At 62.0% G+C, this 57671-nt stretch carries 42 protein-coding genes, 1 tRNA gene, 1 pseudogene and 2 riboswitches (2 of these 46 running past the window's edge); of the genes and pseudogenes, 22 read left to right on the top strand and 22 right to left on the bottom strand.

Going from position 1 to position 57671, the window contains the following annotated elements; genetic code table 11:
- Positions 1 to 324, top strand: partial view of a hypothetical protein gene (locus tag F6X42_RS01505; RefSeq protein WP_187632500.1) — the 3' portion only. Its footprint begins 1275 nt before the window's first position; 324 of the gene's 1599 nt are visible here — the last part of the coding sequence; its start codon lies beyond the left edge, outside the window; the stop codon is at positions 322 to 324.
- 241 nt (positions 325 to 565) lie between these two features.
- On the opposite strand, the gene F6X42_RS01500 is transcribed toward F6X42_RS01505, so the two are convergent.
- On the bottom strand, positions 566 to 2035 hold the full coding sequence (locus F6X42_RS01500) for a hypothetical protein (protein WP_187632499.1): 1470 nt from the start codon (positions 2033 to 2035) through the stop codon (positions 566 to 568).
- Positions 2036 to 2390: 355 nt separating this feature from the next.
- Between F6X42_RS01500 and F6X42_RS01495 the strand changes: the two genes are divergently transcribed.
- Both F6X42_RS01495 and F6X42_RS01490 read left to right on the top strand, forming a co-directional pair.
- The gene (locus F6X42_RS01495) at positions 2391 to 3707 is read left to right on the top strand and encodes a PDDEXK-like family protein (RefSeq protein WP_312892380.1); all 1317 of its coding nucleotides are present in this window, start codon (positions 2391 to 2393) and stop codon (positions 3705 to 3707) included.
- 123 nt (positions 3708 to 3830) lie between these two features.
- A complete protein-coding gene (locus F6X42_RS01490) occupies positions 3831 to 6155 on the top strand; it encodes an ATP-binding protein (RefSeq protein ID WP_187632497.1) in 2325 nt (774 codons plus the stop codon).
- Between the two features lie 59 nt (positions 6156 to 6214).
- Here F6X42_RS01490 and F6X42_RS01485 read toward each other — a convergent pair whose 3' ends face one another.
- The 3 genes and pseudogenes from F6X42_RS01485 to F6X42_RS01475 form a co-directional block, all read right to left on the bottom strand.
- A complete protein-coding gene (locus tag F6X42_RS01485; protein ID WP_187632496.1) occupies positions 6215 to 7015 on the bottom strand; it encodes an H-NS histone family protein in 801 nt (266 codons plus the stop codon).
- Positions 7016 to 7128: 113 nt separating this feature from the next.
- On the bottom strand, positions 7129 to 8088 hold the full coding sequence (locus F6X42_RS01480) for an SOS response-associated peptidase family protein (RefSeq protein ID WP_187632495.1): 960 nt from the start codon (positions 8086 to 8088) through the stop codon (positions 7129 to 7131).
- Positions 8089 to 8112: 24 nt separating this feature from the next.
- A pseudogene (locus F6X42_RS01475) lies at positions 8113 to 10788 on the bottom strand (error-prone DNA polymerase); the annotation flags it as partial.
- A 420-nt stretch (positions 10789 to 11208) separates the two neighbouring features.
- Between F6X42_RS01475 and F6X42_RS01470 the strand changes: the two are divergent.
- On the top strand, positions 11209 to 11724 hold the full coding sequence (locus F6X42_RS01470) for a hypothetical protein (RefSeq protein ID WP_187632494.1): 516 nt from the start codon (positions 11209 to 11211) through the stop codon (positions 11722 to 11724).
- A 169-nt stretch (positions 11725 to 11893) separates the two neighbouring features.
- Here F6X42_RS01470 and F6X42_RS01465 read toward each other — a convergent pair whose 3' ends face one another.
- The gene (locus F6X42_RS01465) at positions 11894 to 12229 is read right to left on the bottom strand and encodes a helix-turn-helix domain-containing protein (RefSeq protein WP_187632493.1); all 336 of its coding nucleotides are present in this window, start codon (positions 12227 to 12229) and stop codon (positions 11894 to 11896) included.
- Between the two features lie 724 nt (positions 12230 to 12953).
- Between F6X42_RS01465 and F6X42_RS01460 the strand changes: the two genes are divergently transcribed.
- A complete protein-coding gene (locus F6X42_RS01460) occupies positions 12954 to 13613 on the top strand; it encodes a hypothetical protein (protein WP_187632492.1) in 660 nt (219 codons plus the stop codon).
- A 389-nt stretch (positions 13614 to 14002) separates the two neighbouring features.
- Here F6X42_RS01460 and F6X42_RS01455 read toward each other — a convergent pair whose 3' ends face one another.
- The 6 genes from F6X42_RS01455 to F6X42_RS43390 form a co-directional block, all read right to left on the bottom strand.
- Positions 14003 to 14818 (bottom strand): hypothetical protein, encoded by an 816-nt coding sequence (locus tag F6X42_RS01455; protein WP_187632491.1) that lies wholly within the window; start codon positions 14816 to 14818, stop codon positions 14003 to 14005.
- A 423-nt stretch (positions 14819 to 15241) separates the two neighbouring features.
- A complete protein-coding gene (locus tag F6X42_RS01450) occupies positions 15242 to 15676 on the bottom strand; it encodes a hypothetical protein (RefSeq protein WP_312892377.1) in 435 nt (144 codons plus the stop codon).
- A 351-nt stretch (positions 15677 to 16027) separates the two neighbouring features.
- Positions 16028 to 16315, bottom strand: a complete 288-nt coding sequence (locus F6X42_RS01445) for a hypothetical protein (RefSeq protein WP_246529907.1) — start codon at positions 16313 to 16315, stop codon at positions 16028 to 16030.
- A gap of 28 nt (positions 16316 to 16343) precedes the next feature.
- Positions 16344 to 16619 carry a BPSL0761 family protein gene (locus F6X42_RS01440; RefSeq protein WP_187632488.1) on the bottom strand — a complete coding sequence of 92 codons (276 nt, stop codon included), beginning with the start codon at positions 16617 to 16619 and terminating at the stop codon, positions 16344 to 16346.
- On the bottom strand, positions 16603 to 16938 hold the full coding sequence (locus tag F6X42_RS01435; RefSeq protein ID WP_187632487.1) for a hypothetical protein: 336 nt from the start codon (positions 16936 to 16938) through the stop codon (positions 16603 to 16605). The genes F6X42_RS01440 and F6X42_RS01435 overlap by 17 nt, the downstream gene beginning before the upstream one ends.
- Before the next feature lie 272 nt (positions 16939 to 17210).
- A complete protein-coding gene (locus tag F6X42_RS43390) occupies positions 17211 to 17714 on the bottom strand; it encodes a DUF6471 domain-containing protein (RefSeq protein ID WP_281393905.1) in 504 nt (167 codons plus the stop codon).
- Between the two features lie 203 nt (positions 17715 to 17917).
- On the opposite strand from F6X42_RS43390, the gene F6X42_RS45805 reads away from it, so the two are divergent.
- The 6 genes from F6X42_RS45805 to F6X42_RS01410 all read left to right on the top strand — a co-directional run bounded on the left by F6X42_RS45805 (position 17918) and on the right by F6X42_RS01410 (position 26078).
- Positions 17918 to 18397, top strand: coding sequence for an HAD domain-containing protein (locus F6X42_RS45805; protein WP_222945436.1), 480 nt, complete (start codon positions 17918 to 17920; stop codon positions 18395 to 18397).
- A gap of 34 nt (positions 18398 to 18431) precedes the next feature.
- Positions 18432 to 18938: an HAD domain-containing protein gene (locus F6X42_RS01430; protein WP_187632486.1), complete on the top strand. Its 507-nt coding sequence runs from the start codon at positions 18432 to 18434 to the stop codon at positions 18936 to 18938.
- 882 nt (positions 18939 to 19820) lie between these two features.
- On the top strand, positions 19821 to 20663 hold the full coding sequence (locus tag F6X42_RS01425; protein WP_187632485.1) for a hypothetical protein: 843 nt from the start codon (positions 19821 to 19823) through the stop codon (positions 20661 to 20663).
- A gap of 2 nt (positions 20664 to 20665) precedes the next feature.
- Positions 20666 to 23548 carry a TnsB C-terminal domain-containing protein gene (locus F6X42_RS01420; RefSeq protein ID WP_187632484.1) on the top strand — a complete coding sequence of 961 codons (2883 nt, stop codon included), beginning with the start codon at positions 20666 to 20668 and terminating at the stop codon, positions 23546 to 23548.
- Between the two features lie 14 nt (positions 23549 to 23562).
- Positions 23563 to 24663, top strand: coding sequence for an ATP-binding protein (locus F6X42_RS01415; protein ID WP_187632483.1), 1101 nt, complete (start codon positions 23563 to 23565; stop codon positions 24661 to 24663).
- Positions 24660 to 26078 carry a TniQ family protein gene (locus F6X42_RS01410; RefSeq protein ID WP_187632482.1) on the top strand — a complete coding sequence of 473 codons (1419 nt, stop codon included), beginning with the start codon at positions 24660 to 24662 and terminating at the stop codon, positions 26076 to 26078. The genes F6X42_RS01415 and F6X42_RS01410 overlap by 4 nt, the downstream gene beginning before the upstream one ends.
- A 92-nt stretch (positions 26079 to 26170) precedes the next feature.
- Here F6X42_RS01410 and F6X42_RS01405 read toward each other — a convergent pair.
- A tRNA-Arg gene (locus tag F6X42_RS01405) sits at positions 26171 to 26246 on the bottom strand.
- A gap of 307 nt (positions 26247 to 26553) precedes the next feature.
- On the opposite strand from F6X42_RS01405, the gene F6X42_RS01400 reads away from it, so the two are divergent.
- Positions 26554 to 27471, top strand: a complete 918-nt coding sequence (locus F6X42_RS01400; protein ID WP_187632481.1) for a c-type cytochrome — start codon at positions 26554 to 26556, stop codon at positions 27469 to 27471.
- Between the two features lie 116 nt (positions 27472 to 27587).
- On the opposite strand, the gene F6X42_RS01395 is transcribed toward F6X42_RS01400, so the two are convergent.
- Positions 27588 to 29678, bottom strand: a complete 2091-nt coding sequence (locus F6X42_RS01395) for a UvrD-helicase domain-containing protein (protein ID WP_187632480.1) — start codon at positions 29676 to 29678, stop codon at positions 27588 to 27590.
- A gap of 285 nt (positions 29679 to 29963) precedes the next feature.
- On the opposite strand from F6X42_RS01395, the gene F6X42_RS01390 reads away from it, so the two are divergent.
- From F6X42_RS01390 to F6X42_RS01355, 8 genes are all read left to right on the top strand, one after another.
- On the top strand, positions 29964 to 31013 hold the full coding sequence (locus F6X42_RS01390) for an oxidoreductase (protein ID WP_187632479.1): 1050 nt from the start codon (positions 29964 to 29966) through the stop codon (positions 31011 to 31013).
- A gap of 216 nt (positions 31014 to 31229) precedes the next feature.
- Positions 31230 to 31580 (top strand): hypothetical protein, encoded by a 351-nt coding sequence (locus F6X42_RS01385; RefSeq protein WP_187632478.1) that lies wholly within the window; start codon positions 31230 to 31232, stop codon positions 31578 to 31580.
- A gap of 242 nt (positions 31581 to 31822) precedes the next feature.
- Positions 31823 to 31925: riboswitch (glycine riboswitch) on the top strand.
- A 21-nt stretch (positions 31926 to 31946) separates the two neighbouring features.
- Positions 31947 to 32107, top strand: a riboswitch (glycine riboswitch).
- 80 nt (positions 32108 to 32187) lie between these two features.
- The gene (gene gcvT / locus F6X42_RS01380) at positions 32188 to 33306 is read left to right on the top strand and encodes a glycine cleavage system aminomethyltransferase GcvT (protein WP_187632477.1); all 1119 of its coding nucleotides are present in this window, start codon (positions 32188 to 32190) and stop codon (positions 33304 to 33306) included.
- Positions 33307 to 33366: 60 nt separating this feature from the next.
- The gene (gene gcvH / locus F6X42_RS01375) at positions 33367 to 33747 is read left to right on the top strand and encodes a glycine cleavage system protein GcvH (protein WP_187632476.1); all 381 of its coding nucleotides are present in this window, start codon (positions 33367 to 33369) and stop codon (positions 33745 to 33747) included.
- A gap of 93 nt (positions 33748 to 33840) precedes the next feature.
- Positions 33841 to 36777 carry an aminomethyl-transferring glycine dehydrogenase gene (gcvP, locus tag F6X42_RS01370; protein WP_187632475.1) on the top strand — a complete coding sequence of 979 codons (2937 nt, stop codon included), beginning with the start codon at positions 33841 to 33843 and terminating at the stop codon, positions 36775 to 36777.
- Positions 36778 to 36925: 148 nt separating this feature from the next.
- Positions 36926 to 38056: an alginate lyase family protein gene (locus tag F6X42_RS01365; RefSeq protein WP_187632474.1), complete on the top strand. Its 1131-nt coding sequence runs from the start codon at positions 36926 to 36928 to the stop codon at positions 38054 to 38056.
- A 27-nt stretch (positions 38057 to 38083) separates the two neighbouring features.
- Positions 38084 to 39472 carry an L-serine ammonia-lyase gene (locus F6X42_RS01360; protein ID WP_187632473.1) on the top strand — a complete coding sequence of 463 codons (1389 nt, stop codon included), beginning with the start codon at positions 38084 to 38086 and terminating at the stop codon, positions 39470 to 39472.
- Positions 39473 to 39710: 238 nt separating this feature from the next.
- Positions 39711 to 41444 (top strand): thiamine pyrophosphate-binding protein, encoded by a 1734-nt coding sequence (locus F6X42_RS01355; RefSeq protein WP_187632472.1) that lies wholly within the window; start codon positions 39711 to 39713, stop codon positions 41442 to 41444.
- 99 nt (positions 41445 to 41543) lie between these two features.
- On the opposite strand, the gene F6X42_RS01350 is transcribed toward F6X42_RS01355, so the two are convergent.
- Both F6X42_RS01350 and putA read right to left on the bottom strand, forming a co-directional pair.
- On the bottom strand, positions 41544 to 42692 hold the full coding sequence (locus F6X42_RS01350; protein WP_187632471.1) for a branched-chain amino acid ABC transporter substrate-binding protein: 1149 nt from the start codon (positions 42690 to 42692) through the stop codon (positions 41544 to 41546).
- A gap of 87 nt (positions 42693 to 42779) precedes the next feature.
- Positions 42780 to 46718 (bottom strand): trifunctional transcriptional regulator/proline dehydrogenase/L-glutamate gamma-semialdehyde dehydrogenase, encoded by a 3939-nt coding sequence (gene putA / locus F6X42_RS01345; protein ID WP_187632470.1) that lies wholly within the window; start codon positions 46716 to 46718, stop codon positions 42780 to 42782.
- Between the two features lie 323 nt (positions 46719 to 47041).
- Here putA and F6X42_RS01340 point away from each other — a divergent pair, with 323 nt between their 5' ends.
- Positions 47042 to 47212, top strand: a complete 171-nt coding sequence (locus F6X42_RS01340; protein WP_187632469.1) for a hypothetical protein — start codon at positions 47042 to 47044, stop codon at positions 47210 to 47212.
- A gap of 121 nt (positions 47213 to 47333) precedes the next feature.
- Here F6X42_RS01340 and F6X42_RS01335 read toward each other — a convergent pair whose 3' ends face one another.
- The 4 genes from F6X42_RS01335 to hemE form a co-directional block, all read right to left on the bottom strand.
- On the bottom strand, positions 47334 to 47603 hold the full coding sequence (locus tag F6X42_RS01335; RefSeq protein WP_187632468.1) for a hypothetical protein: 270 nt from the start codon (positions 47601 to 47603) through the stop codon (positions 47334 to 47336).
- A gap of 5 nt (positions 47604 to 47608) precedes the next feature.
- Positions 47609 to 49039: a YeiH family protein gene (locus F6X42_RS01330; RefSeq protein ID WP_187632467.1), complete on the bottom strand. Its 1431-nt coding sequence runs from the start codon at positions 49037 to 49039 to the stop codon at positions 47609 to 47611.
- 170 nt (positions 49040 to 49209) lie between these two features.
- Positions 49210 to 51456: a primosomal protein N' gene (locus F6X42_RS01325; RefSeq protein ID WP_187632466.1), complete on the bottom strand. Its 2247-nt coding sequence runs from the start codon at positions 51454 to 51456 to the stop codon at positions 49210 to 49212.
- A 467-nt stretch (positions 51457 to 51923) separates the two neighbouring features.
- Positions 51924 to 53024, bottom strand: coding sequence for a uroporphyrinogen decarboxylase (gene hemE, locus F6X42_RS01320; RefSeq protein WP_187632465.1), 1101 nt, complete (start codon positions 53022 to 53024; stop codon positions 51924 to 51926).
- Between the two features lie 288 nt (positions 53025 to 53312).
- Between hemE and F6X42_RS01315 the strand changes: the two genes are divergently transcribed.
- On the top strand, positions 53313 to 54104 hold the full coding sequence (locus F6X42_RS01315; protein WP_187632464.1) for a transporter substrate-binding domain-containing protein: 792 nt from the start codon (positions 53313 to 53315) through the stop codon (positions 54102 to 54104).
- A 605-nt stretch (positions 54105 to 54709) separates the two neighbouring features.
- Here F6X42_RS01315 and F6X42_RS01310 read toward each other — a convergent pair.
- The 3 genes from F6X42_RS01310 to atpD all read right to left on the bottom strand — a co-directional run.
- Complete coding sequence (locus tag F6X42_RS01310) at positions 54710 to 56440, bottom strand: AMP-binding protein (protein WP_187632463.1); 1731 nt, start codon at positions 56438 to 56440, stop codon at positions 54710 to 54712.
- Between the two features lie 230 nt (positions 56441 to 56670).
- Positions 56671 to 57096 (bottom strand): F0F1 ATP synthase subunit epsilon, encoded by a 426-nt coding sequence (locus tag F6X42_RS01305; RefSeq protein WP_008917918.1) that lies wholly within the window; start codon positions 57094 to 57096, stop codon positions 56671 to 56673.
- Positions 57097 to 57254: 158 nt separating this feature from the next.
- Positions 57255 to 57671: the 3' end of a F0F1 ATP synthase subunit beta gene (atpD, locus tag F6X42_RS01300; protein WP_187632462.1), read on the bottom strand. It continues 978 nt past the right edge of the window; only the last 417 of its 1395 coding nucleotides appear in the window; its start codon lies off the right edge, out of view — the gene reads right to left on this strand; its stop codon occupies positions 57255 to 57257.

The raw sequence follows: 57671 nt of genomic DNA, 5'->3' as shown, positions 1-57671 counted from the left end.
GGCGTTGCGTTCGACAATCCGCACAAAGACTATCAAGGCGGCTCGGAAGACCTTCTAGTTTGGACGCAGGAGAATTGGACAGATGACGAACTTGCAGAGCTCGAAGCCAAGCGGCGCGAGCTGGGCATCTGGCGCAAATCGATGGAAACCTGGCACTATCATCAAGACGAGTTCCCGCAGGCGACACGGCACGTTGGACGACAGCCGATGGTTTCGGTCGGGGAACACGCCTCACGGCAAACACAAGAAAAAAAGAAGGAAACAGAGAAGAGAATCAAAAAGATGAAGAAGGCGTCGAAGCGCCGCAACCGAGGAAAGAAGTAGCGTCGTCGAGGGGTTTCCGCTGCAACCTAGATTGACGCAGATGCTCGGCGACGGGCCCGGCAATTCAACGCGTTGTTGGCGTACGGGGCGTTAATAAACCTTGTCCAACGGACAATCGTGGCATAAGTGAGAGTGCTGTGTATGCCGTCAACATCCGTCAGCGACGCAAACGAAGATGGCCCATGACTGCGCATGCTCTTTATGCCGCGCCGTATAGCGGATTCAGGACGCCAACGCCCACCTACGTCGCCGCTTGCTTGGACAGCGAGTCAGCCAGCGTGTCGAGAAGCGTGCGTAAATTAGTGCGTACTGCCACTGGTAGATTGTTTTCATCGAAGGACAAGTCAATGACCCGGCTGCGCTTGCCGACCGGAATGGGCTCTGGCCACTGTGCTTTCATGACTCTGCCGCCAGGATGGGCTACCTCCGCGTAGTGAACTACGTAAGGCACATGTTCACGCGGCCACGGTCTGTTGTGGGACACGTCCCGAGTATGATTTCCGCGGGCCGGTAGCAGGGGGCGGATGCCGTACGAAACGCATCCAGCGACTGGGATTTCGCCATCGCCTTCTCCATACGTGACGGCGCGTTCAATCCGTAAGCGCTCGCCATCGCGCCACGCGAGCATCAGGCATTTGAGTTGAATTTCAGCGTCGCCATTCGGTCTGAATCGGATGTCCCAAAACGCATACAGAATCTTGGGCGCTTCAAGCCCTACAGCTGACATCATTCGGATATCGTAGACTGCGCCATGGGCGGCTTTCAGGCTCTCTCGCTTAGGACTAAGGTCTAGTGACGTCAGTTGAGAGACGAGAGCGAGGGCACTACGGTAGTAGGAGAAGACTTCTCGTCCGTCGGTGATGGTGGAAGGTAAAGACAAACCGCGTGACTCGGGGGCGTCGATTCGTTCCAGCAATCTCTCGAGGTTGTCCTCGCCTGAACCGGTGAAGTAGACCTCACCAAAAATCGCGCTTCTGAAGACCTGCATGTCGTGAAGAAACCGGAACTGATGGTGGTCATCGATGCGGTAAATGACCACGAACGACACACTCTGGCGCTCCGCTTCGGTCAGTTCGCTCAGTTCCGCAAGAACCAGTTCCTCAGACATCTCGACGCCGCTTTCGAGGCGGTCGGAGATTCCCCGTGCAATGCCCCGAGCCACGAATTCGCTGCCGGCATATGCGAACATCCCGTTCCTGCCGAATGGATGTATCTTCTGCGACAGGTCGCTAATTTTCATCGGTCCCAGCGATGTCGGGATTTCAAATTCGGACTCTACTGGACCAACAACGGAGGGCAGAGGAACGGGCTCCTTCACGAAGTGCGCCGGCGAGGTTAGGAGCGTGTCTGTGATGACGACCGGAAAGGTGTCGGCGAACAGAACAACGGTGATGGTCATATTGGCGTTCCCCGGTCTGCGGTTGAGTTCTTGTTGTTGCGCTTCCCGCGTGCACAGCTTTCGCGAGCCGTGTCGCGTGACGCGGTACGTGTGGCGGGATGAGTATATCGTCGCTACTTTTCTCTTAGCGCCTTTTCCTTTCATTGACGTAAGTAATTTATCTCTTTTGGCGTGCGAATCGCAATAATGAGCCATGGACCCGGCTCCGTTCAATTCCGGCTCGCCGAGCAGTAAAGCGACGGACGAGGGATTTCCACGATAGTTCTCGGGGGCAGCAGTCGCGTCGGCTCCATGGCGTTGCATCTCGACCATAGAAAAAAGTCGGTGGTGGTTGACCGCCTCAAGGTCGGAGACAAGTGCGATGGGTTGCCGCCTCAGCATCGGAAGTTGAGGCGCTGCCGGGGACGCACAGTTTCGTCGATTTGCTGACCCGCCCGCAGAACCGCGACGGCAGTCACGGTGACGCATCCAGGCGAATTGGCAGACTGGTAGTAATCGCGTCTCGACGCTTGACGCGAACGCTCCGTTACCTTCAAAAAGGTTTCGACTACTTGGAGCCCTTCGTCTTTCCTTGGCGGAGCACCAGCCACAGCCGGCCTTTTCGCTTGATGCATAATCCACCAACCAACACGGGGGATTTATGGCAACAAGAAGAAGACCTGCGCCGGTGGCGACCTACGATGCCGACCTCTTTCAGCAGTTCGTCGGCGACACGGACCTCGGGCTCGCAATCGAGGCGCTGAAGCGGGCGAACGACATCTTCGATATCATCGAGCCGCAGGAAACCCAGCATTCCCAGATGCTCCAGTGGCTGCTCAACCCGCGGGAGGGGCACGGCCAGGGCGACGCCCTATTCAAGGACTTCCTGACAGCCGCATGGGCGAATTGCTACGCGGAGGATGGACCGAACACGGAGTTCTTCGCGCACTGGACGCCGGCGCGCATCAGCATGACGGGCTTCCACTCGATTCTGTTGCTTCGTGAGTACCGTATTTCAGATGGGAACCACCTCGATTTCTTTATCGTGGACCCAGTAAACCGTTTCGTTATCGTGGTCGAGAACAAGTACAAGGCGCAGCATGGGAACCCGCAACTCCTCCGCTATCGCCGTTCAGTGCAGAACCTTGTCGCGAGCCATCTCGGGTTCAAAAATTTCCGGGTCGCACTCATCGCGCTGGACCGTGGCCGCTCGAGGCAGCTGAAGCTGCGCGAGTTGAAGAAGTATTGGGTCTATCTCGACTACATGTGGCTGGAGGCTGGCGCGAACCGAGCAGAAACGCAGATGCGTCGGGGCAACCAGACCGCAAGCCTGCTGATTTCCTACTGCCAGCGCCAGTCGGACTACGAGTCGCAGGCCGAAAAGGATGTCGACACGATTCTGGCGCGGCTGACGCGTCACTACCGGCCCCTGCTCAAACCGCTTGCAGAGGCGCGCGCGACGAAGCTGAGCAAGGCCCAAGGCGTCACGCTAGGTGACCCCGCGAGCGACATTTGGCTATTCACGCAGCACTATCCAGAGCTGGTCACGCGCCTCACGCATCTCAAGAACCTGTCCTTTGTGAGGTCCGACCTTGCAGAAGAGCTGCCCGGCGCGAAATTCGAATACGAGGAAAGCGACTCCTGGATTCAGCTATTCGACCGAGCGTGGTATTCGTACACGCAGGCCGACGAGAACGATGTGCTGTGGTGGCCGTTCTATGTGCGGGTGCGCTTCATTCCGCCTGAACTTCTCTCCGAGGAAGAGCAGGAACAGGCGACCGAGAACCTCTATGTCGTGAGTGTCGTCTACCGTGAGTCGTATCTGAAGCCGGACACCGCCAAGCGCGTGTGCGCAGCGATGCTAGATAAATTTCCCGAGCTTGCCGGCGGTCGCCAAAAGGCCCATGTGCGCCGGCTGCAGAAGGAGAAAGTCAAAGAGAGCAACCTCCTTGACGAGGTGCTACGCCGTTATCGCATGCTCAACTCAGCTCTCCAGGGCGTGTGACATTGCCATCGGCGACTGGTGCGCTTGCCTGTGCGCCCTGGGCCGAGCATTCTATGCTCGAAGCGCTCGCCCGTTCGTCGCCTTGGCGAGACTCACTAATCGAAGGAGAGAAGGGAGGGCTGCATGACGATTGCAAGAATTAAGAAGCTGCAGGGGTATCGGATTTTTCGCGACTTCAACTGGGATGGCCTTCCAGATTTCGGTAGATATAATTTAATTTACGGCTGGAACGGGGCAGGCAAGACATCTCTTTCGTCTTTGTTCAGAAACATGCAGAGACGGCAGCCTCCAGAGTCAGGCGCGGTCGAGCTGGTCATCGACGGGAATATCATGACCGGCACCGACTTCGCATCAGGGAAAACCGTTTCCATACGCGTGTTCAACCGTGATTTCGTGGACCGCAACGTCTTTGAGACTCCGGGGCACGAGTTACCGCCGGTGTTCTATCTCGGCGAAGACAGCTCAGAGAAGCAACAACAGATACTTGCGCTACTAGCACAGCGTGAGGAGCTTTCCAAAGAGCAGATGACACTCTCGGGTCAGAAGGAAGCGGCGACGACGGAGCTGAATGCATTTTGTACTAGCCAGGCTCGGAGCATCCGTAACCTTCTCTTGGGTGACGCGCGATACAATAATTACGAGGCCCCGAAATTCAAGGAACTGATGCGCCGTCTGGCTTCAGCAGATGCATTGCCGACACAACTCGATGGTCCGCATCGCGCGGAGGCGGAAGAGGCAATCGCGGGAAGGCCGTTGCCGAAGGTGAAGGTCCCTTCGTTCGGAGAGGTAGACCTTGCTAGCTTGACGGGTAGATTGAGCACTGAGCTCGCGGCGACAGTTGTCGCGAGTTCCATCCAGGAACTGGTCGAGGAGCCTCAACTTTCGGGCTGGGTCGAGCGCGGCCTGCATCTGCATTCAGACGGGCAAACGCACTGTTATTTCTGCCTGCAGGAGTTAAGACCAGAGCGGCTCGCCGCCCTGTCGGCCCACTTCAATGACCATTTCAACGCTCAACAAGAGCGGCTGACGAGGCTCTCGTCTGAAGTGGAATCCTTGCGCAGAGCGGCGCGAGCGCGCGAGATTCCTGAGCGCTCCGCACTATACCCCCAGTTCCTTGAAGAGTATGACCAAACGGTAAAAAAACTGGACCAGCACTCACTATACGTGGAGACGTATCTCGATGGTCTATCGCGAGCCATTGACGCGAAAAAGAGCCTGCCATTTGGCGAACTTAAGCTGCCAGATTTTCTGGATGCGCTGAACGTCGAAAAGGAATCGGGATTCTGGGCATTTGTTCGGCTGATATTCAATGGCATCAATGTCGTTGGTGCTAGCTTTGGAATGCAGGCGATACAGTCCATCGTGGAGCTGGTCAAGAAGCACAATAAGCACTCGGAGAACTTTGAAAAGGCAGCGGCCGAAGCACGCAAGATACTCGAGCTCGATGAGGGGTTGAAGGCATTCTCAGAATGGTCATTCCGCCAGAAGCGCGTGAATGTGCTGACTACCACGCTCACAGGATTGCAGGAAAAACTTCGCCCGCTCGCAGGCCAGATTGCGAACCTTCAGCGCGCGATTCGACAGCATCATCAACCAGCGAAAGAGCTGACCCGCGAGTTGGCTGCGTATCTTGGCCGCGACGAGCTCCGCTTCGAAACCAGGGACAATGGCTACACTATTATGCGCGGTAAGGCGCCAGCGATGCATCTGAGCGAAGGAGAGCGCACGGCCATCGCTTTCATGTACTTCCTCAAGACACTGGAGGATTCCGATTTCAAGCTGAAAGAGGGCATCGTCGTGATTGACGACCCAGTGTCTAGCCTTGACGCAAATTCCTTGTTCAGTGCCTTCGGATACATGAAGGAGCGCGCCAAGAATGCGAAGCAACTCTTCGTGCTAACCCATAATTTCGGATTCTTCCGGCAGGTGAAGAACTGGTTCAATTTCGCAGGGAAATTGAAGAACGGTGTCTACAAGCCTGAGACATCGACAATCTCTCACTTCTACATGCTTGCGATGAGAGTGGAGGGTGGCCAGCGCAACGCGTACTTGCGAACGTTGGACCCTCTTCTTCACGAGTATGAGTCGGAGTATCACTACCTGTTCAGGCTCGTAAAGGATGGCGCGGCGATGGTTCAGCCGCAAAGTCTGGCGGATGTGTACGGAATGCCGAACGTCGCACGGCGGCTTCTCGAGTCGTTTTTGTCTTTCAGAGTGCCTGGCCACGCAGGCAATCTCAGGAGGCAGATGGAAGAGCTCGACGGCGAGCCTGCGATGATGGCGAGAATTATCCGGTTCCTGCACACTCACTCTCACATGGAGCAGGTCTCTGAGCCTGAGCACGACCTCTCTGTCCTTTCCGAAGCGCCAGCGGTACTTGCAGATTTGCTGACGATTATCGAGAGGAATGACAAGAAGCACTACGAGGCGATGATGGCACTGGTGTAGCTGCGTAGCGGTCCAGCTGATTCGCATCGAAATTGCTGTTCATCGATGGCTGCAGCTCGTTACGCGCTCGCTTCCACCGCTGAAGATTCCGGCACAGCGGCGACATCGGGCTTCGCGACCACCTTCTTGGCGGCAACGGCCTTCCGGCCCGAGGCCTTCTTCAACGCGGACTTCTTCGCGGCGGCCTCCTTGCTCGTGGTCCCCTTCTTGGTAGTCGCCGCCTTCTTCGCCGGCATCTTTTTCGTCGCCACTGCGGGTTTTGCTGCTACCTTCCTGGCGACGATTTTCTTGCTGGCAGCTTTCTTCGCCACAGCGCCAGAACTCGCAGCAACACCGTCCGCGTTCCCTGCAATCAAGAACTTCGAGCGGTCTTTGACGTCCTTAATCCAGGCCGGCGGCCGAGCGTGACCGCTCCAGGTTTCACCGGTTTTTGGATTCAGATACTTTGCTGGCAGTTTTCCCTTCGCCACGCTCTTGCCGGTCGATTTGGCTGCAGCCTTCGATTTGCTCGCGACTTCCTTACCACCCGTCACGGCGACGCCGGCAATCAGAAACTTGGTCCGGTCTCTGGCGGTTGCAATCCACGCGGGCGCACGTCCGTGTCCACTCCAGGTCGCCCCCGTCTTCGGGTCTTGAAACTTCGGCGACGACTTTCCCTTCGCATTGGCGGGAGCCAACGCGGCCCGCGCGCTTTCACGGCGAGCTTTAGCCTTGGCTTCAATGTCCGCGGTCGTGAGCCCATGCTCAATCATCAGCGCGCGGATTTGGTCGAGCGCAGCCTGCGCCTTCTTGGCGATTAGCGCGTCGGCTTGCGTTTGCAGTTTTCTCATTCTTGCCTGAATTGCTTCGAGCGTAGCCATTCGAATCCCCTTTGTATTCAATGGTCGCACTATGCCACGCCGTCCACAAAGACACTAGCGTCGTTCCTAAGCCCCCATCTGTCATCCAAGCAATGGGCCAGTGGGCCCCAGCGTCACGCAGCCAGTTGATGTTCGTAGTATGGCCGGTCTCGGTCATCAAGAATCGCGTACTGCGACGCAAGGTTTGACGCATCGGGGTTCAACCACGCGTCAATGTTTTCAGGTTTTATCGGAATGATGCAGCGGTCGTGTCCCGCGGCCGCAACCTCGGGCGGCGGCTCGTCCGTAATAGCAGCAAACGACAGCAAATCTGGCTCCCCCGCCCCCGACCAATGTGACCAGAGACAAGCGACCAGCATGTCATGAGCTGGACTTGGCTTGAACTCGAGCACCAGGTTCTCGTCCTTTTCCCCTTCGGCCAACTGGCGCCCTTCCATCTTTGACCTACTTACGTTCTCATAGAACGCGCTGATGGCAATTAGGCCATGCGAATAGCCGAAAAGGGATTTCCAAAATCCTTCGAGACTATCGCGACGCGCATTATATGTGCCCGGGTACTTCACGTCGTGCGACGCTGGTTTGCCGGCGAGGCGACATTGGTAGTGCATTGGCTTGATGACCCGGTGGCCGTTCTCCATCACCATTACCGGCGCATAGTGTCCCGGAAAGATGCGCGAGTCGCGGGCCTCGGGCGAGGTTCGCCGGAGGTCCTCCAGCTTGCCTAGAGTCCACTCAATCTTGCCCGTCGCGATGCGCTGGTTTTCAGTCGCCGCCTTCGTTACCTTGCTCTGAAGCGAACGCTCCGCATCCGCGAGACGAGCACGCTGGTTAAAAAGCTCCTGTTCCAGCTTCGTCGTCTGTTCGACCCGAAACGTATCGATGAGCGCTTTGACCGCGCGTTCGGCGTCCGACTGCGGGTCCGAAAACGCATCTTCCATCGCTTTCGGTATCTTCGCGTTGCTGCCTTGTGCGCGCTCAAAGAACAGCTGCGCGAATTCGCGAATGCTCATGTGAGCGCCGAAGGCTCGTACGTACTTCCGGTAGTCCGCTTGAATCTGGGCTGAATAGCACATTGGGAACCTCCGTTTTCCGTCGCTTCAATGAAAATTCCGGCTCATCGACGGCAGTTCACCCAACAGATGCGACAGGTCCATCAGCTTGTGCGCAACAAGGTGTCGCACCTCGCCTTCGCGCTGCCACACGCCGAGCACGCCGAGAAGCGACGCGCCAAGCACTTCTCTGCGCTGCTGCTCCAGCACTTTCGGCCAAATGATGACGTTCACATTGCCGGTCTCGTCTTCAATCGTCATGAAAATGACGCCTTTCGCGGTGTCAGGTCGTTGCCGTACCGTCACGATGCCACAACCGCGCGCGAGCTGGTCATTGCGATAGGTCTCCAAGGTTGCCGCCGGCATCAGCCTCCTTGCACGCAATTGTGGCCGCAACAACGCAAGCGGATGCCGACCGAGCGTCAGCCCCATCGACCGGTAGTCGCCGACGATGTTCTCCGCTTCCGAGGGGGCACCCAGCACAGGTGTTTCATCCTCCAGTCCGGCGGCGGCGAGCATGTCCTTGTCCGGTACCGCGACGACCGACTGCCACAACGCTTCCCGTCGATTGCCGGCAAGCGACGCCAGCGCGTTGGCGGCAGCCAGCACCTGCAGGTCATGACGGTCGAGCTGAGCGCGGCGCGCCATGTCGCGCACGCTCTCGAACTGTCTGACTGCGCGAGCGGTCTCGATGCGCTCGGCAGACCCATCCCGCATGCCGCGCAGCAGCGACAGGCCAAGCCGAACGGCGGGACGGTTGGCGCCCGTCACCGGTTCAAGGGAAGCATCCCAGCCGCTGATGGTCACATCAACCGGCAGCACGGCCACCCGGTGGCGCTTCGCATCCTGCACCAGTTGCGACGGTGAGTAAAAACCCATGGGCTGGCTGTTCAGCATCGCAGCAAGAAATGCCTCCGGTTCGTGGCGTTTCAACCAGCTGCTGGCGTACACCAGCAGCGCGAAGCTGGCCGCGTGGCTCTCAGGAAAACCGTACTCGCCGAAGCCGAGAATCTGCTGAAAGATGCCATCCGCGAATGTCTTGTCGTAGCCGCGCTCGAGCATGCCATTGACGATGCGGTCGTAGTATTTATCGAGGCCGCCTTTGCGCTTCCACGCAGCCATTGCGCGGCGTAGCTGGTCGGCTTCGCCGGCGGTGAAGCCGGCCGCCAGAATCGCGACTTGCATCACTTGTTCTTGAAAAATGGGGATGCCGAGCGTGCGTCCAAGCGCTGTCTTCAGCGCGTCGCTCGGGTAAGTCACGGGCTCGAAACCTTGTCGACGCTGCAGATACGGATGGACGGCGCCGCCCTGGATGGGTCCGGGTCGAACGATGGCCACTTCGATGACAAGGTCGTAGAAGGTGCGCGGCTTCAGTCGCGGCAGCATCGACATCTGCGCGCGCGATTCGATTTGAAAAACACCGACGGTATCCGCACGCGAAATCATCTCGTACGTCTGAGGGTCCTCAGCAGGAATGTCTTGCATTTCGAAGCGCTCGCCGCGTTGCTCGGACACGAGGTCGAGCGTGCGCCGGATAGCGGACAGCATCCCGAGCGCGAGCACGTCTATCTTGAGCAAGCCCAACGACTCGAGGTCATCCTTATCCCATTGAATCACGCTGCGGTCGGCCATCGCGGCATTCTCAACCGGAACCAGGCGGGTGAGCTTGCCGCGGCTGATGACAAATCCACCGGAGTGCTGAGACAGGTGGCGCGGGAATCCGAGCAGTTGCGAAGCGAGCGACGCCCACGCCTGAATCAGCGGTGTCTCGGGATTAAGGCCCGATTCAGCAAACCGTTTGAGCAAATCGTGCCGGCCGTCGAACCACTGATGGCTTTTCGCCACCGCATCACCAATTTGCGGGTCCACGCCCAAGGCCTTACCCGTTTCGCGCAGCGCGCCGCGCGCCCGGTATGTCGATACCGCTGCCGCAATCGCCGCGCGCTCCCGACCGTATTTGCGATAGAGGTACTGGATGACTTCCTCGCGGCGTTGATGCTCGAAGTCCACATCGATGTCGGGCGGCTCGCCCCGCTCCTTGCTGATAAACCGTTCGAACAGCATGTTGCCGCGCGCCGGGTCCACTTCTGTGATGCCCAGGCAATAACAGACGGCCGAATTTGCAGCAGACCCCCGGCCCTGACACAGAATGTCCTGACTCCGCGCAAACCGGACGATGTCGTAGACGGTCAGGAAATACGGCTCGTACTGCAGGTCGACGATGAGTTCGAGTTCATGTTCAATCTGCGCCTGCACGTCGTGCGGAATGCCGCTCGGAAAGCGGCGATGCGCGCCGATGTAGGTTTCCTGCCGCAGATAGGCCGCCGGCGTGAAGCCGTTCGGTACAAGTTCGTCGGGATATTCGTACCTCAGCTCGTCCAGCGAGAACCTGCAGCGAGTGGCAATGTTCACCGTCTCGGCAAGCGCGTAGTCCGGATAGAGGTTCGCGAGTCGCAAACGCGAGCGAAGGTGTTGCTCGGCATTCGGTGCGAGGGCGTATCCGCACTCGTGCACCGGCTTGCCGACGCGGATGGCGGTCATCGTGTCCTGAAGTGGCTTGCGCGAGCGCACATGCATGACCACGTTGCCAAGCGCCACGATAGGGACGTCCTGTTGGCGGGCAATAAACTCGACCGAACCACGGTGGATGTCGTCCATAGCGCGTTGATGCAGCACCAGACCGACCCACGCCCGACCCCTAAACGTGTCATCGAGCCACTCGAGAAATCTGGAACCCGCCCGAAGCTCGGGGTGGATTGCTTCAGGGAGCAGGCGCGACCAAGTCGCTTACGCATAAGCGGCATGTGCCCCATTTGGTAAAAACACGGGTGCATCGCACGCCGACTGTCGCCGCGAAGCCGGCCGTGAAGCAGGGAACTGCCGGTGCAGGTACGCGACGCGTTACTCCTGACATGTCGGAAATTCCGCGTCTGATAACGCCCGAGGGGAATGTGCTGCGCGTTGATGCTCACGACTCGCATGTTGAGGTCGTGCGCTGATGGAATCAGGAAGCTACAAGGGATACCGCATCTTCGGTCATCCGACCATGCTCACCATGAGAACAACACAGACGACACCTTCGGCACCGCAGCCCTTTCACTGGGCTATACGTTGGTCTAACGACACCGACCACTTTCAACGAACATGATTGACCTTACGGACGAACAGATAGCTGCCAGAGAGCTCCGCAACGCCGCCTACCACGAAGCGGGTCACAAAATGCTTTATGAGCGCTTCGGCGGAGCTGGCGACGCGGTCGTGTGGAAAAACGAGAGTGGGAATCCAGAGGAGACGGCGTGGTTCGGCCAGTTCCGTCCCCGCACCTGCCCTGAGGTGATGTGCAAGACGGCATTAAACCATGGGTTTACCGCTCCCGAGCTACCCGCGAACTGGAAGATACTCGTCGGCATGGCTGGCCTGTTGGCCGAGGACATCCTGAGCGGCGAGACGGATGATGCCGGCGCTATGGCTGATACCCTGTTCTTCAGAATTTCCAATGGAGAGGCCTCGGCCTCCGACCTCGCGCTAATGAGCGTCACGGACATCGATAGCTGCGGACTGAGCTATGAGGTGGTCGAGGAAGTCGTGCGGCTTCTGCGCGAAGGATGGCGGGTCGTGCAGCAAGAGGCCGAGTATTTGATGAAGTCCGCAGCAGACTAACCCGGTTCGCTACGGAATGGTGAGGGACATTCGAGGCCGGCCGGTGAGCCCCTGCCGATATCGAACAAGCGGGCGGCCGTCGGACTGGTGACCAAACGCGAATGAGAACTTCGCTCGGCGGCTGGAGCCATCGGTCAGAAAAGGGCAGGCTCGTTTCCCGATGCCAGCACTAACCGGTGTTCTTGGCAGCGAGCTTCGCTTCAATCAGAGCTTTAATGGGTTTGCGCTCTGACTTCGACAGCCATCCCCAGGCGAGTACGACGTCGGCAAGCTCGTCATCGTCGCAATAGAAGTATGCAGCGGGTACCCGTAGTGCCTGCGCCAGCCTTACGGCGATACCAAAGGGGGGCTCGTGAACCCCCGTCTCGTAGCGGCTCATCCGAACGCTTGCTGTTCCTTCATCCAGCCCAATCTTGACGCCGAGCTTGTCTTGGGGAATGTCCGCGCGCAGCCGTGCTGCTCGCAGACGGCGCCCAAAGACGGTAGCTGGTTCCTTTTTGACCATCCTACGAATATCGTAAGATTCCGTTGTATTTTCTCTACGAAATTCGTAAGATGGCGCGGATTCGTTCCTCCGCGAAGAACGCACATGTGTGGGCTCTGTCTGCGCGCCCGACGTGCAATGCGCTTCCGGAGGTCGGGTCGACGGGGTTAGTTTGAGGCCTACATAAAATGTCAAAGACGTTCAAATCGTTGGTTTGGGTTTCCGTTTTGCTTGCCCTCTCGGAGACCGCCTTTGCATTCACATCGATATCGGTAGTTCCTGGCGACACTTCCACGTTGTATCGAGCGAGCAATTTCGACACGCAGGCAGCAGCGGACAAGGCGGCCTTATCCGGCTGCCATGCTGCGGCGCGGAGTGGCAGTCACGCTAAAAGCGCTAAAAAGTGCGCCGTCGTGGACCGGGGGCGGGGACCTGGGTATGGCGCGCTCGTTTGCGCTGATGAAGGGTGTGCGTGGAGAACCGGCTACGAATCTGCGCAAGCGGCCGCTGACGCCGCGTACGAGGTATGCAGCGCAAATTACAAGAACTGCCAACAGACGAACATTGATTCCTGGCTAGACACTGCGGGTTTCGCTCGCGAGGCAGCGGTACAACCCCAGATGCAGCGGCCGCCGTCTATGAGCGATATCTACCGGGCGCGCTGGTGCGCACAGCAGAATGTGCCTCCGTCGCAATGCGGTCAATAATTGAGGCGGGCCTACCCGCTCATTGCGAAAGCTAAACCATGTTCGACATTATTTTTGGAGCGGCGCACGCCATCTACATCGCAGGTGCGCTCGTCGGCAGCGTCATCCTGTGGCCGGACCAAACCTACCCGCTTCATAAGGCCCCCGAGGAGCGGGAAATGGTGGAAGTCGTTGGCTTTCACCCGCAGTGGTATAAAGCGGACTCGAAGTGCCATTACACCGGCCTCATTGTTCCGTACGTGCGCGACTGGCCCGAAACCGTGCGCCGCGGCCAGGAGGACGAAGTCCTTCCGCCGGACCTCGAGCACACGGCCGGACACGCTGTCATCCTAGACAAGAAGACGTGTCCGGGGAAGGCAGAGGAAAGCGTGTTCCTCGTCGATGCGGTGGAACGCAATTTCGGCTTTCTGGGTGGCGGGACCGATTTTCACTTCGACGACCCCGACACCATCAAGCCCGAATACAAGCCGAAGTGGCTGCCGCAAGTAATGCGACGCATCGAGCGCGTGGCCGAACACGACGCGCATGCCAAGGAGCTTCTTGAGGCAATAACCGTGCTCGAGAAGAACCGCGCGGCCAAAGCCGAGGCTGTAGCCACGGCATCTAATGCTATCGCCGTTGACGTCGGCGCGGCGCCACCGGCAAGTGCGTCGGTGTCAGCCAGCGAACCGGTCATCCCGACCGCTAAGACCGACTGACTGTAGTCAGCGGAGCACACTCTGAAAGTCCGCCGCTCGACCGGAGCCATGCCACATTTCGACCGGGTTAGCGATGGCGGCAGCACTGAATGCGCCCGCCGCTGTCCGCACACGATGCCTGTCGACGACAGTGCATCCGTCGCATTGGTCGCTGGCCGTGTTCTCGGGCGAGCCCTCGCGTGTTCTAGTTCCTGCGAGCGACAGGCAAAGAAAGAACTATGCTGATAGCGTCAGGTGTCTGGGAGACGAGGCATGGTACGGGTGAAAGCGATGTCCGTTCGCGAATTGCCGGGAATCCTAAAACCCGGGGTGTCAGTCGACGTTGAGGATATGGACCCGTGGCGCGACTTGAGGTGAGGCTATCGACGACCACCTGCGGCGGTCTACGCTTATTTCGGTGATTCGGGCGTGGCGGCGGAGCCGACTCCTAAAATCCACCCTTCGACGAGAGCCACGGCCCGCTCCGAGTCGGTCAGCGGCGGGCGCAGCGCCGGCCGAAGACTCTCTCCCGAGTCCGCCAGCTGTAGCCAGTTAGCGATTGTGTACGCGTCGTACTGGTCGGCGGTCATGTTCTCTGGAATCACATGCCCGCGTCTCCACATCGACGGATAAGCCTCGACGATTGCGGAGCGACCTAGCGGAATCTCCCATCCGTCGAACGGCCAGAAATGAACCTTGTCTCCGATTTGACGGTGCAGGTAGAGCAGCCATGGAAGACCAGAGTGAGTCGACTTGGCAACCGTTCCTTGCACGTCAAAGTGAAAGACGGATTTCGCCCCGCATCGCTCCTCCGCAAGGCGTCGCCAGCGCGGGCTTCCCTGCCGCGCGCTGCCATTTCCGGCGAGCCCGTCCCGCACAAAATCGACGTAGACATGGTCTCTGTCCGTCGGCCAGTGCGCCTGGAAATCCTCAAGAAACGCATACCAGTCCGGTGCGAGATGATGGACTTCGAAGTAGCGAAGCGGAAAGGAAAAGCTGTGGTCGATACCGACGATGGTCGGGATGTCCTCCTTCAGAAGGTCGGCGAGCCAGATGGCTACGCCACGCCGGCTCCAGTATTTGCGTGGGCTGGGCGGCGGTAGAACCTCCACCGGCGCCTCGCCTGCGGTCTGCGCGACATACACCCTCAGGCCCTTCAGACCGTCAGTCGGGGTTCGCGCGCCGGAATAGTCAATTCCTACGTAGCGATGAAAAGCAGCTGGCATCTCACGCTGGTTCTGATGGCGGCTGTCTTGTCAGCCAGGTAGGTGGAGTCGGGGCCTTCAACTGCGGCCCCGCCGGATGCGGAGAACGATTGTAGCGCCAGGGACGGTTCACCGGCATATCAGCATGACCATGACCGCGGCTCAAGCGCTGCTGCAAGGACCGAGACGGTCCCGCCGAACCCAATCGCGACCCGGTCGATATTCTTCTGCGATGAGGCGAATCGGAAAAGCCATTCGGCGAGTGGGGCGGGCCGTTTCATGTTGTACCTCGTTCAGTCCCGGTGATGGTCGGAATGCTGGTTCCATGGCTGTCTCCGCCTCAGTGCTTTTGGGCAATTCGTCATCGGTAAATCCCTGGTAGTTCTTCAACGGTCGTGGCGAGTACCTTCTTTGCCTGTTACAGAACTCGGTGATGGACCAGCGCTACTTGCGCCCGGCCAGGAAATCGAGCCAATCCCACGAGTACGCGCAATCCATTGGCTGCGGGTCCTCTTCAATGAGCGGGCGCGTAGAAAACTCGATGCGCTTCCTGAACAGGCTCGCCGCTGGCTCGGGTATTTCGCGGAGGCGCACATACGAGGTTCTGCCGGCATGGTGGATGGGAACGTTCAGTGGTTGAGGGCGTGGGGGCAACTCCTCTCGCCCGGTCAACGCGACGGCAATCGCTCGGGCCACCAAATCCCAGATGGTTGACGAGAGCCGTGGATAGGTGCGGAGGGTTGCAGCACCGATGTCTCCTAGCGCGTCTTCCTGCAACTCGACTCGGTAGTCCGCTGCCGTGCCGCTCTCTACCCGGCCAATCTTTGCGGTCGCCAGCACGCGACGACCACTTTCGCGCCCACCGGGTAGCAGTTCCACGGTTACTCTCAACATTGACGGTGCCTTTTGCATTGCTGTGGATTGAGAAGTTCGCGGAAGAACTCGGTCTGACGCACGTTGCGAGTACCATTTCGCGCACCAGGATTAGCTAAGTGTTGCGGTCCGAATGCAGTCGACCGGCCACTCCCGGATGCGTTGCTGGGCGCTTTCGTCGCCGATGCCGCGTCCGGAATGTCCAAGGCGATGAGCGCGTTGTCCACAGGCGAAACCAGCATGGCTAGCCCGAGACCTTGCAGTATCTGGAATAGCGGCTCTGTTCCAATCGATTTTCCGCTTTCGAGGTGAGACAGTACGGCGGCCGAGACATCCAACACAGATACGAGCCGGCCCTTACCAGCCGAGCAGAGTTCGTAGACGTCGCATCAGCCATGCGAGCTCGTCTGGCGATACCCATCCCTTGCGCGCGACCGCTACGCGCGCACGCTCGAGCGTCTGCTCCGGCGGATACTCCGGATGTTTCGCCGCGTCCTTTCGGGCGACAGGGACGAGCTGGTCAGCCAGGTCTTCGCAGATGAGCCAGCGCTCGTGGCGCTCCTCGCGTGTCTGGCCGGCAACGTAACGTCCCCCGGTCAGCGCGACGCAGATTTTCGGCTGCCCGCCCGGAACTACGGCGGGCATCGACTCGCGGGGGAATCCTTCTGGCACGTCACTCGTTTCCATCACGCTCGCCCGTCAGAAATGATGAGCCGGTTTGCTTCGCGACTGCTGTTCCGTCACTTCGTTGACGTTCAGGGACGACCCAAACTCCAGGTAATGCCGCGGCGGAAACCTCAAGGTCGATGTCGAGCGGGTAGTGCCTAAGTAGGCATACCGCGACTGATTGGACGAGGCCACGGATAGTTACGTCGTCGGCAGACGCGAGCATTTGCAAAAACTGGCGCGTCTCGATGACAGATTTCGTGCGTTCATATGGGGTTGTCATCTGCTACTCCTCCGAGGAGCTGCACGGTGACGTCCGAGAATGATTTCACCTCGTTCACTTCGCACCAGCGTTGCCAAACATAGTCGGCGTTGCCCGACCGCCCGGGATTGCCAACGAGCTGATAGACGCGGCCCGACAACGTCTGGCCGCGCAAGTTCTCGTGGTCAAACGCGACAATTGAAGAGCTGACGCGCCCGCTGAGGTCCCGCTCATCAACCCCAACGAAATGCCTCGTGCCTTCATTAATTTCGAGAACTCTCCATCTGGCGATGGAAACCTCGGGCTCAGCGGCTACGCAAGCGATGCTCCAGAGGGCCATGATTACCTCCTCGATGCAAGTCACCGTCGCCTTCCGGCATCGAAAGGCGGTGCGCCGAACTGATGGCGTCGTGGGCACGATGAGTTTGTCCGCACGGCGAGTCGGCGAACTTGGGTTCGGCACGCCGACTTTGGCGGCGCCTTCACGCGAACCTGGGAAGCAAGGTGGTTGGTATTTGACTTTTCCCTCGCCTCTGCCGCGTGTATTTCTACACGCGGAAATCCATGTCCCGACTATAGTTCATCGGCTCGAAAGCGCAAGGGAAAAGGAAGTCACCGCCCTGACCAAACGCGCGCTCCATGAAGCGCGACGTCGTATAAGTCAGCAGGGTTGAGAAAAAAATGGACGCCTTCGAAGTGGCAAACAGTCGCGCATTGAAAGAAGAGCGTGGCAGCGAACGTCCCTTCGTCTAGCTGTCTCGAGAGGGTCGTCGGCTCAATGCCAACTCCAATCTCCTCCAGACGGCCACAGAGCTTTCTGTCGTCTAGCCACGGAGACAACGCCAGCTCTCGCCGTATCAGCCTTGAGGCGCGGCGGTCCCAAGACAACTTTCCGCTGAAGGTCGGAGACCAGTGCGGTGGGTACTCTGAGCGAGAAGCGGCCAATGCTTCCAGGAAGAACGAGAAGCGAAACGTCCCGCGCTGAACCTTTCCCTCGACGGACCGAGACGATTCCTCGATTCCCTCGCGGGTCAACGCATCCGCCAGCTGCGCGTAGCTAACATCAGAGCGGGTCATGGCAACACGAATCGCTCGTGACGTCAGGTGCGCCCACATAGCATCGACACTGTCAACGATTTTTCCTTGCATTTGCGTCGCCATGTACTAACTTAACGTGTAGAAACACACGCGGCACTCCTCAAAAACCAAATACGAAAGGCTTGGAGTGCCCAGCGCAATGACCGCGTGTTGACAGCTACCGCCCACTACATAGCTCGAGCGGACTTCAAACTCTCGGTCCACGGATTTACATTTCCGTTATGAACTCCGTCCTCTACCTGGGTCTGGAGGGACTGCTGATTCCCTGGCACGCGTCGGGCCCGGCTTTGTCCGACAAGCGCGAGTGCATATCTGCTGTTACAGACCTCTCCAGCACTATCGTGGATGCTGTACTAAAGCATCCCGACATATCCATCGTGCTTAACAGTTGGTGGGTCGCCGCGTACGGCTACCGGAGATTACTTTACGCACTGCCCGACGAAATAGCTAGGAGAACGGTCGGCTCCACAACCCGCGGTAATCGCATGCATCGAAGCCATGGACAGTCTCTAACGCGCGCAGACACGCTTCGCTCAGACATTGCGCGACGAAATCCCGCGCGCCTGACAATTCTTGATGCCTACCGTAGCGCTGTCCCGTTCGAGTACCTCCCGCGAGCGCTCACGCTTCCGAGTGGGTCATCCTTTAACGTTAAGACGTTCTGTTCCCGGCTAGACGAACTTCTCACTGCAGATTCGTAGCGCGACAGACGTATTGCACTCAACGGAGCCAACGATGGACATCTACCTGAACTTCGACGGAGTCTTGCACCCAGACCAGGTTTTCTATGAAGACGGATGCATTCCCTCGCTGTTGGCGCCAGGGCACAACGCTTTCGAATTTGCGGAACTATTAGCGATGACTCTGGAAGGATACGAAGACGTCGTGATAATCCTCAACACCTGGTGGACCTTCTACCTGGGTCCCGATGCCTGCAAAGACCTCCTGCCAGCCGCGCTCGCCGCACGAGTCGGCGGGAGCACAATCCAGTACATTGACACATACGACCGCATGCCGATTCGGCTCAGGGAAGCCGAATGCCACATCGCTCGGCGGCGCTCCCGGCGGTGGCTGGTCCTCGACCATAGTAATGCACGCTATCGCCGAGATTTTCTCCCTCAACTTCTGCTTCTCGACCCTTCCGAGGGTTTAGGCAATCGGTCGGCCCGGAGAAGCCTTGAGAGGCGACTGCGGCTACTTGAAGGGAACGAACACCCCCGCCCAATTAATCAACCGTCCTGATTATACAGACTAGAAAATTCTGCGTTTCGGCCATCATCTTTCGAGGTTGAACGAAGGGGTAGCCAGACTTGCTATTCGCAGGAAAACACTTATACGGAGGCATATTTCGCTTTTTACGCTATACGTACACGTATTCTTCGCCTGCGCCTGAGAAGCTTGTGAATGTCCGTGCAGCAAAGCTTAATTTCGCAAAAAATCTCTTCTCTTGCGACGGGCCTCGACATACAATTTTGCATCACCCAATGGAAGCCAAGGAGGTTGCCCGACGCGCAAATCGCAGAGTAAAAAAAGCCCGATGGGTGACGCGGCCAGCCTAGCTTCTTTTCTGTCGTACCAAAAAGAAGGGGCCGCTAAGCCCAAGCGAACTTGAACCGCGGCCCCGGTGTACTCCCAATGAGAGTGCACGGCTTGCACTCGTGATGCTCTCACGGGGGTTACCGGGTGTCAAGGCTTCTCACGTCCGTAACAAACGTGGAATCGACAGCAAATGAGCCCGAACTTCGAACATCTTCGCCCAAATCCGCCTAACTCCGGCGGACCGAGAGTACCGACAGTCCACCAGCATCGGTCCCGACAACGGCGGACATCCCACCCCATTTTCCCGCAACCGCCTCAGCGCTGTTCTCGTAGCCCCCTCTCCCGTCCGTTTGGCCCCTTCAGTAGCCCTCCTCTACCCCTCAACGCGCCTGGCAGACCCGGCTATCAGAACGTCTGGAGCACCTGCCGACCGTTGCTAATCAATTAGCGCGGAGTAAGACGGACTCCTGATTTCGCCGCCGACATCGGTTGCCGGCGAGCGTCGTCGCACGTATATCGCAACCAGTTTCCAGACTGGCGCGAGGGGTCCGGTCGCACCTTCACTTTTGACTTTCGAGGAAATTCATGAAGATGCAAGTCAGCGAATCCAACTTCGGCAGTGAACTGTCAGACCTCATCGTTCGGCTCGACAATTTCCCGAAGCTAACCGCACCGTGTAGTGGCAACACTTCATCCAACGCTTCGCAACCCGCGAAGACCAGACGGGTACTTACTCTAACGGCGTCCAAGCAAGCCAGCGTTGCTCAAAGCAAAGACCGTCGGCCAGAGCACTGTCCGGACAGCATCCGTCGGCTGTGTTCCCCAACCCTGCCGGGCAAACCTTTCGCCGCACCGGCTGCGCAGAAGACGAGTATCCGCTCGCCGCACGAGGACACTGAACGACAGGGGGCTGCGCAGCTTCTGGTCGCCCAAGACGGAACCGTGTTTGAGCTGGACGTGGTGAGCGTTGAAGTCGCTCGTCAATCAGGATGGAGACTCGATGGCGACCTTGTTAAGACCTGGTCAGAGGTCTTTAGTACCGTTAGCAAATTTCGACTCGTCTCATCCCAGCAGCAATTCCAACGGCTTCGCCACCGCCTTTCCTCCATGCGGCGCAAGGATGTGGAGTGCGCCATCAACGCGTGGCTCGTCTCGTCGCTTGCGGCGCAGAAGATAAGCCGGAAGACCGCACTGCAGATAAAGCTCATCACCAAGATACTGGACGACTGGGAGCAATTGCGTGTACGTCTGCGCCCTTCTCAAATTGAAGCGACTTCGGACCGGTCCCCGAACAGCACGCGTTTCAAACGCTGTCAGGAAGCGGAAATCCGCGGCACTGAGAGTTACCGAGAGGCCCAAAAGAGGCTGCAACAGCTTTGGTTTCCGATGCCTCCCTCGTGCAGTGACCTAATTCAGGCCAGGAGCTAACCATGCCTATCTATATTCCGACCACCATCCCCATCGATTCCGAATGGAAGCGGATGGAAAACCGTTGGTCTCTCGATAGTCCCATCGGGACCGCGCTACCGCCATATACGGACGCAGAGTTGCGCCAAGAATTTGAACGATGGGGAACGCCTGTCGAGGGACAGGAATACATCTGGGATACTCGCGCGAATTCCCCCTCCAGAAAGGTGAAGTCTCGCGTTGGGAATGTCGTCTCTCATTACAGTTCGCGAAAGATGCGCAGACGCATGGCGACGGAAAGTCGGAAGCCCGAGTATGGCGCCGTCGTCCGTTACGACTTCGACGGGACGACCCGCGAGTTCTACTGCCAGCCGCCGCAGGTCAGGTTGAGCGTCGAAACCGAGCGGAAGCTGTCCGATGGCAACTTCACTGTATACCAGGCGCCTACACCCTATACGCCCGACATCCTTCGAATCACTCCCTACGGTGTCTACGTGGACGAATGGAAGAGCGAGAGAGACCTTGAGAAACTTGCCGAGAGGTACCCACGGCGATTCTTCAAGGACGATGACGGGACATGGCGATGCCCCGAACGTGAAAAATTCTTTGGCGAAATGGGGTTCACGTTTTGCCTTCGCTCAGGAAGCGAGAACGGCGCCATCTTCGTGACTAATCTCGAATTCCTAGAGGATTTTCTGAGCGACAGATGCACACAATTAGGCGACAGCGCATGGCAGGCAATTGAGCGGATAACCCGCGATTCCTGCCCCATGACGTTGGGCCTGCTACTGACACACGCATATCCGGAGCAGACGCCGTGGAACGAAACGCTCCTCGTCGAAACCCCGCCGAATGCGTTCCTTGTCGACGATGTGTACAAGGCGATTGCAGACCAACGTCTGTTTGTCGACCTTGAGTATGACGACCTGAGCGAGCCACAAGACGTCGTATTGTGTAACTCCCGCGCGCAGCTCGACGCACTTCAGTTCAATCGGCCTGTCCCCAAAGCTGTCAGCGACAAGATTGCGTTCGATGTCGAGATAGGAACCGAGTTCATGCTCGACGGCCGCCCCGAGGTGTATGAGGTGTCGCTCGTCAACGCGAACACCGTCCATTACTTTGACCAACAGTCGCGCAACGGCGGTCTCATGCCCGTAGCGGAATTCGAGCGGGCGACATTCCGACGCGAAATCATTCTGCTTTCCTCGCTGCCGTCGACCGACGAGCGTCTATCGCAAATTGACGGGTTGACCGACTATCAAATCGTCGAGGGAAAGAACCGCTTCCTCATGGTTCGGGAACTTGAGGCTGGCAAGCGGGTCCGGTGCAACCTCTCAACCAGGCAAATTCAGCGGATACGCAAGGCGGTGCGGGCGGCCGGTGAATCATTGCCCGCGCGACGAAGAGCTGCCACGCCGAAACGTCGAAGTGGTGGGCGGTGTCAGGTGACCGAAAGTCAGCTAGAGATGATTCGCACGGCAACGGAATGGGGCAACAATCCGACGAACCCTGGAGGGCGGGCGTCATACCGGAAATATCGGGAGCTGAGTCTCTCGGCCAAGGCGGACCTAGTCTCACGAAAGACGTTTTATGAGCGAAGGAAAAGATACATCGACATCAAGGCACGCCAGGGCGGGAGAGTCACTTACAACGAGGAACCTGCGACGTGGTATCTCCATCTCGAGGACAAGATAAACGGCGGTCGCCCGTTCCATCGCGTTCACATTGACCACACAAAGCTGGATGTTTTCATTGCGATTCGAGGCAAAGGCGGGAGAATTTTCAGAAAGCGGCCATGGCTCACTCTCATCATGGACGCTGAGACCCGAGCGGTCCTCGGCTTCTATCTGTCGATTCATGCACCGAGTACAGTCAGTTGCATGATGGCGATTCGCGCGATGGTGAGGATATTCCGGCGCACGCCGTCAGTCATCGTCGTCGACAACGGGAAGGAGTTTCACTCCGCAGCGTTCGATAGACTTTGCGACCTCTTGTACATCACGCTGCAGTTCCGCCCGGCGCACGAGTCCCGTTTCGGCGGCGTCATGGAGCGACTGTTCGGCACGACCAATACCGAACTCATCCACAACCTGGTCGGTAACACGAAGGCGCTGCGCAACGTTCGAACGGTAACCCGGTCAGTCGACCCGATTCGGGCAGACCTGTTGAGCTTCGCTCAGTTGCACGGACTCCTGGATGAATATTTCTACCGGGACTACAACCTTCGGGTTCACCCCGCGCATGACCACGCCCCTATCGAATACATGAATCTTCGATTCGCGGTTACCGGTCGCCGTTTGGCACGATTGACGCCGTACGATTCGTATTTCTACATCCTGACATGTATCCCGCCGTCAAAGGGGACAACGCGAAAGCTCGACAAGCAGATGGGTGTGTTGATTTCGCACATCTGGTATTGGGCCGATGAGTTTGCCGACAAAGAAGTGCGGCCGCAGAACCTTGAAGTCCTCGTGGATATGTGGGACGTGAGCATCGTCTACGCGCTCCTCAACGGCAAGTGGGTTCGGTGCCAGTCGAAGCTGCTCATGAAGTACCGCAAGCTCACATACGTGGAGTGGGGGTACGTCATGTACGAGGTCCGGATGCGGATGCGTGGTGAACCCGAGGAGAACCTCGAGAATGTGCTATACGCCGTCATCAGCGACCACGCGCTTCCTGATGCAGCTTCTCTCACCGCTGCAACACGCCAGGTCTATGGCCAAACGCTTCTCGTCGGCGACGCAACCCCCGGCGCAAATGCAGCGGGCATCGACTTACCCATCATCACGCCTGCGGAACCCGGACCACCGGATGACGACAGCGTCATGCGCATCCCTGTGACGAAGCTTGCCCGGGGACGCCTCAAGATGAACTACGACAGCCTTCCTACATCTCGCCCCGTCTAACCAAAGAGGTGCATATGAACTCAATCAGCTTTGAACAAGCGTTGCACGGAAGCCCCGACGACAAAGGTGCGCACCTCAGAAGTCTGCGCTTTATGCATCGAAATCTGGAGAAGGTGATAGATGAGATTAAACGACGCATGCTTCCTGGCGCGGGCCTCTCTCTCACCATCGTAGCTGGCCCATCCGGCGTGGGTAAGTCCACGTTCGCTGCTCTACAGGCGGAGGCATTGCTCAAACTTTACGAGGTTGAAATTCGTGAAAATCCCGGCGTTATTCCGGTCGTCCTGAGCGAAATCGACGCCGCGGACGGCAAGGAATTCAACTGGAAGCTGTTCTATCAACATCTGTCCGAGGACCTTCAGTTGTTGACTCCGGAACATCGAGGTGTCGGCGAAATCAACGAAAGCACTTACAGGGTCCGGAATCTGCGGCTGCGATTCGAGAAGGGGATGCGCTTCCGAAACGTTCGGCATCTGATATTGGACGAGGCTGTGCATTTCACCGACTCCAAGACCGAGCCGCTTCAATACGGGAACCTGCTCAAGTCTCTCGCGAATCGCAGCGGCATGAACGTGCTTCTGGTGGGCGCCTACGGGTCGGAGAAACTTGTTCATGCCAGCGGACAAATCGCGCGCCGCATCGGCGTGGTTCATTTCGAGAGGTATCGCGACAATCAGGAAGACTTCGACGCTTTCACCCAGTTCATCAAGGAATTCGAAGAGCATATTCCCCTCCCGTTCAAGGTTGACCTCAAGAAGTACACGGAGCAACTCTTCTACGCCCATCTTGGTATGCCGGGCTATGCAGCAGGCGCGCTAATTGAGGCAGTCACCCGGTGTGCCTACGATGGCAGCCACTCGTGGAAAGATGAGTACGTCTGGGATGCTCTACCGAGCGCCGCTGAGTACGAGACCGTTGCGGCCGAGACATTGGCGGGCGAGGACAATATCCAGCCGTATCTTTCGATGTCGCAGCCCATTACTTACCCGTCTGCGGCGGAAATGCGCGTCCGCATTGGTGCCAAGAAGATTCGCGAGACGGCCAAATCGCGCGGCTTTGGCGAGGGCAGGCATCAGAAGAATCATGGCGAAAATCAAGGAGCGCTATGGCAATGACATCTCCGTTTCGCGGGAGGTTACCGGGCGGCTGGCCGGAGGACGCGCCGCCTCGGTCGATACTCGCTAGTCTTGCACCCTACGGGTGCTCGGGAGAAGACCGCGAGAGCCTCGGCAGCTACCTTAATCGTTTGTGCGACGCCCACGACATGACGCGCTGGTCACTCACCAACACAATCGTTGGACCGGCAGCAGAAGAACTTTTGCACGTGAGCGGCGCCAGGATGAGTCGGGACATCGGCCGGGCGGCATACAACCTCAATGTCTCGAGCCTGACGGAACAAGCGAATCACTGGGCTCAAACCCTGAACTACCTTACCCATCGCAACAACCTGCAGCTTTGTACCTTGTTGCCGCTCAAAAGCCTCGTGTCCGAATTTGTGCTGCTGTCTGAGAAGGAGCGCTTTTGCCCCGGTTGCCACGAAGATGACGCGCGGCTAGACCGCGACTGCTACGAGCGATTGTTATGGAGCATTGATGCGGCGAAGGCGTGCCCGTTGCATCAACTACAACTCGTCAGCCGACCTCAGGCGAAGCGACGCCGCACCTCGAAACGGGAGAACGGAAGCCTCTCTCACCAGGCTGCGGCACAGTACAAAATCGGAGATGCGCCAGTCCATATACCGGCATCGGACTTCGAGGTCGAAACCTCTCGCCTTATTGCGGAGCTGCTCGACGACGCCGTCTATTTTTCCAACGCAGGCTATTCGGCAACCGCTCAGTCTGTCTTTCTCACTCATGCAATTAATCTTTTATTCGATGGGAGGTCAGCGCGTTTCGCAGCTCATCTGGGTATCAGCAAATCCCAAGTCCACGGATGGGTGAAAGGTAGCGTGCAGATGAGCTTTCCGCGCCTAGTACAGACCGCATACTGCTGCGGCTGCGCCATCGCTGACATTCTGCTCGGAAACAGCGTGATGCTTTCGCTCCGACCCGCGCCGAGCGAGCAACGCCGTCGCTTGATTCAACGCGGGGGGACCGGGGCTCGGCGACCGAAGGAAGACTTGCGAGCAGAACTTGATGCATTGATTCGCAGCGGCCGCGCGATTAACGCAACCGAAGCGGCGCGAGCCGTTGGGATTTCGCTGAAATATCTGAAAAAGAATTTCCCTGAGCAACAGGAGTTTTTGGTCAGACACGGCCGCGAGCTGTCTGAGTCTCTCCGCCGGGAGGCGACAGAGACCTTCAACAACATGTATTTGAGTGAGCACAACGCGCTCCGCGCGGCGGGCGTGTACCCCTCACGAAGGCGGGTGGTCGCGCGTTTGCGGGGAAAAATCGGGCTCGGAGCACGACAGCGCGTACAAGAAGCCTACCTCGGAGCGTTCGCTGTGACAGGTGTGAAAATCGCGGGGTCAAGCAGAGGGAGGATGACGGCTCGTCTAGATTTGGGACGAGAAGGCCGAGGAGTCTAAATCTGGACTGCGTATGGTAGCCACAGGTGTCGTTTACGACATCTGTGGCGAAAACTCACACCGAACTTACCTCTAGTTTGATCATCGCTTTTTGGCGCGCCCGGCTGGGATCGAACCAGCAACCCCTGCCTTCGGAGGGCAGTACTCTATCCATTGAGCTACGGGCGCATCACCACGAACTGCGGAGAATTTACGCGTAAGCGCGGCAACCAGAACGGACGCAACGCCAACGCGAGAGACCGCAAGGATACCCGGTTTCGGCCGAACCGTCCACCGGACGGCCTCCAGCGCCCGCTCCGGCATCTTCCCCAAGCCCTGACACCGTCCGTGCCGCTTCGGGTAAACGCCTGCTGAACACGTTCCGGGCCCCCTCGCCGCGGCCGAAATCTTAAGTCTATAATCGTCCGTGGCTGATAAAGAACAAGAAGTTGCCGTCGCGCTGTACCGCTCACATACCCACGGAGATGAGACAAGCATGAGCGAAGCACCACACGGAGCCCCGATCAAAACCCCAGCACAGCTCATCGCCGCGGTCATTGCCGGGTTTGCTGTGCCGATCATCATCATCGTTCTGCTCGCCGTCTACGTCGACAATTCGACGCGCACCGGCGCCGGCACCGACTCCCTCTCCGAAGCCGAAGTTACCTCTCGCATCCATCCGATCGCCCAGGTCGAGATCCGCGACGCCAACGCGCCGCGCGTCTATAAGAGCGGCGAGGAAGTCTACAAGGCGGTCTGCTCGGCGTGTCATGCGTCGGGTGCGGCTGGCGCGCCGAAATTCACCAACACCGCCGACTGGGCGCCGCGCATCGCGCAGGGCTTCGACACACTGTGGCACACCGCGTTGTCCGGCAAGGGCGCCATGCCGCCGCGCGGCGGCACGAGCCCCGACGATTACAGCGACTTCGAGATCGCGCGCGCGATCGTCTATATGGCGAACAATTCGGGCGCGAGCTTCCCCGAGCCGGCACAACCGGCGGCGGGCGCGGCCGCGGCATCAGGTGCTGCGGCGGCATCCGGTGCAGCAGGCGCGGCAAGCGCATCGGATGCGGGCGCAAGCGCGGCACAGCAGGCCGCCGCAGCCATGGCGGCGATGGCCAGCGTGCCGCAGACTCCCGCGCCGGCAGCAGGCGGGGCGCAAAGCGCGGACGCCTCGCAGGCCGGCAAGGCGCTGTATCAGTCGGTATGTCAGGCTTGTCACGCGGCCGGCGTGCTGAACGCGCCGAAGTTGGGTGACAAGCAAGCATGGGCGCCGCGTCTGAAGGATCCGATGGACACGATCTACAACTACGCGCTGCACGGCAAGGGCGCGATGCCACCGAAGGGCGGCTCGAACGCATCGGATGCGGACGTGAAGGCCGCGGTCGACTATATGGTCAGCGCGGCGAAGTGAAGCGGGCGGCATCGGCCGCTGAACGAAACATCCCTGCATGCGCCAACGCGATGCAGGGATTTTTTATGCACAGTGGCAAGCAACCGCACCTGCCGGGCACTCAAAGCCTCGCCCGGTCATGCCTTCTGCAACAACGCCTTCAGACTCGCGAGCCGGTCCTTCGGCGACATTGGCGCCTCTTCCGGTGTCGGCGGCGGCGCATCGTCGAGCAGCATTTCGTTGATGAAACGCGACGGCTCGCAGACGATCGTCTCCCGCGCCCGCTTGCGCTTTTTGCACCAGTTCAGATGCAGGCTGCGCTGCGCGCGCGTGATCGCGACGTACATCAGGCGGCGCTCTTCCTCGATGCGCGCGTCGTCGATCGGCTCGTCGTCCGCGCCGCCGCGATGCGGCATGATGCCTTCCTCGACACCGACCAGGAACACGTGCGGATACTCGAGCCCCTTCGACGCATGCACGGTCGACAACCGCACCGCATCGGGATCTTCCTCGCGGCCTTCGAGCATCGACATCAGCGCGACCGTCTGGATCAGGCCAAGCAGATTCTTGCCGGTGTCGCCGAAACCGTCAGCGGTGTCGTAGCCGGTCGCCTCGCTGCCGCTGCCATGCTCCGGCTCCTTCTTCGTGCCCTTGCGCTTCAACCACTCGATGAACTCGAGCACGTTCTGCCACTTCGCCTGCGCCTGGCGCTCGTCGAACGCGTCGTACAAATACGCTTCGTAGTGGATCGCCTCCATCAGCTCGTCGAGCAGCGTGCCCGCCGCGTCCTTTTCCGCGCGGTCGGTCAGGCGCTGCATGAAGTCGCAGAACGCGCGCATCGGCTCGATCTGGCGCGGCGACAGGCGCGCCTCGATGCCGCCCATGTAGACCGCCTCGAACAGCGACACCTTCGCCTGACCCGCGAACGCGCCGAGCGCCTCCAGCGTCGTATTGCCGACGCCGCGACGCGGTGTGGTGATCGCGCGGATGAACGCGGGGTCGTCGTTCGCGTTGGCGATCAGGCGCAGGTACGCGCAGATGTCCTTGATCTCAGCTTTATCGAAGAACGACTGGCCGCCCGACAGCACGTACGGAATCCGTTCCCGGCGCAGCACCTGCTCGAAGATGCGCGCCTGGAAGTTGCCGCGATAGAGGATCGCGTAGTCGCGGAAATTCGCGCGCCGCTCGAACTTGTGCGCGGACAGCCGAAACACGACAGACTCGGCCTCGTGCTCCTCGTCGTTACAGCCCGTCACCGTGATCGTGTCGCCCATGCCGTGCTCGGACCACAGCTTCTTCTCGAACAGCTTCGGGTTATTCGCGATCACGTTGTTCGCGGCGGTCAGGATGCGCACCGTCGAACGGTAATTCTGTTCGAGCTTGATCAGATGCAGGTGCGGGAAATCCTTGCCGAGCTGGCCGAGGTTTTCGAGGGTCGCGCCGCGCCAGCCGTAAATCGCCTGATCGTCGTCGCCAACCGCCGTGAACGCCGCGCGCTTGCCGGCCAGCAGCTTCACCAGTTCGTACTGGCACGCGTTGGTGTCCTGATACTCGTCGATCAGCAGATAGCGCAGCTTGTTCTGCCAACGGTCGCGCACCTGTTCGTTGCTCGCGAACAGCTCGGCGGTCAGGCGGATCAGATCGTCGAAATCGACCGCCTGATACGCATGCAGCGTCGCCACGTAATTGCGATAGACGATCGCCGCCTGATGCTCGTCCTCGGTCGACGCGGTCGCGATCGCCTGCTCGGGCATGATCAGGCCGTTCTTCCACAGCGAGATGATCGACTGGATCTTGCGGATGAAGCCCTTGTCCGTCGAGCCGACCTGCTCCTGGATCATGCCGAAGCAGTCGTCGGAGTCCATGATGGAGAACTGCGGCTTCAGGCCGACGTGCTCCGCCTCCTGCCGCAGAATCTGCACGCCGAGCGAGTGGAAGGTACACACCGTCAGCTGGTTCACGGGCACCTTGCGGCCTTCCTTGCCTGGCGCGGTCAACGTCTTGCCTTCGAGCAGCTTGCCGACGCGTTCGCGCATCTCCGCCGCGGCTTTGTTCGTGAACGTGACGGCGGCGATGTGGCGCGGCTCGAAGCCCTTCGCTTCGATCAGGTGCGCGATTTTCTGCGTGATCACGCGCGTCTTGCCGCTGCCGGCGCCGGCGAGCACGAGACAGGGACCGTCGAGATAACGGACCGCTTCACTTTGAGCGGGATTCAGGCCTGCGGACATCGTTTGTGGACGGGTGTTACGGTTGAGGGCCGCTGAGGTCGGACTGGCGGGAGGCGCCGGCCGAAGGCCCGGGACATGCTGCGCGGCGCAATGCGCGCGAGAGGTGCGATGTTAACATGGACACCCCCGATGAACACCCTCGATGAACCGGGCGCCCCGACAGACTGCGCGCGAGGCCGGCCCCAATGCTGAGCCCCGAGCCCAGCCCACCAATGCCACAATAATGAGATTGCGCGCCGCCGCCGCGGTGGCAAAGCGGCGCGCCGCTCCTCCAGGAAGACTCGCATGTCCGCATCGCTGAAAATTGGATTGATGGGCTACGGCTTCGCCGGCGCGACGTTTCACGCACCGGTGATCGAACATTGCGGACGCGCGAAGGTCGCCGCGATCGCGACCGGGCAGTCCGAGCGCGCGCGCGCCGACTATCCGCACGCGAAAATCGTCGCCGATCTCGACGCGCTGCTCGCGCACGACGACATCGACTGCATCGTGATCGCGACACCCAACGACACGCACTTCGACCTCGCGCGCCGCACGCTCGAAGCGGGCAAGCACGTGGTCGTCGACAAGCCGGTCACGCTGAACGCCGCCGACGCCCACACGCTTGCCAATATCGCGCTCGCGCGCGGCAAGCTGTTCGCGCCCTTTCACAATCGCCGTTGGGACGGCGATTTTCTGACCGTGCGGGATCTGCTCGCGCGCGTGGAACTGGGTCGCGTCACGCATTTCGAATCGCATTTCGACCGCTTCCGGCCCGGCGTGCGTCAGCGCTGGCGCGAAGACGTGACGCGCGGTGGCGGCCTGCTGTTCGATCTCGGCCCGCATCTGATCGACCAGGCGCTCGCCCTGTTCGGCGCACCGCAGACTGTGTCGGCGACGGTGCGCTCGCATCGCGACGACGCGAGCGCACCCGACTACGTGCACATCCAGCTCGGCTACGACGAGTTTGAGGTCGTGCTGCACGCAAGCGCGCTGACGGCATTGCCCGGGCCGCGCTTTGCGATCCACGGCACGCGCGGCAGCTATGTGAAGTACGGGCTCGACACCCAGGAAGATCAGCTGAAAGCCGGTCTGCGCCCCGGCGACGAAGGCTTCGGCGCCAACAATGCCGCTGGCGTTCGGCGCGTGCTCGAAGGCGACCAGGAAGTCGAGCGCGAATTGCCGACCCGCAACGGCGAGTACGCCGGCTTCTATATCGCGTTGGCCGACGCGATCCAGAACGGCATCACGTTTCCGATCAGCGCGCGCGACGCGGTCGACGTCATGACGATCATCGAACTGGCCGCGCGCAGCTCCGAGCAGGGCGTGCGGCTGCCGTTCGAGCGGATTCGCTGAGCCGAGCCCGCGCTGGGCGCCTACCCCGCACCACGCTGTTTTGTGTACCAAAACGGGGCGATCTTTGGGGCCGCGAAGGCCGTCGGCGCGGACTTTCCTGACGTTCCGGAAAGGAACATAACGTTACAACTTCGCCCGCTGCCGAGTCAGCGGGCGTTCCTCCTCATCCGTTGCTAGCGGTAGCAACCCAACACGACAACGACTCCGGGAGAATCCATGTCTCGAATCATCCGTGCCCTTGCCGCATGTGCGCTGCTCGGCTCCGTCGCCGCCTGCGTGGTGACGCCCCCGCCAGCGCCGCATGCGGGCCCCACTCCGCAGCAGATCGGGGATCAGCGCCTGCATCAGGTCGACGGCCGCATCGACAATCTGGCGCACCGTATCGATAACCGCGTGAATCAGGGCTATTACCCGCCGCCGCAAGGCGCAGCGTTGCATCACCGTCTCGAGACGATCCGCCAGGAAGCGCATGACATGGCCGGCCAGCATGGCGGCGGTTTGTCCGCGGAAGAACAGCGCGTGTTGAACCAGGAGCTCGATAACGCTGCTCATGCGATCGGCGAGTGAGCCGGCGGGTGAGCCGGCGAATCAGCCGGCGAATCAGTCGGCAATCCGGGGCGGCAAACCAACTGCCAGGTGAGCAACCACTACCTCTGATCGCGCGGTGACGGATAGCACCGGGAGCGGCAACACCAAAGCGCGGGCCCCACGGTCCGCGCGTTTCTTTTGGACCTCCCGAACCGCCGCGCCCACCCTCACACCGCTGTCGGGCCTTTATTTGACAAGCCCCGGCCCGTCGCGTAAATTCGCCGCACGCGTCGGGAGAGCGCGCTGGCAGGCGAAAAATCGCAGGCCGCGCCGCCGAAGGGGCACACCCGCAAACTCTCAGGCAAAAGGACCGACCGCGTCGAAAGAACCCGCCTTGCGGCGGTTTTTTCGCACTCTGGAGAGCGGCAGTAGCCATCCGCGTCGCACATCGTGCACCGCAGGCAGGCTGCCCACCGAAGGGGCGCGCGTTTCACCGTGACGGATCGAGCTCATCGAGCAAATCGCGGCAGCGCAATCTCTCAGGTATCGAGGACAGAGGGGCCATGCAGGACCACGCTCGCAGGCATCGCGCCGCGAGGCGTTGCCCCGCATGGCCTTTTTTGTTTCGCGAGACGCCCGAGGCCCCATGACCGAACTCAAACACACCCCGCTCCACGCCGCTCACCGCGCGCTCCATGCCCGCATGGTCGACTTCGGCGGCTGGGACATGCCCGTCAACTACGGCTCGCAGATCGACGAACATCGCGCGGTGCGCACCGACGCGGGCATGTTCGACGTGTCCCACATGTGCGTGGTCGACTTCGTCGGCGATCGAGTACGCGCGTTCTTCGAATACGCGCTCGCCAACAACGTCGCGAAACTGCAAACGCCGGGCCGCGCGCTCTACTCCTGCATGCTGAATCCAAACGGCGGCGTGATCGACGACCTGATCGTCTATTACTTCGGCGAAGACGACTTCCGCGTGGTCGTCAACGCCGGCACTGCCGACAAAGACATCGCCTGGTTCGGCCAGCTCAATGCCGAGGGCGGCTTCGGCCTCACCATCACGCCGCGCCGCGATCTGGCGATCGTCGCCGTGCAAGGCCCGAACGCGCGCGAAAAAACCTGGCAAACCGTGCCAGCGGCGCGCGCCGCGACCGAAGCGCTGAAGCCGTTCAACGCCGCGCGCGTCGACGGCACGCCGTTCGGCGAGCTGACCGTCGCGCGCACCGGCTATACCGGCGAAGACGGCTTCGAGATCATTGTGCCGGCAAGCCACGTCGAAGCGCTGTGGAACGCACTCGCCGGCCAAGGCGTGCGCCCGGCCGGTCTCGGCGCCCGCGACACGCTTCGCCTCGAAGCCGGCATGAACCTGTACGGCCAGGACATGGACGACAATGTCTCGCCGCTCGACGCCGGCCTCGCATGGACCGTCGACCTCACCTCACCGCGCGACTTCGTCGGCAAGAGCAGCCTCGAAGCCGACGGCTCGCGCGCCGCGTTCGTCGGCCTGATCCTGCTGAAGGAAAACGGCAAGGCCGCGGGCGTGCTGCGCGCGCATCAGAAAGTCGTCACGCCGCACGGCGACGGCGAAATCACCAGCGGCACGTTCTCGCCGACCATGCAGGAATCGATCGCCTTCGCGCGCGTGCCGAAAGGCGTGCAGCCGGGCGACACCGTGCACGTCCAGATTCGCGGCAAAGCCTGCCCCGCAAGCGTGGTAAAACTGCCGTTCGTGCGCAACGGCAAGGTGCTGGCGGTCTAAGCGGCCGGCGCACGCCCCCTAATTCAAACCACTACCGAACATACCGTTCAGGAGCATCCGATGAGCATCCCGGCCGATCTGAAATACACCGAATCGCACGAATGGGTCCGCACCGAAGCGGACGGCACGCTGACGGTCGGCATCACCGACCACGCGCAGGAAGCGCTCGGCGACATCGTCTTCTTCGAAGTTCAGGAACTGGGCAAGTCCGTGACCGCGGGCGACACCGTCGCCGTGATCGAATCGGTGAAGGCAGCTTCGGACATCTACGCGCCGGTTTCGGGCGAAGTCATCGAAGCGAACACGGCCATCGCCGACTCGCCGGACACGGTCAACAGCACGCCGTACGACAGCTGGCTGTTCAAGATCAAGCCGACCGCTGACGCGTCGCTCGAGCGTCTGATCGACGCCGACGCGTACGCGAAGTCGATCGGCGCGTGAGTCACGACCTGACTCGCTGCCTGATTCACCTTCCGTTTTAACCGTCAGGCGCGGCGCTCGCAAACGGCGCGCGCCGCGCCGCCAGGAACACCCATGAAGCTCGAACACCCGGATCGTCTGATGAACCGCACTCCTCTCTCGCTCGCCGCGCTCGAAGTGCATGACGCCTTCGCGGAACGGCACATCGGCCCGGATACGGCCGACCAGCATGCGATGCTCGAAGCGCTCGGCTTCGCGTCGCGCGCGGCATTGATCGACGCAGTCATCCCGAAGGCGATCCGCCGCACCGAAACGCTGCCGCTCGGCCCCTTCGCGCAGCCAAAGAGCGAAGCCGAGGCGCTCGCCGCGCTGCGCGAGCTCGCGGACCAGAACCAGGTGTTCCGCTCCTACATCGGCCAGGGTTATTACAACGCCCACACGCCGACGGTGATCCTGCGCAACGTGCTGGAAAATCCCGCGTGGTACACCGCCTACACGCCGTATCAGCCGGAGATCTCCCAAGGCCGTCTGGAAGCGCTGCTGAACTTCCAGCAGATGGTCACCGACCTGACCGGACTCTCGATCTCCAACGCGTCGCTGCTCGACGAGGCGACCGCCGCCGCCGAAGCGATGACGCTGCTGCAACGCGTCGGCAAACCGAAGTCGAATGTGTTCTTCGTTGCCGACGACGTGCTGCCGCAAACCATCGAAGTCGTGAAGACGCGCGCGACGCCGGTCGGCATCGAAGTGAAAGTCGGCCCGGCCGATCAAGCAGCCAACGCCAACGCTTTCGGCGTGCTGCTCCAATACCCGGGCGTGAACGGCGACGTGCGCGACTACCGCGCGCTCACCGAGGCGATCCACGCGGCGGGCGGCCATGTGGTCGCGGCCGCCGACCTGCTCGCGCTGACGCTGCTCACGCCTCCGGGCGAATGGGGCGCGGACGTGGCCGTCGGCAATACGCAGCGTTTCGGCGTGCCGGTCGGCTTCGGCGGACCGCATGCCGCCTACCTCGCGGTGCGCGACGAATTCAAGCGGCAGATGCCGGGGCGCCTGGTCGGCGTGACCGTCGACGCGCAGGGCAACTCCGCGCTGCGCCTCGCGCTGCAAACGCGCGAGCAGCACATCCGCCGCGAGAAGGCGACCTCGAACGTGTGTACCGCGCAGGCGCTGCTCGCAATCATGGCGAGCATGTACGCGGTCTATCACGGACCGCGCGGTCTGAAGACGATCGCGCTGCGCGTGAACCGCGTCGCCACGCTGCTCGCCGAAGGCGCGAAGCAACTCGGCTACACGCTCGCGAACGAGACCTTCTTCGACACGCTCACGTTTAGCAGCGGCGCGCGCACGCAAGCGCTGCACGACGCAGCGAAGGCGAAGCGCATCAACCTGCGCCGTGTCAGCGCCACGCAAGTCGGCGTGTCGGTCGACGAAACCACCACGCGCGGCGATCTCGCCGATCTGCTCGCGGTATTCGCGCAGGCGGCGGGCGTCAGCGACGTGCCGCAAGTCGACGCGCTCGACTCGGCACTGAGCGCATCGAACACCGCGTCGGTGCCGGCCGCGCTCGAACGCACGAGCGCGTACCTCACGCATCACGTGTTCAATCGACACCATTCGGAAACGGAAATGCTGCGCTATCTGCGCAGCCTGTCGGACAAGGACCTCGCGCTCGACCGCTCGATGATCCCGCTCGGCTCCTGCACGATGAAGCTGAACGCGACCTCGGAAATGCTGCCGGTCACGTGGCCCGAGTTCGGTCAGATCCATCCGTTCGCGCCGGCCGGGCAAACCGTCGGCTATCGCAAGATGATCGATCAGCTCGAACAGATGCTGGTCACCGCGACCGGCTATGCGGCCGTATCGCTGCAGCCGAACGCGGGCTCGCAGGGCGAGTACGCGGGTCTGCTGATCATTCATGCGTATCACGCGTCGCGCGGCGAAGCGCATCGCAACGTCTGTCTGATTCCCGCTTCGGCGCACGGCACGAACCCGGCGTCGGCGCAGATGGCCGGCATGCAGGTCGTGGTCGTGGCATGCGACGCGCAGGGCAACGTCGATATCGAAGATCTGAAGAAGAAGGCCGCGCAGCATGCCGACACGCTCGCGGCGATCATGATCACGTATCCGTCGACGCACGGCGTGTTCGAACAGAACGTCCGCGAAATCTGCGAGATCGTGCATGCGCACGGCGGCCAGGTGTACGTGGATGGCGCGAACATGAACGCGATGGTCGGCCTGTGCGCGCCGGGCCAGTTCGGCGGCGACGTCTCGCACCTGAACCTGCACAAGACCTTCTGCATTCCGCACGGCGGCGGCGGACCGGGCGTCGGTCCGGTCGCGGTCGGCGCGCATCTCGCGCAGTTCCTGCCGAACCAGACTTCGTCGGGCTACGAGCGCGCGCCGCAAGGCATCGGCGCGGTATCGGCCGCGCCGTACGGCTCGGCGTCGATTCTGCCGATCTCGTGGATGTACATCGCGATGATGGGCGCGAAGAACCTGGCCGCCGCGACCGAAACCGCGATCCTCAACGCGAACTACGTCGCGAACAAGCTCGCACCGCACTATCCGGTGCTGTATTCGGGCCCCGGCGGCCTCGTCGCGCACGAGTGCATTCTCGATCTGCGTCCGATCAAGGACACGAGCGGCATCACCGTCGACGACGTCGCCAAGCGCCTCGCCGACTACGGCTTCCACGCACCGACGATGAGCTTCCCGGTGCCGGGCACGCTGATGGTCGAGCCGACCGAATCGGAGTCGAAGGAAGAGCTCGACCGCTTCATCGAGGCGATGATCGCGATCCGCAAGGAAATCCTCGCGGTCGAGGAAGGCCGCTCGGACCGCGAGGACAATCCGCTGAAGCACGCGCCGCACACGGCGGCGGTCGTGATCGCCGACGACTGGAAGCATGCGTATGCGCGCGAGACCGCCGCCTATCCGCTGAAGACGCTGATCGCGAACAAGTACTGGCCGCCGGTCGGCCGCGCGGACAACGTGTACGGCGATCGCAACCTGTTCTGCTCGTGCGTGCCGATCGCGGACTACGAGTAAGCAGCGCCCGCCGCCGGCCACCAAAGCAGCCCAGGTGAGCAGGCGGCGCGGCGTGGTGAAGGTCCGTCGGCGTCCGCGCGCGGTCCTGTCGTTGCAAGCCGCAACCGGCTAACATCACACACCGAATCAGCCTAATGAGGAGTTTCGCATGGCGCGAAAGGTGCGATTGATGCACAGCCGGACAGAGGCCGCAGGCGCCCGTCCGTGGCGACCCGCTTACGCGGTGCTGCTGGCCGGCGCGGCCGCGTTGCTGCCGCTGCGCGAGGCTCAAGCCGCGATGAATTTCTGCGCGGCTCCGGCGCTGCAAACGAGTGAGCGCACCAATGCCGATCCGGGCGTCAAGGCGCTCGTCGCCAATGTGCAGGCGCATCTGAACGAGCAGCCGCATGCGCTCGCCAGATTGCACACCGAGGGCACGCTGCCGCACGAGGGCATCTACGACCAGAGCGTCGAAGCGGAGAAGGATCTCGACCTGCTGCGCGACGCCGCGCTCGCGTGGCGCGCGACCAGCGACGACCGCTTCCTGAAGCTCGCCGATCGTCTGTTGTATGCGTGGGTCACGACGTATCAGCCGAGCTTCGATCCGATCGACGAAACGCGTTTCGAAGGGCTGATTCTCGCGTACGACATGACCGCCAGCGCCTTACCCGTGAAGACGCGCAACGCGGCGATGGCGTTTCTGACGAAGCTCGCGAACGGCTATATCGCGCAGATCGACGCGCAGCCGCGGCCGCTCACGGGCACGTTTCGCAACAATTGGCAAAGCCACCGCATCAAGCTGATCGCGATGGCCGCGTTCACGCTCGACAATCGCAAGATGATCGATGCCGCGCAGCGGCTGTTCGTCGAGCATATCGGCGACAACATTGCACCGAACGGCGCGACGATCGACTTCGGCGAACGCGACGCGCTGCACTACGTGACCTACGATCTGCAACCGCTCGTGACGGCCGCGCTCGCCGCGCGCCGCCACAACCGCAACTGGCTGCAGGAGAAGGGCACGAACGGCGCGACGCTGCTCGCGGCGCTAAACTGGCTCGTACCGTTTGCTACCGGCGGTCAGACACATCAGGAATTCGTGCATTCGAACGTCGCGTTCGATGCCAAACGCCGCGAGGCCGGTTTGCCCGGCTATTCGGGTCAGTGGGATCCGAAGAACGCGACCGAACTGTTTCACCTGGCGGCGCGTCTCGACGGACGCTTTACGCCAGTCGCGCTGCAGCTCGCACCGACGCCGCCCGCGTGGCTCGCCGTGTGTTTGCCGCTGCCGGCGCGCTAAACTCTTTATCTACGGCAGGAGTGGTACATGGCAGTCAGCGTCTTCGATCTCTTCAAAATCGGCATTGGTCCGTCGAGTTCGCATACGGTCGGGCCGATGCGCGCGGCGCTGATGTTCGTCCAGGGACTCGAGCGCGACGGGCTGCTCGATACCACCGCATCGGTGAAAGCGGAGCTTTACGGCTCGCTCGGCGCGACCGGCAAAGGGCACGGCACCGATCGCGGCGTGATGCTCGGCCTGATGGGCGATGCGCCCGACACCGTCGACCCCGGCACCATCGCCCAGCGGCTCGATGCGGTGCGCGTGTCGCGCACGCTTGCGCTGCTCGGCACGCACGACGTGCCGTTCGTGCAGAAAGAGCACATCGCGTTTTATCGCCAGGCGCTGCCCGAGCATCCGAACGGCCTGAAGCTTTTCGCCTTCGATGCGCAAGGCGCGACGCTGCGCGAGTCGACCTACCTGTCGGTCGGTGGCGGCTTCGTCGTGACGGCCGGCGCGCCGAACACGAAAGTGCTGAGCGCCGTCGATCAACTTCCGCATCCGTTTCGCACCGGCAATGAATTGCTCGCGCTGTGCGCGTCGAGCGGCAAGAGCATCGCGCAGCTGATGTGGGAAAACGAGCGCGTCTGGCACAGCGAGGAAGAAACGCGCGCCGGCCTGCTGAAAATCTGGGACGTGATGCAATCGTGCGTCGCGCGCGGGTGCGGCATCAACAATCCCGATGCCGATGGTCACTTGCCCGGCCCGTTTCAGGTCAAGCGGCGCGCGCCGCAACTGTATCGCGCGTTGACGGGCAATCCGGAGCGCGCGTTGCAGGATCCGCTGTCGATGGTCGACTGGATCAATCTGTACGCCATCGCCGTCAACGAAGAGAACGCCGCGGGCGGACGCGTCGTCACCGCGCCGACCAATGGCGCGGCCGGCATCATTCCGGCGGTGCTGCATTACTACACGCGCTTCATGCCGGGCGCGAACGAGCAGGGCGTGATCGACTTCCTGATGACGGCCGCCGCGATCGGCATCCTGTACAAGCTGAACGCGTCGATCTCCGGCGCGGAAGTGGGTTGCCAGGGCGAAGTCGGCGTCGCGTGTTCGATGGCCGCTGGCGCGCTGGCCGCCGTGATGGGCGGCACGCCGAAGCAGGTCGAGAACGCCGCGGAAATCGGCATGGAGCATAACCTCGGTCTCACCTGCGATCCGGTCGGCGGCATGGTGCAGATTCCCTGCATCGAGCGCAATGCGATGGCATCGGTGAAGGCGGTCAACGCCGCGCGCATGGCGTTGCGCGGCGACGGCAGCCACTACGTGTCGCTCGATTCGGTGATCAAGACGATGCGCGAAACCGGCGCGGACATGAAGACCAAGTACAAGGAAACGTCGCGCGGCGGACTCGCGGTGAATATCGTCGAGTGTTGAGTGGTTGAGCGCCGCATTGAATTGCATGCAATCGCATCGGAAAAGCGCGGGCCTTGGGGCCCGCGTTTTCATTTGAGCGATCCCGTCGCGCATCCATCGATCAAACAGTTGCGCTGCGCCATGACAGCGCCCACGTGCCCGGCGTAAGCTGTCGAAGCGCCCATCGGCCGCTGCCGCGTGTTCCGTCGATGCGGCTCCATGCCAACGCACTCACGCCCTGCCAGGAGGCTTCTTCGCAATGTCGCTGCCGAATGCTCCCACTTCCCATGCCATTTCCGCTTCCGATACCGCACGCACCACCGGCGCGCGCCTCGTCGTCGATGCGCTGCTCACGCACGGCGTCGACCGGGTGTTCTGCGTTCCCGGCGAAAGCTTTCTCGCCGTGCTCGATTCGCTTCACGACGAAACCGCGCGTATCCAGACGGTCGTCTGCCGTCACGAAGCCGCGGCGGCGAACATGGCCGAAGCGGTCGGCAAGCTGACCGGCCGCCCGGGTGTCGCGCTCGTCACGCGCGGACCGGGCGCGACGCATGCGTCGATCGGCGTGCACACCGCGTTTCAGGACTCGACGCCGATGATCCTGCTGATTGGCCAATGCGCGCGCGAGCATCTCGATCGCGAGGCGTTCCAGGAGATCGACTACCGGCGCATGTTCGGTCAGTTGGCGAAGTGGGTCGCGCAGATCGATGATCCGAAGCGGATTCCCGAATATCTGAGCCATGCGTTTCACACGGCTACGTCGGGCCGTCCGGGGCCGGTCGTGCTGGCGCTGCCCGAAGACGTGCTGAGCGATGCCTGCGACGCCGTGCCTGGCGCGCCCGCTTATCAGCGCGTGGCGGCGTCGCCGTCGGCCGCACAGATCGCGAAGCTGCGCGAACTGCTCGAAGGCGCGCAACGGCCGATGGTGATCGCCGGCGGCAGCGGCTGGACACCGGCCGCCTGCGCGGACCTGCGGCGCTTTATCGAAAATTGGCAGTTGCCGATCGGCCTCGCGTTCCGCTTCCAGGACACCTTCGATAACGACCATCAGAACTACGCGGGCGACGTCGGTCTCGGCATCAATCCGGCGCTCGCGCAGCGCATTCGCGACGCGGACCTGCTGCTCACGCTCGGTCCGCGGCTCGGCGAAGCGACGACCAACGGCTACACGCTGCTCGACATTCCGAAGACCAGGCAGACGCTCGTGCACGTGCATCAGGGCGCGGACGAACTTGGGCGTGTGTATGCGGCCGATCTGCCGATCGTCTCCGGCATGCCTGAGCTTGCGGCGATGCTTGCGGAGCTGAAGTGGTCGTCGTCCGGCAAGCTCGTCTGGGCCGGCGCCGCTGAGCAAGCGCATCGCGCGTATCTGGAATGGCGCAAGCCGCGCCCGATTCCCGGCGACGTGCAGATGGGCGAAGTGATCCAGCAGTTGCGCGCGCACTTGCCCGACGACGCGATCGTCACGAACGGTGCGGGCAATTACGCGACGTGGCTGCATCGACATTTCTCGTATCGACACTTCCGCTCGCAGCTCGCGCCGACCAGCGGCGCGATGGGCTACGGCGTGCCGGCGGCGCTCGCGGCGAAGTCGCTCTATCCGCAACGCGCGGTGGTCGCGCTCGCCGGCGACGGCTGCTTCATGATGGCCGCGCAGGAGCTTGCGACAGCGATGCAGTACGACCTGCGCGTGCTGTTCATCGTCGTCAACAACAGTCACTTCGGCACGATCCGCATGCATCAGGAGCGGCACTATCCGCATCGCGTGCATGGCACGGCTCTCACGAATCCGGACTTCGCGGCATTCGCGCGATCGTTCGGCGCACATGGCGAAACCGTTGAACGCACCGGGGATTTTCTGCCGGCGTTGCAACGCGCGATCGAATCGCAGCTGCCGGCCGTGATCGAGATTCGCATGCCGCAGGAAGCGAGCACGCCCGCGGCGACGCTCGAGATGATTCGTGAGCAGGGGAGGAAGATGCGCGGGGAGTGAAGATGGTCCGCGTGGCCTGCCAGGGCGTCAACCGCGCAGCCGATAAAAAACCCCGCCGAAGCGGGGTTTTTTATGATTCAAACGCGGTCGGCAAAAGACTTACTTGCCGCCCACGCTTTGCAGCGTCGTCCACTTGCCATCGACGACCTTGTACAGCGTGATACCGCCGTTCTTCAGATCGCCGTGCTGGTCGTACGCGAGGTCAGCCGACGTCACGGCCGGCTTCGACGTCTTCGCGAGCACCGGCAGGTACTTGGCCGGATCGGTCGAGTTCGCGGTCTTCATCGCGGTGAACATCGCCATCGCGCCATCGTAGGCGTACGGCGAATACGTCTGCACGTCTTCGTTGAAGCGCGCCTTGTACTTCTCGACGTACGCCTTGCCACCCGGCATTTCATCGAGCGGCAGACCGGCGAGCGAGGCCACTGTGCCGTTCGCCGCGTCGCCGGCGAGCTTGATGAAGGTCGGCGTGTGGACCATTTCGCCGCCCATCAGCGGGGCCTTCACACCGAGCTGCTTCATCTGCTTGACCATCGGTGCCGCTTGCGAATCCGCGCCGCCGTAGTAGATCAGATCCGGGTTTGTCGACTTCAGCTTGGTCAGGATCGACTTGAAGTCGACGGCCTTGTCGTTCGTGTATTCACGATCGACGATCGTCGCGCCCGCCGCCTTCGCAGCCTTCTCGAACTGATCGGCAAGACCCTGGCCGTAAGCGGTGCGATCGTCGACGATCGCGATCTTCTTCATGCCGAGGTTCTTCACCGCGAACGTGCCGGCCACCGAGCCTTGCTGCGTGTCGGACGTCATCATGCGGAAGGTGGTCTTGAAACCCTGCTGCGTGTATTCCGGCGCGGTCGCCATCGCGACCTGCGGAATGCCCGCGTTCGCGTAGATGCGCGAGGCCGGAATCGTCGTGCCCGAGTTGAAGTGGCCGAGCATGCCCTTGATGCCGTCATCCACGAGCTTTTGCGCGACCGTCGTGCCGGTGCGCGGGTCGGCCTGGTCGTCGGCCGAATCGAGCACGATGTGAACCTGCTTGCCGCCGATCACCGGCTTGGTCGCGTTGAAATCTTCGACCGCGAGCGTGATGCCGTTCTGGAAGTCCTTGCCGTAGTGCGCCTGTGCGCCCGTCATCGGACCGGCGAAACCGATTTTCACGTCTTCCGTCGATTGCGCGTTGGCCGTCCCCGCCAGCGACATGGCGGCAACCAGAGCTGCGCCTGCCAGCTGTTTCATTTTGTGTTGCATAGCTTCTCCTTGATACCAGGTGTGGATGAAGCGGATTCGGGGTCGCCGTGCCGCTTCCGTTCTATTGAATGGACCGCCGAGGTTGGCTCAGCCGATCGTCATCAAATTCGCATTGCCGCCTGCCGCCGCGGTGTTCACGCTGACCGAGCGCTCGGTGAGCAGACGCTCGAGCGCGTAGTCCTCGTCGCCGCTCGCGAGCGCACGAGCCGCGACGCCCTGCACCGACACGATCGGCCCCGCGCGCTTCGCGACCTCCTTCACGAGCGCGAGCAGCTCATCGCTGTCGCCTTCGAACAGCACGGCGTCGAACGGCGCATCGGCGTTCTTCTTGACGCTCGCGTGCGCCTTCAGCGACGCGGGCAGTTGCGAGACCAATTGTTCACCGGCCGCGCCTTCGAACAACGCACGATTTCCCGTCGCCAGCGCCGCCGCGAATTGCACGCGCGCGCCGCTCGCCGTCGACGCGATACACAGCACCGTGCCACGCGGACCGAGCGTATACGTGTTGCGCTCGCCGGTCGGCCCCGACAGCACCGCGGTCGCGCCCGCCGGCACATGCGTCAGATAGCCATCGCAACGGGCGGCGAGCTGCGGCTCGCGCTCGGCGATCAGCCAGTCGCGCAACGCGCTCAGCGCGGCCGCCGGATTGTCGCGCTTTTCCGTCGTCTGCGGTACTTCGGCCACCAGCGCCTGCGCGAGCGACTTCGGCAAACCAGCCGGCCGCGTCGCGAGCAGACGCTGCAGATACAGCGCGCCACCGGCCTTCGGTCCCGTGCCCGACAGCCCTTCGCCGCCGAACGGCTGCACGCCGACCACCGCGCCGATCACGTTGCGGTTCACGTAGATGTTGCCCACGTGTGCGCGGCTGATCACGTGCGCGATCGTTTCGTCGATGCGCGTGTGGATGCCGAGCGTCAAACCGTAACCCGTCGCGCGAATCTGTTCGAGCAGCTTGTCGAGCTGACTGCGGCGATAGCGCACCACATGCAGCACCGGGCCGAATACTTCGCGCTTCAGCTCGTCGATGCTGTCGAGCTCGATCAGCGTCGGCGGCACGAAGGTGCCTTGCGTCGCGCCGTCCGGCAGCGTCAGTTGCTCTACCTTGCGGCCCTTGTCGCGCATCGCCGCGATGTGGGCGTCGATGCCGCGCTTCGCGTCGAGGTCGATCACCGGGCCGACGTCGGTCGACAGCCGGTCCGGGTTGCCGAGCGCGAGTTCGCGCATCGCGCCTGTCAGCATTTCGAGCGTGCGGTCCGCGACATCGTCCTGCAAACAAAGAACGCGCAACGCCGAACACCGTTGACCGGCAGAGTCGAAAGACGATTGCAGCACGTCGGCGACGACCTGCTCGGCAAGTGCCGACGAGTCGACGATCATCGCGTTCTGGCCGCCGGTTTCGGCGATCAGCGGAATCGGCTTGCCATCCGGATCGAGTCGGCCGGACAGCGTCTTGTTGATCAGACGCGCGACTTCGGTCGAACCGGTGAACATCACCGCACGCGTGCGCGGATCGGCGACCAGCGCGGCGCCAACCGTCTCGCCATTGCCAGGCAGCAGCTGCACCGCGCCCGCCGGCACGCCCGCTTCGCGCAGAATCCGCACCGCCTGTGCCGCGATCAGCGGCGTCTGCTCGGCCGGTTTCGCGAGCACCGTGTTGCCAGCCGCGAGCGCGGCGGCCACCTGCCCCATGAAAATCGCCAGCGGGAAATTCCACGGACTGATACAGACCACCGGACCGAGCGGCCGATGCGTGTCGTTCGAAAACTCGTCACGGATCTGCGTCGAGTAGTAGCGCAGGAAGTCGATCGCCTCGCGGATTTCCGCGACCGCGTTGGCGAGCGATTTACCCGCTTCGCGCACCACGAGGCCCATCAGCGTGTGCATCTGCGCTTCGAGCACATCGGCGGCACGCGCGAGGCAATCGGCGCGCGCCTCGACTGGCGTCGCTTGCCAGATCGGCGCGGCGGCCACGGCATGCCCAAGCGCGGCGCTCACGTGCTCCGCCGTCGCTTCGACGACCGTGCCGACGAGATCACGCTGGTCGGCCGGGTTGCGCACGTCACGCCCAGCGCCGACCGCGATCTGGTTGTCTTCGAGCATCGGCGCGGCGCGCCACGGATGATGCGCGCTCGCGAGCAGCGCCGACGACAGCGACGCGAGTCGATGTTCGTTCGACAGATCAAGGCCCATCGAATTGAGCCGCTCGGCGCCGTACAGATTGCGCGGCAGCGGGATACGTGCGTGTGGCGCGCCGAGCGGCACGATCCTCGACGCCTCCTCGACCGGATCGGCGACCAGGTCGTTGATCGCGACGGATTCGTCGGCGATGCGATTCACGAACGACGTATTCGCGCCGTTCTCGAGCAACCGGCGCACGAGGTACGCGAGCAGCGTCTCATGCGTGCCGACCGGTGCGTACACGCGGCACGGGCGGTTCAGCTTTCCAGCGGACAGCGGGCCGGTGACTTCTTCGTACAGCGGCTCGCCCATGCCGTGCAGGCACTGGAACTCGTACTGGCCGGGGTAGTAGTTGTTGCCCGCGAGGTGATAGATCGCCGACAGCGTATGCGCGTTGTGCGTCGCGAACTGCGGGTAGACGGCATCGGGCGCGCCGAGCAGTTTTTTCGCGCAGGCGAGATACGACACGTCGGTGTAGATCTTGCGCGTGTAGACCGGATAGCCTTCGAGGCCGTCGACCTGCGCGCGTTTGATTTCCGAATCCCAGTACGCGCCCTTGACGAGCCGCACCATGACGCGGTGACGGCTGCGGCGCGCAAGATCGATCAGATAGTCGATCACGAACGGGCAGCGCTTCTGATACGCCTGCACGACGAAGCCGATACCGTTCCAGCCTTGCAGCTCCGGATCGAAGCACAGCGCTTCGAGCAGATCGAGCGACAGTTCCAGGCGGTCGGCTTCCTCGGCGTCGATATTGAGGCCGATGTCGTAGCGGCGCGCGAGGATCGCGAGCGAGCGCACGCGCGGCAGCAGCTCGCTCATCGTGCGTTCCTGCTGCGCGCGCGAGTAGCGCGGATGCAGCGCCGACAGCTTGATCGAGATGCCCGGGCCTTCGTAGATGCCGCGGCCGCCCGCAGCCTTGCCGATCGCGTGGATCGCCTGCTCGTACGACGCGTAGTAGCGCTGCGCGTCGGCCTCGGTGGTGGCTGCTTCGCCGAGCATGTCGTACGAATAGCGGAAACCGCGTGCCTCGTACTTGCGGCTGTTCGCGAGTGCTTCGGAGATGTTCTCGCCGGTCACGAACTGCTCGCCCATCAGGCGCATCGCCATGTCGACGCCCTTGCGGATCAGCGGCTCGCCGCCCTTGCCAATCAGGCGCGTGAGCGCCGACGACAGGTTCGCCTCGCTATTGGTCGTCACCAGCTTGCCGGTGATCATCAGCCCCCAAGTCGCCGCATTGACGAATAACGACGGCGCCTGGCCGACGTGCGATTTCCAGTCGCCTTTGCTGATCTTGTCGCGGATCAGTGCGTCGCGGGTCGCGCGGTCGGGGATGCGCAGCAGCGCCTCGGCGAGGCACATCAGCGCAACGCCTTCCTGGCTCGACAGCGAAAATTCGTGGATCAGCCCTTCGACGCCGCCGCCCTTGCTCTTCGAGCGCAGCGTTTCGACGAGCTTGCCGGCCAGCGCCTGTACGTCGCCCGCGAGGTTGGCGGGCAAACGCGCCTGGCCGAGCAGGAACGGCACGCACTCGGGTTCGGGGCGGCGATACGCGGCGGTGATCGCCGCGCGCAGCACCGACTGCGGTTGCACGTTCTGCGCGAAATCGAGAAACGGATGCGACGCGCCGTCTTCCTCGCTCTCGACCGCCGCGCCGTCGGCGAGGTCGGCCGTCCCGGCCGCACCCGATAGCTCGGGCGGCAACTGGCCGTGCTCGATCTTTTCGAGGTACGCGAAGATCGCCTGCTTGATCAACCAGTGCGGGGTGCGCTCCAGGCGGGTGGCGGCATCTTTGAGCCGGGAACGCAGGAGGTCGTCGACCTTGACGCCAAGAGTGGTGCTAGCCATGTTTCCTTCTTTGATACCGGGCGCGAGCCTGGCGAAAGACTAAAAGTTGGGCGAATCGTACGCCTCCAAATAAAAAGGTGCAACCAAACCCGGTCAATGGTTGCACCCCGCCAGAAGCCTTGGTGGGCGCGGGTTTCCGGAAGATGGCCGGCACTCGGGCCAGTGAGTATGCGATCGGTATTTTCCCTGGCGTGATTCTTTTTGAAATAAGCCTTATCAAACGACTTCGCGCGCCGATATACAGAAGCACGGCGACGAGCGGCCCGAAACGTCGGTTTCAGGGCACGCAGAAAAGATAAACGGGGTTCCCGAGGGTTGGTGTGATGGAAAAGTGGCTGGTAATACTGGGCATCTGGGCGATGTGTGCGGCCTGTGCGGTATTTTTCATTCGAGGCGCGACCGGCGGCTCGAATCGGCGCGAAGAGGAGCGCAAGCCTGGCAGCGCGGCCTCGCGTGGATCGGCGGGTAATACGCGCGACGCGCTGAACGACTGAGATCAGAAAAGCGCGCGCGACGGCTCATCAAGCCGGATGCGCGCGCGGATCGGTGGACTTGCGACAGGATTGGCGCGGGCAGACTGGCGCGCCAGGATTGCGCCTGATGGTCGCTGTTGGGTCAGCGCCGCCCGAGTGGCGGCGCAATCGACTCGAATCGCGCACAGACGTCGCGGGGCGACACGAGCTGATCGTGCAGACGACACAACCGGCTATCGGCGACGCTCGCGCCGAAACCCGAACTGAATGCGACGAGCCCGGGGATACGCTGCTCGAGCGCATCCCGTTCGTTCACGCGATGCCGGCATCCGCCGCAGCACGGCGCGCTGCTTCGCTCTACTGCGCCAACGTACGCCGCGGCGTCGGCGTCACGATCCGTCGAAATCTTCACGGGCGTTATCCGAGGCTGTTCCAGTACGACGCGAACACGCGCGCGGATAGCGCATAGCCGATCGCGATATTGACCGCAACACCCGCCGTGAAAGCAAGGAACGGCTTCAGACCGGTCGCGGCAAGCGAGCGGAAGCGCGTCGTCAAACCGATGCTCAGGAAGCAGAAGGTGAACGCCCACGTGCGCAGCACCGTGATCGGCGCGACGAACTCCGGCGTGACGACCTTGCGGTAGTCGGCGAGCGAATAATGGCTGGCGATCCACGTGACCAACGCCGACGCGATCACAAAACCGATCACGAACTTCGGGAAACGCGCCCAGATCTCACCGGCATTCGCGCGCGCGGTGATGCCGCTATCCTGCGTTTCCCAGCGTGTCGTCGCGACGATCGCGAGCACGAACGCCCAGATGCCGATCCAGATGTCGCGGCCTACCACCTTCATCAGCGTGAAGGCCTGCAACGACGCTTCCGGCGCGCCGGCGATCGCACCGCCCGCGTGCCGCGCGAAATCGCCGTAGGCCTGGGCGGCGGCGATGCCCGCGGCGTCGGCGAACTCGGAGGTGCCGATCCAGGCGCCGGCGACGGCTGTCGGCAGTCCGAGCGAGCGCGACGCGAACGGCAGCACGAAGATCATCACGATCGCCCACAGCACGACCAGCGTGATCGCCACCGACGCCTGCTCGCGCTTCGCCCGTACCGCGCCGGCAATCGCGATCGCCGCCGACACGCCGCACACCGCGCCGCCGACACCGAGCACGGCGGCAAAGCGTCGATCGAGCCCAAACGCCCGTGCGACGAGAAAGATCACGAAGAACGTCACCAACGACACGATGCTCGCCTGTACGACCGCGACTGGGCCGGCCCATACGAGCAGTGTGAACGGCAGCGTCGCGCCGAGCAGCACGATGCCGACCTTGATGTAGAACTCGACGCGCAGCCCCGCCGCGAGCCACTCCGGCAGCGTGAACAGGTTCGACACGATCAGTCCGAGCGCGAGCGCGACGAGCGGCGGCTCGAGGTTGTACTTCGATGCGTCGACCCACGCGCCGAGCGTCAGGATCAGCGCGGACGCGACGAACACGACGACGAAGGCGGTCAGAAACGCGCCGACGCGCTGCCTGAGCAGCGCGACGCTGGCGCCGAACAGCACGGCGAACGTCGCAAATAGCGCGACGTAGTTGGGTAGATGCTTGCCGATGTCCTGCGCGGCCTGCGCGACGCTCGACCATTTCGTCGGCGCGACCGCGAGCCACTTGATGCTGCTGCCCGACGCGAACAGCGCCCACGCAATCACGATCACGAGCAGGCCGACGCCAGCGGCAAGCCAGTCTTCCGTCAGCGAAAAGCCGCTGCCCCGCTCGGTTTGCGCGTTTTGTGTACCTTGCCGCTGACCCGGCGCGGCGCCCGCCGGCACGGTGTGATGAGTGTTGCTCATTGCAGATGCCCCGAGAAAGTTGACTGGCATCGGCGTGCAATTGTTGTCGTTTAGCCCCGAAAACGCGCCGATTTCGCGACTATAGGCGAGCACCAGCGCAAAACGAAACGATCATTCGCTCTATGGATATGACGCAAAGAAGTATGGCGGGCGTAATCTGCCCGGTGGCGTCAGATGTCGAGCGGGTCGACTTCGAGGTTCCAGCGCAGCACGCCCTTGAGCGAGCGCAACAGTGGCTGCCACGCGCGCAGCGTGGCCTGCAGCGCGGCGCGCGATGCGCTTTCGATCAGCAACTGCGCGCGATGCACATGCATCACCTTGACGATCGTGAGCGGCACCGCGTCGTAGACCGTGACGCGCTCGGCGGCTGGAATCTGCGCGAGCTCGGCGGCGGCCTGCTGCAGAAACGCGAGCGCCGCTTCGAGCGTGCGGCCTTCGGCGCGCAGCAGCGCCTGGTAGACGAACGGCGGCAGGTGCGCGTCGCGTCGCTCGGCGAGCGTCGCATTGGCGAAGCCGACGTAGTCGTGACGGCCCAGCGCGTGATAAAGCGCGTGACGCGGGTAGCGCGTCTGCACCAGCACTTCGCCCGGCAGACCGCCGCGCCCCGCGCGGCCGCTCACTTGCATCAGTTGCGCGAACAGGCGCTCGCTCGCACGGAAATCATGCGAAAAGAGCGCTGTATCGGCGTTGAGCACTCCAACCAGCGATACGCGCTGGAAATCGTGGCCCTTCGCGATCATCTGCGTGCCGACCAGGATATCGACCTCGCCCGCGTGCACGTCCGAGAACAGCGCCTGCGCGCTGCCCTTGCGGCGCGTGCTGTCGGCGTCGATACGCAGCACGCGGGCACCTGGCACCGCGCTCGCAAGCGTCTCCTCGACGCGCTGCGTGCCGCGCCCGAGCGGGGCGATGTCGACGTTGCCGCACTCCGGGCACGAGCGCGGGATGCGAGACTCCCAGCCGCAGTGATGGCAGCGCAACGCGCGCTCGGGCTTGTGCAGCACGACGTAGGCGCTGCAGCGCGGACAACCCGCCACCCAGCCGCACGCGTCGCAGGCGAGTTGCGGCGCGTAGCCGCGACGGTTCAGGAACACGAGGCTCTGCTCGCCGCGTTCGAGCCGCGCCTTCACCGCCGCGATCAACGGACCCGACAGGCCTTCGATCGACGCCCGCCCGCGCCGGCGCTCGTCCTCGAGGTCGATGAGCCGCACGGTCGGCAACACAGCGTCGGCGACAGCCCGGCGCGACAACGTGAGCCGCTTGTAACGCCCCTGGTCGGCCTGCCACCAGCTTTCGAGCGACGGCGTCGCCGAGCCCAGCACGACGGGCACGCCGAGCTGCTTCGCCCGATAAATCGCGAGGTCGCGCGCCGAATAGCGCAAGCCTTCCTGCTGCTTGTAGGCCGGATCGTGCTCTTCGTCGACGACGATGATTGCCAGCTGTGGCAGCGACGCAAGCACCGCGAGCCGCGTGCCGAGCACGATGCGCGCGCGGCCGGTGTGCGCGGCGAACCAGTTGCGGGCGCGCTCGCCTTCGGCGAGGCCGCTATGGAGCGTGACAATCGCGCTGGCGTCGAGCGCGGCGAAGCGGGCGCGGAACGCCGCCTCGAACTGCGGCGTCAGGTTGATCTCCGGCACTAGCACGAGCCCTTGCGCGTCGGGCTTGGCGGCCAGAACCGCCGCGAGCGCGCGTAGGTACACTTCGGTCTTGCCGCTGCCGGTCACGCCGTGCAGCAGGAACGGCGCGAAGCCGTCGGCGTCGCGGATCGCTTCGACGGCGCTGACCTGTTCGTCGGTGAGGGTCGGCAGAGCCGGGGTGGGCGCGTCCGGCAGTGACGCGGCGGCGGGCACCGCGGCGGCGTCGATCAGCTCGAGCGTCACAAAACCTGCGCTCCGCCATGTGTCGAGCGTTGCCAGCGCCTTCGGGTGCAGCGCGCGGGCGTCGGCGGCAAACAGGAAGTCGGCTTCGGCGAGGGCCTGAGCGAGCTTTCTGAGCGCAGTCGCGCGGGCCGGCAATGCGTCGGGCAACGCCGCGCGGCCCTCTGCCGTCAGCCGATAGCGCACTTCCGGCGCGAATAGCCGCGACCAGCGCGACGCGTCGCGCAGCGCCTGCGGCAGCGCGGGCAGCGCCACTTCGCCCCGACCGCGTTGATAGTAGTCAGCGGCGAATGAGGCGAGCGCGAGCCAATGTTCCGACACCGGCGGACACGCCGTGCAGACCTTATCCACATCTCGGAGACGCTCGGCCGGCACGTCGCTGTGAGCGGCCACTTCGCAGACGAGCCCCACCACGTGGCGTTTGCCGAATGGGACGCTGACGAGCGTGCCAACCACAGCCGCATCGGACGCGCCGCAGCGGTAGTCGAACAGCGTCGGCAGCGGATGGTCCAGCGCGACTCGGACGAACACTTCGCTCATCCGGCGTAGCGCACAAGGTGAGCCGGCACGACGCCCAAGCGCGGCGCGGATTGCGTCGCGCGGCACGCGAAGGCGCGGAAGTTAAAGTAAAACCTTAATTTCACCGCTAAGTTTTGGATTCGACTGAACAATTGCGGCTCGACTCGCGGTCCTGTGGATAACTTTGTTGAGAACTTCGCTTCGACGGGCCGCAAACGGCGTCGTGACGGCCTTGTGTGGGCTTCCGCACATTTGCCCGCGCTCCCCGCAAACCCATGCCGGACAAGGCTTAGATCAAATGCGCCGAGTATGTGCAAGGGTCGGGGCACGATTAAAGCCTCTACCGCGCCGCAGCGTGCGAAGTGTGCATAAGTCGACTCTTGACTTTCACAAGACCGCCATTTGGCGGCCACTTCGCGGATCTCATGTCCCTTAGGCCGAGAGCCCAATTCGCTGCAGCGCAACAAAAAACGGTAACTATGACAGCGTCACGCCGGCGTGTGTGCACCGCTACGAATAGCGCGACTGTGTCGATGCACCTCATCGACCAGTTCGGCCACATGCTCGGGCGGCGTGAACTGCGAAATGCCGTGGCCCAGATTGAAAACGTGACCGGGATGATTGCCGAAGCTGTCGAGCACCGCGCGCGCTTCCATGCGGATCGCGGCAGGCGGCGCAAATAGCACCGACGGATCGATGTTGCCCTGAAGCGCCACCTTGCCGCCGACACGCTCGCGCGCCTTGCCAAGGTTCACGGTCCAGTCGAGGCCGACCGCGTCGACGCCGCTCGCGGCGATGTCGTCGAGCCACAGGCCGCCGCCCTTCGTAAAGGCGATCACGGGCACTTTTTCGCCGTCGTGCTCGCGCTTGAGCTGACTGACCACCTGCTCGATGTAGCGCAGCGAAAAACGCTGATAGATGCCATCGGCGAGCGCTCCTCCCCATGTGTCGAAAATCATCACCGCTTGCGCGCCCGCTTCGATCTGCGCGTTCAGGTATGCCGCGACCGAACCCGCGTTGACCTCGAGAATCCGCCGCAGCAGATCGGGACGCGCGTACAGCATAGATTTGATCGTGCGAAAGTCCGCCGAGCTGCCGCCTTCGACCATGTAGCACGCGAGCGTCCACGGACTGCCTGAGAAGCCGATCAGGGGTACGCGCTGGCGGCCTTGCGCATCCTTCAGCGCCGAGCGGATCTCTCGTACGGCGTCGGTCACGTAGCGCAGTGTCGCGTCGATGTCCGGCACCGCGAGGCGCGCGACGTCGTCTTCGGTGCGAACCGGACGGGCAAATTTCGGCCCCTCGCCATTGACGAACTCGAGGTCGAGGCCCATCGCGTCGGGCACAGTCAGGATGTCGGAGAACAGGATCGCTGCGTCGAGCGGATAGCGATCGAGCGGCTGCAACGTGACTTCCGTCGCGAAAGCCGGGTTCTTCGCGAGACCGAGGAAACTGCCCGCGCGGCCGCGCGTGGCGTTGTATTCCGGCAGATAACGGCCAGCCTGCCGCATCAGCCAGATCGGCGTGTAATCGGTCGGCTGGCGCAGCAGCGCGCGCAGGAAAGTGTCGTTCAGGAGTTGATGGGTCACGTTGCGTGCGGCTGAAGAGCTGAGGGCAATAGAGCATTTTACCGGACGCGGCTCCGGACATCGCGCGTGACGAGGTAATCATTGTGGCGGCGGCGCGTCTCGGGAAGCGGCTGTGAAACAGCCCGGGCGCACGTCGATGAGCGACGGGCCGCGACCACGCGCACGGGCCGGGGCTCGTTGTCTCCCGCTGCCCGCGTCGCCCTGGCTGAACGGCCGATGTTCAAGCCCGCGCTACCACGCTAGTATCCGACAGCCTTAACGACCAATTGCAGACTATCAGGAGACTCGATGAAGAAGGCAGCACTCGCAATGCTCGGCGCGCTCGCCGGCCTTCTGATGCATGTCGGCGTGGCCAGCGCGCAAAACGCCGCGGCCGCGCCGTCCAGGCTCGACGACATCATCAGCCGCGGCACGCTACGCGCCTGCACGATCGGCGACTACAAGCCGTACTCGTTCTATCGGGGCGATGGCCAGTTCGAGGGCATCGATATCGACATGGCGGAGTCGCTCGCGAAGTCGCTCGGCGTGAAGGTCGAGTTCGTCAAGACGTCGTGGTCGAATTTGATGAACGACTTCGTCGCGAAGTGCGACATTGGCATTGGTGGCGTGTCGCCGACGCTCGAGCGCCAGAAGCGCGCGTTCTTCACGCAGGCTTATATGGTCGACGGCAAAACGCCGATCGTCCGCTGCGACGATGTGAACAAATATCAGACAGTCGCGCAGATCGACCAACCGTCCACGCGAGTGATCGTCAATCCGGGCGGCACCAACGAGAAGTTCGCGAAGCAATACTTCCCGCACGCGGACGTGACCGTTTATCCGGACAACGTGACGATTTTCAAGCAAATCCTCGCAGGCAAGGCGGACGTGATGGTGACGGATGCGTCGGAAACGCTGTTGCAGCAGAAACTCAATCCCGGCCTGTGCTCGGTGCATCCGGACAAGCCCTTCCAGTACGGCGAGAAGGCATGGCTGCTGCCGCGCGGCGACGCTGCGTTCCAGCAATACGTCGATCAGTGGCTGCATCTGGCGCGAGCGACCGGCGAGTATCAGGCCAATTCGGATAAGTGGTTGAAGTAAGGTCGCCGTCGCAATGGGAGGCCGTCAGCTGCAGACCTGTCGCGACAAGGTGCGGGCGGCCTGCCAAGCCTGCGAGTGCAACGATTTCATGCAAAACGCGGCGCTCAATTTCTACTGCCAATATGCGTCACGGATAGCATTAATCATGCGCGTCACGGTGCACGGCAGTCGCCGGTAATTACTACTTTTCGCAGGTTTTATTTTGGCAATAAATCCCGCAGCGCCTTATCGGGCGGGCGTTACAACCTGAAACACTTTGTTACCGCCTTTATAGGGTAATTCGCCCACAATGCCCTCAACGGTTTCAACACGGATGTGGCTGTGTGCGTGGTGTGAGCGGATACGATGCACTTGCCGGTCGGCGCTTTGCCGGAGCCCTGTGAAGGGGCATCCCTGTTGGGGCCGTAATCGACGTAGGGTCGTCGTAACAACCGTCCCATCTTTGGTCTCCTCGCGCTAACCCCGTAGCGTGTGGTTTTTAGCGGGCTCCAGGCCCGCTTTTTTTTCGTCTGCTCAAACGTTTGCGCGCGACAAACGGTCCGCGCACAGTTCTGGTTTACACCCGCATCTTGCTCATATCGCTCGCCCAGCGTGCTGCAGCATTGTCATGCCGTCTTGTTCTCTTTGAGCTTCAACTCGTCGATCATTCGTTCGCGCATCACGAATTTTTGGACCTTGCCGGTCACGGTCATCGGTAGTTCGTCGACGAAGCGGATATAACGCGGCACCTTGTAGTGCGCAATCTGTCCCTGACAGAACTGCTGGATCTCTTCGGCCGTCGCCTGTTCGCCCGTGCGCAGCACGATCCACGCGCAGACTTCTTCGCCGTATCTGGTATCGGGCACGCCGAACACCTGCACGCTCTGGATCTTCGGGTGACGAAACAGAAACTCCTCGATCTCGCGCGGATAGATGTTTTCGCCGCCGCGAATCAGCATGTCCTTCAGGCGGCCGACGATGTTGCAATAGCCTTGCGCGTCCAGTGTCGCCAGATCGCCAGTGTGCATCCAGCCATCGACGACGCTCTCGTGCGTTTTTGCCTCATCGCCCCAATAACCGAGCATCACAGAGTAGCCGCGTGTGCATAGTTCGCCCGTTTCGCCGACGGGCACGATGTTGCCGAGCGGATCGACGATTTTCACTTCGAGATGCGGCTGGATGCGCCCTACGGTCGTCGTGCGCTTGTCGAGCGGATCGGTCGTCGAGCTCTGGAAAGACACCGGGCTGGTCTCCGTCATGCCGTAGGCGATCGTGATCTCGCTCAGGTGCATCTTCGAGACGACCTTCTTCATCGTTTCGATGGGGCATGGCGAGCCCGCCATGATGCCGGTGCGCAGCCGCGAGAAGTCGTACGAGGCGAAGGCCGCATGGTCGAGCTCGGCGATGAACATCGTCGGTACGCCATGCAGCGCGGTGCATTTTTCCTCCGCGGTCGCCGCCAGCGTCGCGGCTGGATCGAAGCCCTCGCCTGGAAACACCATGCTCGCCCCGACCGACACGCACGCGAGCACCGCCAGCACCATCCCGAAGCAGTGGTACAGCGGCACCGGAATGCACAGGCTATCCTGCTCGCTGAGCCGCATCGCCATCGCGATATAGCGCGCGTTGTTCACGACGTTGCGATGAGTCAGCGTTGCACCCTTCGGATTGCCCGTCGTGCCGCTCGTGAACTGGATGTTGATCGGCTCGCGGCACGACAGCGTCGCGCCGATCGCATCGAGCCGGGCGGCGTCGAACGACGCCCGCCCGCGCTCGATTACGTCGGAAAAGCTCAGCATGCCCGGCGTCTCGGTGTCGCACATACGGATCACGTAGCGCAGCTCCGGCAGCCGGGCGGCACGAAGCTCGCCCGGCGGCTGCGTCGCCAGTTCGGGCGCGAGCTCCTGCAGCATCTCGAGGTACATTGACGTCTTGAAGCGCTCGGCACTGATGATCGCCTTGCAACCGACCTTGTTCAGCGCATAGTCGAGCTCAGCCAGCCGGTAGGCCGGATTGATGTTGACCAGGATCGCGCCGATCCGCGCGGTCGCGAACTGCGTCAATAGCCACTCGACGCGGTTGGGCGACCAGATGCCGACACGGTCGCCTTTGATGATGCCGAGCGCGAGCAGCCCAGACGCGAGCACATCCACTTCATGCGCGAATTCGCGCCACGTCCAGCGGATGAGTTGCTCGCGAAACACCACGGCCGGCCGATCAGGAAAGCGCGCGGCGGTGTCGCGCAAAAACTCGCCGACGGTCGCTTCGCTCAACGGATTTTCGGTCGACCCGCGCACGTACGACAGTCCATCCGCCGGTTCGATCAGCGCACCTTCACGCGAGCTATGCGTTGCCATGGTGTTGTCTCCGTTAGCGCAAGCGCGCTCGATTGAAATGAATTTGAAATCGATTGTGCACCGGCGCGTATCCGTCCGGCATCAAGTCTTACCCGCACCGCACGGCGCGAGCGCGGCGAACCACCGCTCGTTTCTTCGACCCTGTGGATTTTGCCGACCTTTACGTAAACGTCAAATAGGTATCAAAAAAAAGCAGCCGCGCGGGCTGCTTTCTTCTACTACGTGCTGCTTTAGTGCTGGCCGCGCAGCTTGCGCAGACGCTGGATTGCCGCGAGTTGCGCCGTCGCGTACGCGAGTTCCGCCTGTGCGGTCGCGTACTCTAGGTTCGAGCCCGTGTTCTGCAGCGCCTCTTCCGCACGCTTGCGTGCGTCTTCGGCCTTGGCTTCGTCGAGATCCTTGCCGCGGATCGCGGTGTCGGCGAGAACCGTCACTGCGCCCGGCTGGACTTCGAGGATACCGCCGGCGACGAACACAAACTCTTCTTCGCCGTTTTCAACTTCGATGCGCACCGCACCCGGACGGATCCGCGTGATGAGCGGCGTGTGGCCCGGCAGAATGCCGAGTTCACCCGCTTCGCCTGGCAGCGCGACGAACTTCGCCTGGCCCGAGAAGATTTCCTCTTCCGCGCTGACGACGTCTACTTTAATGGTTGCCATATGTGTCGACTCCTGTCGACGAGAGTTAGCGCTTTAGTGCAGACTCCCGTCCCATGCAAGGCGGGTTGAGCGTAATCAGAGACGCTGGCTTTGCGCAACACTACCGTTCTGACAGCCGTGATGCGCGAGGCCGGCGCTCGCTTCGTTACACCCGACCTTTACTGGATCTTCTTGGCCTTTTCGAAGGCTTCGTCGATCGTGCCGACCATGTAGAACGCTTGCTCCGGCAGGTGGTCGCACTCGCCTTCGACGATCATCTTGAAGCCACGGATCGTTTCCTTCAGCGGCACGTACTTGCCCGGCGACCCCGTGAACACTTCGGCGACGTGGAACGGCTGCGACAGGAAACGCTGAATCTTACGAGCGCGCGCGACGGCGAGCTTGTCTTCCGGCGCGAGTTCGTCCATGCCCAGAATCGCGATAATGTCGCGCAGTTCCTTGTAGCGCTGCAGCGTTTGCTGCACGCCGCGCGTGATCGAGTAATGCTCTTCGCCAATCACGTGCGGGTCGATCTGACGCGAGGTCGAATCGAGCGGATCCACCGCGGGGTAGATACCGAGCGAGGCGATGTCACG

The organism is Paraburkholderia podalyriae, assembly GCF_014397785.1.
Classification (GTDB): Bacteria; Pseudomonadota; Gammaproteobacteria; order Burkholderiales; family Burkholderiaceae; genus Paraburkholderia; species Paraburkholderia podalyriae.
This window is presented reverse-complemented; position numbering and strand designations above follow the sequence as displayed.

Excerpts from the sequence above, each read along its gene's own strand:
- F6X42_RS01440 (WP_187632488.1), bottom strand. The coding sequence starts at position 16,619 with ATGACAACCCCATATGAACGCACGAAATCTGTCATCGAGACGCGCCAG.
- F6X42_RS01410 (WP_187632482.1), top strand. The coding sequence starts at position 24,660 with ATGACATCTCCGTTTCGCGGGAGGTTACCGGGCGGCTGGCCGGAGGAC.
- F6X42_RS01465 (WP_187632493.1), bottom strand. The coding sequence starts at position 12,229 with ATGGTCAAAAAGGAACCAGCTACCGTCTTTGGGCGCCGTCTGCGAGCA.
- F6X42_RS01330 (WP_187632467.1), bottom strand. The coding sequence starts at position 49,039 with ATGAGCAACACTCATCACACCGTGCCGGCGGGCGCCGCGCCGGGTCAG.
- F6X42_RS01360 (WP_187632473.1), top strand. The coding sequence starts at position 38,084 with ATGGCAGTCAGCGTCTTCGATCTCTTCAAAATCGGCATTGGTCCGTCG.
- F6X42_RS01470 (WP_187632494.1), top strand. The coding sequence starts at position 11,209 with ATGATTGACCTTACGGACGAACAGATAGCTGCCAGAGAGCTCCGCAAC.
- F6X42_RS01390 (WP_187632479.1), top strand. The coding sequence starts at position 29,964 with ATGTCCGCATCGCTGAAAATTGGATTGATGGGCTACGGCTTCGCCGGC.
- F6X42_RS01395 (WP_187632480.1), bottom strand. The coding sequence starts at position 29,678 with ATGTCCGCAGGCCTGAATCCCGCTCAAAGTGAAGCGGTCCGTTATCTC.
- gcvP (WP_187632475.1), top strand. The coding sequence starts at position 33,841 with ATGAAGCTCGAACACCCGGATCGTCTGATGAACCGCACTCCTCTCTCG.
- F6X42_RS01350 (WP_187632471.1), bottom strand. The coding sequence starts at position 42,692 with ATGCAACACAAAATGAAACAGCTGGCAGGCGCAGCTCTGGTTGCCGCC.
- F6X42_RS01430 (WP_187632486.1), top strand. The coding sequence starts at position 18,432 with ATGGACATCTACCTGAACTTCGACGGAGTCTTGCACCCAGACCAGGTT.
- F6X42_RS01305 (WP_008917918.1), bottom strand. The coding sequence starts at position 57,096 with ATGGCAACCATTAAAGTAGACGTCGTCAGCGCGGAAGAGGAAATCTTC.
- F6X42_RS01460 (WP_187632492.1), top strand. The coding sequence starts at position 12,954 with ATGTTCGACATTATTTTTGGAGCGGCGCACGCCATCTACATCGCAGGT.
- gcvH (WP_187632476.1), top strand. The coding sequence starts at position 33,367 with ATGAGCATCCCGGCCGATCTGAAATACACCGAATCGCACGAATGGGTC.
- F6X42_RS45805 (WP_222945436.1), top strand. The coding sequence starts at position 17,918 with ATGAACTCCGTCCTCTACCTGGGTCTGGAGGGACTGCTGATTCCCTGG.
- F6X42_RS43390 (WP_281393905.1), bottom strand. The coding sequence starts at position 17,714 with ATGTGGGCGCACCTGACGTCACGAGCGATTCGTGTTGCCATGACCCGC.
- F6X42_RS01310 (WP_187632463.1), bottom strand. The coding sequence starts at position 56,440 with ATGGCAACGCATAGCTCGCGTGAAGGTGCGCTGATCGAACCGGCGGAT.
- gcvT (WP_187632477.1), top strand. The coding sequence starts at position 32,188 with ATGACCGAACTCAAACACACCCCGCTCCACGCCGCTCACCGCGCGCTC.
- F6X42_RS01455 (WP_187632491.1), bottom strand. The coding sequence starts at position 14,818 with ATGCCAGCTGCTTTTCATCGCTACGTAGGAATTGACTATTCCGGCGCG.
- F6X42_RS01445 (WP_246529907.1), bottom strand. The coding sequence starts at position 16,315 with ATGCCCGCCGTAGTTCCGGGCGGGCAGCCGAAAATCTGCGTCGCGCTG.
- F6X42_RS01415 (WP_187632483.1), top strand. The coding sequence starts at position 23,563 with ATGAACTCAATCAGCTTTGAACAAGCGTTGCACGGAAGCCCCGACGAC.
- putA (WP_187632470.1), bottom strand. The coding sequence starts at position 46,718 with ATGGCTAGCACCACTCTTGGCGTCAAGGTCGACGACCTCCTGCGTTCC.
- F6X42_RS01480 (WP_187632495.1), bottom strand. The coding sequence starts at position 8,088 with ATGTGCTATTCAGCCCAGATTCAAGCGGACTACCGGAAGTACGTACGA.
- F6X42_RS01365 (WP_187632474.1), top strand. The coding sequence starts at position 36,926 with ATGGCGCGAAAGGTGCGATTGATGCACAGCCGGACAGAGGCCGCAGGC.
- F6X42_RS01490 (WP_187632497.1), top strand. The coding sequence starts at position 3,831 with ATGACGATTGCAAGAATTAAGAAGCTGCAGGGGTATCGGATTTTTCGC.
- F6X42_RS01385 (WP_187632478.1), top strand. The coding sequence starts at position 31,230 with ATGTCTCGAATCATCCGTGCCCTTGCCGCATGTGCGCTGCTCGGCTCC.
- F6X42_RS01500 (WP_187632499.1), bottom strand. The coding sequence starts at position 2,035 with ATGGTCGAGATGCAACGCCATGGAGCCGACGCGACTGCTGCCCCCGAG.
- F6X42_RS01420 (WP_187632484.1), top strand. The coding sequence starts at position 20,666 with ATGCCTATCTATATTCCGACCACCATCCCCATCGATTCCGAATGGAAG.
- F6X42_RS01315 (WP_187632464.1), top strand. The coding sequence starts at position 53,313 with ATGAAGAAGGCAGCACTCGCAATGCTCGGCGCGCTCGCCGGCCTTCTG.
- F6X42_RS01435 (WP_187632487.1), bottom strand. The coding sequence starts at position 16,938 with ATGGCCCTCTGGAGCATCGCTTGCGTAGCCGCTGAGCCCGAGGTTTCC.
- F6X42_RS01340 (WP_187632469.1), top strand. The coding sequence starts at position 47,042 with ATGGAAAAGTGGCTGGTAATACTGGGCATCTGGGCGATGTGTGCGGCC.
- F6X42_RS01400 (WP_187632481.1), top strand. The coding sequence starts at position 26,554 with ATGAGCGAAGCACCACACGGAGCCCCGATCAAAACCCCAGCACAGCTC.
- F6X42_RS01425 (WP_187632485.1), top strand. The coding sequence starts at position 19,821 with ATGAAGATGCAAGTCAGCGAATCCAACTTCGGCAGTGAACTGTCAGAC.
- F6X42_RS01325 (WP_187632466.1), bottom strand. The coding sequence starts at position 51,456 with ATGAGCGAAGTGTTCGTCCGAGTCGCGCTGGACCATCCGCTGCCGACG.
- F6X42_RS01355 (WP_187632472.1), top strand. The coding sequence starts at position 39,711 with ATGTCGCTGCCGAATGCTCCCACTTCCCATGCCATTTCCGCTTCCGAT.
- F6X42_RS01485 (WP_187632496.1), bottom strand. The coding sequence starts at position 7,015 with ATGGCTACGCTCGAAGCAATTCAGGCAAGAATGAGAAAACTGCAAACG.